This is a genomic window from Arthrobacter sp. Y3222053 (assembly GCF_059092805.1).
In genome coordinates, this window is record NZ_JBNHIA010000003.1 from 560,222 (window position 1) to 617,603 (window position 57,382).

The following is a 57,382-nucleotide window of genomic DNA, read 5'->3' on the forward strand; positions in this document are numbered from 1 at the left end:
CCGGTGGCTTCGACCATCCGCAGCATGGCTGCCGTTTCGTGGCGGGTGGACCCGGTGGAGCCCAGCACGCGCAGCTGCTGGTAGAAGATCCGGGCCAGGTCCGCATCCGGGTCCGTGCCGCTGGTGGCGCCGGCGATGACGATGGCTCCGCCCGGGCGCAGGCAGCGCAGCGAGTGGCCCCAGGTCGCCTTGCCCACGGTCTCGATGACCGCGTCCACGCGTTCGGGCAGCCGCTCCCCTGATGCGAAGGCGGCCCGTGCGCCGAGCTTCAGGGCCAGGTCCCGCTTCGCCGCGGTGCGCGCCGTCGCGTAGACGGTGGCGCCCGCGGCGGCCGCGAGGGCGATGGCTGCGGAGGCCACTCCCCCGGAGGCGCCCTGCACCAGCACCCGGTCCCCGGCGCGGACCCCGGCTTGGGTGAAAAGCATGCGGTAGGCGGTGGACCAGGCCACCGGCAGGCAGGCCGCCTCCTCGAAGCTCAGGTGCCGCGGCTTCTGCAGCACGCACCGCTCCGGCACCAGGATGTACTCAGCGAACCCGCCGTCGTGCCGTTCCGAGAGCAGCGCGCGGTTCGGATCAAGCGTCTCGTCGCCGTAGCCGGCATCGGCGTCGGCAATCACCGGGTGGACCACCACCTCCCGGCCGTCGTCCGTGACCCCGGCGACGTCGCAGCCCAGGATGATGGGGATGTTCTTCGGATCGTGCCCGACGCCGCGCAGCGTCCACAGGTCGTGCATGTTCAGCGAGGAGGCCCGCACCTTCACCCGGGTCCAGCCCGGGCGCGGCAGCGGCTCCGGCACCTGCCGCAGCTCGAGCCCGGCCAGCGGCTCCTCGGGGTTCTGGGACACGGCGACGGCGGCAAGCATGCGGAGGCACTCCTTCAGGACGGGCGCCGCGCCGGTCTGCGCGGCAGGATCTCAGCGATCAGCCTGACCGGGCCAAGCCGGCTTCTCCAGCCCGCGTTCCTCCTGACGGCACCGGCCCGCGGCCGCAGCTCGCCGCCCCACTCAACGAGTGTGCAGATAATGCCGCTTAGAAGCCGGAATAACCGCATTAACTGCACAACAGATTCAGTCGGCCCGCCCCAGGCGACATCTGCTGCACAACAGATTCAGTCGGCCCACCCCAGGCGACATCTGCTGCACAGATGCCTGGCACCCACCGGCCCGCGGCGGGCGGCAGGCGGGACTATGGACTCCAGGTGCCGGCGCCGCCCTGCATCGACGGCGAGAACTGCGGCAGCTGAGGTGCCGTGGTGGTCAGGTGCGCCACCGCCCTGGCGCCCAGGCTGCGGTAGGAATGGACGACGTCGGCCGGGAACCGCAGGAAGTCCCCCGGGCCGACCTCGACCTCCTCCTGTTCCGGGCCGACCGCCATCCGTCCCTCCAGCACATACACCTGGTTCAGGGTGCCGGCGGAGCGGGCCGGAATGGTGGTGGTGAGCTGGTGCTCGTCCACCATGACGACCCTGGTCTCCACGTAGCCGGAACCGTAGATCCGGTCCAGGCTGCGTTCCTCGCCGATGAAGGAGGCCTTCCAGGCCGCGTCTTCAGCCCGGGAGACGAAGCTGCGTGAGCCCCACTCGGTGACCAGCCGGCGGATGCTCACGCCCAGCGCGGCGCCGATCCGCTCCAGGGTTTCGACCGTGGGGTTGCCGGTGCCCTGCTCGATCTTGGACAGGGTCTGCTTGGACAGTCCGGCGCGGGCGGCGAGCTCCCCGAGGGAGAGTTCCCGCTCGGCGCGGAAGCGGCGGATGTTGCGGGACACGAGGTCGTTCAGGGGCATGTGAAGAGTGTCACTTACAAGTGACGAAAAGTCATCTTTGACATTCGTGATGCAGGCCACGGACGATAAGTACACGGCGTGTGCCGTAGGCCGGACCCCGGCCGCACCACAGTCTCAGCATTGCCACGAGCAACCTGCACCGTTGGAGGTTTACATGGGCCGCACCGTTTCCGCCGCACGCGATGACAGGGCCGCCGTGGACAAGGCGATGAGCCTGCTCAACGCCTTCGGCGCCGACGCGCTGACCGGCGTCGGGGTCAGCGAACTGGCCCGCCGCGCCGAGCTGTCCAAGTCCACCGCCTTCCGGCTGCTGGGCATGCTGCAGCGCAACGGCGCCGTGGAGCGGGCGGGCAACGCCTACCGGCTGGGCCGGATGATCCTCAGCCTGGGCGATAACCAGGAGACGGTCGCCCACGGGCGGATGCGGGACGTGCTCACCCCGTTCCTGGCCGACCTCTACGAACTGACCAAGCAGACCGTGCACCTGGCCGTGCTGCAGGGCAGCGACGTCGTCTACCTGAACAAGCTGTACGGGCACCTGCAGGTGCGCAGCCCCTCCCGCATCGGCGGCATCGCTCCGGCCTACTGCACCGCCGTCGGCAAGGTGCTGCTCGCCTTCGATCCGGACACGGCCGACGAAGTGCTCAAGGGCGAGCTGGCCACCTGGACGCCGCACACCATCACCGATCCCGCGCTGTTCCGCCGGGAGCTGCTGGAGGTCCGCCGCAGCGGCCTGGCCTTTGACCGGGAGGAGATCCTGCTCGGATTGAACTGCGTGGCCGCCCCGGTGATGGGCCCCAACGGCCGCCCGGTGGCGGCGCTGTCCATCTCCGGGCCGGTGGGCAAGTTCGTGCCGGATTCGCAGGCCAACGCGCTGCGCAAGGTCTGCTATGCGGCGGGCCGGGCGGTGGCCGCCGCCTCCCCGCGGTCCCAGCCGCGCCGGCTGGCGCCCACCGGCTGACACTACTTAAAGCACGACGCCGGGCAGCGCCGCCACCCCCGCGGCACTGCCCGGCCCCGGCTGCGTGCCGGATCCCCTACTGGGTGGGCACGTCGTCCAGGTTGCGGGATTCCTCCAGCACCCAGTCCGGTTCAGCCACCATCAGGGACAGGCTGCGACCGGGCACGTCCACATCCACCACGTAGCGGTAGCCGGCGACCTCGGCACGGGCAATGTCGGCGACGTCGCCCTCCCCCGCCGCCACGACCAGCCGGCGGCAGGCCGGGTCCTCGGCCATCACGATCTCGGAGACCAGCTGCAGGGCCTGCGGGCCGGCCTCGGCGTCCGGTTCCATCAGCCGGTCGCGCACGCCGGCGGGGTACGCCGCGGCCACCGGGGTGGCGGTCATGAACGCCACCCGGACCTCACCGGCGGGCCGGCCGTCCTCGGTGACCCGGTAGGAGCGGTGCCAGCCCGACGGCGCCGGCACCTCCTCGGCCTGCCAGGCGGCGGGCAGCGGCTCGGGCCATTTGAGCAGGTCGACTTCGTCGCTGGACATTATGCGGGTACTCCGTTCTGTGCCATCTGCCGGATGCTCGTCTTGTCGAGCTTGCCCGAGCCGTTGCGCGGCACGGTGCCGGTGACGATCAGTTTCTTGGGCAGTTTGTAGCGGGCCAGGTAGCCGGCGGCGAATTCGCGCACGTCCTCGATGGTGGGTTCGACGCCGTCGCGGCAGGCCATCACGGCCACCACGTTTTCACCCCACTTCGGGTCCTGGACGCCCACCACGGCGACGTCGAGCACCCCGGGGTACTCCATCAGAGCCCGCTCGACCTCGGCGGGGTACACGTTCTCCCCGCCGGTGACGATCATGTCCTTGAGCCGGTCCACGATGTAGAAGTAGCCGTCCGCGTCCTGGTAGCCGAGGTCGCCGGAGCGGAACCAGCCGTCCTGGAAGGCGGCGGCGGTGGCCTCCGGGTTGTTCCAGTAGCCGGGGGTGACGTTGGGCCCGCGCACCCACAGCTCGCCGGTGGCACCCGGCTCCGTGACGTCGGTTCCGGTGACCGGGTCCACCACCCGCACATCGGTGTAGGGCATGGGAATGCCGCAGGAGCCGGGCTTTTCGTAGGTGAGCTCGGTGGGCAGGTAGGTGGCGAACGGCGCGGTTTCGGTCAGGCCCCAGGCCTGCTGCACCGCGATGCCCTTCGTCTCGTACTGCTTGAGCAGCACCGGCGGCACCGGCGCGCCGGCGCAGATCAGCGCCCGCAGGCTGGTCAGGTCGTGCCGCTCGAACTCCTCGACCTGCCGCATGGCCGAGAGCATGGACGGCACCAGGAACGCCTGGTTGACCTGGTACTGCTCGATGTCGGCGAGCACCTGCCGGGGATCGAAGGTCCGCCGGATCAGGGTCACCCCGCCGCGCACCAGCACCCGCACGGTCAGGGCGTTGAGCCCGCCGATGTGGAACAGCGGCGCCACGGCCAGGTTCACGTCGCCGCGGCGGGTGTCCACCAGCGAGTCCACGTTGACCGAGTTCCACCACACGTTCCCGTGGGTCAGCTGCACGCCCTTGGGCTGGCCGGTGGTGCCGGAGGTGAACATCAGGATGGCCAGGTCGGTATCCCGGGCCGGCAGCGGCTCCGGCGTGGGCGCGGCGTCGGCGGCGGCCAGGAACCCGGTCAGCAGCTGCCAGTGCTCCCGCACCGCAGCCTTGACCGGGACGGCGGCGTCGTCGTCGACCAGCACCGGCAGCGGCGCCGCGCCGGTCGGCACCTCACCGGCGCCCTCCTCGGCGGTCAGGTCCACCACGTGGTCCACGACATCCTGGTGACAGGGCTCGGTGACCAGGACGCGGGGCGCGGCGCGCTCCAGCAGCGCCTTGATCTCCCGCGGCGCCAGCCGGAAGTTCAACGGCTGGAAGACCGCGCCGATCCACCAGGCGCCCAGCATGACGCGGAAGAACGTCAGGCTGTTCAGGCCCAGGTACGCCACCCGGTCCCCGGGGCGGACGCCGGCGGCCGCGAAGGCGCGCGCATACCGCGCCGCGTCGTCGGCCAGCTGCCCGTAGTCCAGGACCTGGTCTTCATAGATGACCGCCCGGCTGCGGGGCGAGAAGCGGGCCTGCCGCAGCAGCCCCGCCACCGGGTTGATGTTGGTCTCGCTCACAGTTCGTCTCCTCCTGCGGCGCGGTCGCCGAAGCCGCGCACGGCGATGCCGCCGTCAGCGGGAATGATGGCTCCGGTGATGTTGCCGGAGTTGCGCCGGGAGGCGAGCAGGACGTAGGAGCCGGTGAAGTCCCGCGGCTCCACCGACGCGTCGTGCAGCGGGATCAGCGGGTTGTTCCCGGTGATCTCCGAGCGGGCGAAGGAGGCGGAGATGGAGCGCTCCTTCAGTCCGATGGATTCGGGGCCGCGCAGGTCGGTGTTCATGCCGCCCACGGCGACGCCGTTGACCCGCACCTTGGGGGCGAGTTCGTAGGCGAGCTGGTTGACCAGCCCGCGGCAGGCGAACTTGGACGCGGTGTACACCGGGCCGCCGCCGGCCGTGTGGAACGAGGCGTTGGAGAGCGTCATGACGATGCTGCCGCGGGTCTTGACCAGTTCCCGCCACGCCGCCTCGACGGTGAGCAGGTAGCCCTTGACGTTGATCGCGAACAGTTCGTCGAACGCGGCGCCCAGCTCCTCGCCGTCGAGCCGGGTCACGGAGCGGTTGTAGTCCCAGATCCCGGCGTTGGGCACCAGGATGTCCAGTTTCCCGAACCGGTCCACGGTCTGCGCGACGGCGTCGTGCAGGGAGCGTGAGTCCCGGACGTCGCCGGCGACGGCGAGGATCCGGTCCCCGGCCCCGGTCTCGTCCGCCACGGCCTGCAGCTTGTCCTTGTCCCGGCCGAAAATGGCCACGGAGGCACCTTCGGCCAGGAACCGTTCGGCCACGGCCCGGCCGATGCCGGATCCGCCGCCGGTGATGAAGGCGACGTCTCCGTCCACCCAGCCTGCGGAAGCTGTGCTGCTCATTTCTACCTCTCTGTAGGAAGGGCGGCCCGGCCTGCGGGCGGCTAGAAGAAGGTGCTGAGGTTCTTGGCCTGGAGCACGTTCGCGTCGAACAGCAGCTCCCGGCTGGCGACCCGGAACCCGCCGTCGGGCTGGATGCGGATCAGGTCGGTCCGGCCGCCGGCGTAGATGTCGGTCTCGGTCTGCAGCCGGTTCCGGTAGACCAGGAACGCGGAGCGGACCTTCAGCTCGTTCCCGGCGTGGTGGCGGACGGTCACGTTGGACACCAGGTGGCGGGTGCGCGAGGGCGGGTCCTCCGCCCAGGCCATGCCGGAGTCGTAGCGGCGGATCCGCCAGGCCAGGGATTCCTTGGTCTCGTCGAAGTAGGCGGCCTCGCCGCGGGCGCCGATGGCCAGGGCGGCCTGGCGGCGCAGCCGGTTGGTGCGCAGCGGCGCCCAGTAGGTGAGGTCCTCGTCGAAGATCTCCAGCCAGTCGGCGAAGCGCCCGTCGTCGAGCAGCTCCGCCTCCAGGAAGTAGAACTGCTGGACCCGGTAGGCCAGCTCGGCGTCGGCCAGCCGGCCTTCGAGTTCATCCGCCGCGGTGGCGGCGGGCGTGGCAATAACGTGTTCGGTCATGGTGTGCGTCCTTACCTGGCGAGCTTCTTCAGGTCCGCGGCCGGGTCCGCGAGTTTCTCCGGATCCACCAGGATCCGGCGGTCGATGATGCGCCGGGCGGCGCGGACGGTGAGCCCGCCGTCGACGGCGGCGCAGCCGAGCAGGTAGCCCTCCGCGTCCAGCCGGAACACCACCGAGGGCACCCCGTCCTTTTCGCGGATGATGGTGGTGCCCTCGCCGACCATGCTGCCCACGCCTTCGAGGTGCACCCCGTGCCGGTCGGACCAGAACCAGGCCGCGCCGTGGCGGGGCGGTTCCTGGCCGAGCAGGGCCGCGGCCGCCGTCGCGCCGCTGTTCATGGCGTGCTCCCAGTGCTCGGCGCGGCGCAGCAGCGTGCCGTCCGGCAGCCGGGTGCGCGCGGCGTCGCCCACCGCGTAGACGTTGGGGTGGGTGGTGCGCTGGGATTCGTCCACGATGGTGCCGTTGTCGGTCTCCAGGCCGGCGGCGGCGGCGAGCCCGGTGTCCGGGACGATGCCGATGCCCACCAGCACGACGTCGGCGTCGATCACCTCGCCGCTGTTCATCTCCAGGTGGTGGCCGTCGGCGTCCACGGTGATCGCCGCGGGGATGCCGGTGACCACGCGGATGCCGCGCTCGGCGTGCATGTCATGCAGGCGGCGGGCCAGCTCCGGGCCCACGGCGGGCACCAGCGGCGGATCCACCGGGTCGATCAGCACGACGTCGGCGCCCAGCTCCTTGGCGGAGGAGGCCGTCTCGGCGCCGATCAGGCCGGCGCCGATGATGGCCAGCCGGGTGCCGGGGGCCAGCAGGGAACGCAGCTTGTCGGCGTCCTCGCGGGTGCGCAGGTAGAGCAGCGAGTCCAGGTCCCCGCCGGGGATGGACAGCCGGCGGGCGGTGCCGCCGGTGGCCAGGACCACGCGGTCCGCGGTAACGACGCTGCCGTCCTCCAGCTCCACGGTGCCGGAGTCGGCGTCCAGGGCCGCGGCGCGTCCGGGCACGATCCGGATGTCCTGGCCAGCGAACCAGTCCGCCGGGGAAAGCAGGATCTCGTCCGCGCTGCGCCGGCCGAGCAGGTAGTCCTTGCTCAGCGGCGGGCGGTCGTACGGCACGCCGGCGGGATCAATGATGGTCAGGGTGCCTTCGAAGCCGCGCGAGCGCAGCTCCTTGGCGGTGGTGAAGCCTGCCATCCCGCCGCCGACGATGGTCACGGAGTTCAAAGCCATGGGGGTTCTCTCTTGTTCCGGTCCGCGGCGGATCAGACGGCGGCGGGGGCGTTGGGGTACAGCAGGACGTTGCCGTCCTGGACCTCCACCTTGTGGGTGCGGGCCGCGATGGTGGCCGGCATGCACAGCGCCGCGCCGGTCTTGAGGCAGAACTTGGCGGAGTGGATCGGGCATTCGACCTCGGTGCCTTCGATCCAGCCGTCGGCCAGGGACGCGGTCTCGTGCGTGCAGTTGTCGTTCAGGGCGTAGAACTGCCCGTCCTCGGCGTGGAACACGGCGATGTCCTCGCTGGTGCCGTTCTCCGCCGCGGGAATGACCGCCGCTTCGCCTTCGGCGATGTCGTCGACGGTTCCGATGGTGATGGACTCGCTCACGGGGTCTCCTCCGGGATCTGCTGGGTCGTGGTTTCGTGCCAGGCGGGGGTGTTCATCAGCTTCGACCAGTGGCGGTAGAAGGAACGCCCGGCGGCGTCGGAGTACAGTTCGCTGGTCTGGCCCGGGTAGGTGCCGTCCTCGCGTTCGCTGCCGATGCCCATCTGGAAGTTCAGGGGCACCTTGTTGGTGACGAAGCCGCGGGAGATGGCCTGGATCTCGGACCAGTTCTCTCCGTCGTCGGCCTCGAAAATGCCCGACGGGCCGAAGGTGCGCAGGTTGTAGAGCCGCTGGGCGTCCTTGACGTCGTCCGGCATGGACTTGTCCACCAGGATCCAGGCCCAGACCTCGATCTTGTCCGGGCCCTTGGGGTGCCAGACGCGGATCGAGCCGTTGACCGGCAGGTAGGAGAAGGACGGGAAGACGGTGGCATGCCCGGTGGTCATGGGACCCTCGACGGCGGCGTCGCCGAGGCGTTCGCGCAGGGCCTCGTAGTCGTAGTACTCGTGCACGGGCCGGGCGTCGAAGCGGGACTTGGGGTGCGTGGGGAAGCCGGCGCCGTGGCCGTTGGGCGAGACGTACTGGCGTCCCGGGGTGGCGGCGATCTCCGGCTTGGGGCCGCGCCCGGTGGGCGAGAGGACCATCAGCGCCGAGGCGTGGGACATGTTCACGTGGTACCAGTCGGTGGCGAACTGCTCGGCGGCGAGCTTCCAGTTGCCTTCCAGCACCCACTTCATGACGCCGCCGATGACCTCGGTGCCTTCCGGATCGCGGTCCAGCATGGCGTCCATGTAGTAGCGCATGTCGCCCAGGGTGTCCTCCAGCGGCTCCGCGCCGGAGTCCCAGTTGCCGAAGATCAGGCCCTTGTAGACGGCCACGTTCGGAACCTCGATGAGCCCCCACTGCTTCTTGTCGAAGTCCGCCGGGTAGGCGCCCTCGTTGGGCACCGACTGCAGGGCTCCGGCCAGGTCGAAGGACCAGCCGTGGTAGGTGCAGGTGAACATCTTGGTGGCCCCGGCGTCGGCCCGGCAGAGGCGGACGCCGCGGTGCCGGCAGGAGTTCAGGTAGGCGCGGATGTTCTTCTGCTTGTCCATGGTGACGATGACCGGGTCTTCGCCCATGAAAGTGGTGAAGAAGTCGCCGGGCTTCTTGAACTGGCTGGTGTGCGCAAGGAAAAGCCAGCTGCGGGCGAAGATGCGCCGCATCTCCTGCTGGTAGATGCCCGGGTCCGTGTAGATCGACCGGTCGATCAGGCCGCCGTCGGCGTCCACCAGGGTGGAGACGTCGATGTTCGCTGCCATCTGCGCCGGCCGTGGCATCCGGCCGATGGCGGCGTTGGCCTGCGACGGGCAGGAATCCGTGGTGGTCATCTGGATCAATTCCTTCAAAAGACGAAAGGGGCTGTCTTCGCGGGGCAGGCGGGGCCGGCCCGGTCTCCCATCAGACCGTGCCGTGCACCACATCTGCCAGCTCGCGTTCCGAACCCTAAGACACCCCTGATTGTCAAACCGGAGGCGGTTCCGGGCGGGCGGCCGACGGCGGGCGGCTGCGTCCCGCAGCGGCGCGGTTCCGGGCCGCTGTGAGAGTTGACGCCGGCCCCGGCGCCCGACGTCGAACGTTCCGACAGGCGGCACGGGCCGTTGGGTGACGCGCATCACACGGGCGACGCTTCGGGGGACGCAGCTGTCCGCTGCCCCGCTTTTTCACCTTATGGAGGACCGATGGAACAGACCGTTCCCACCCTGGCAACGGCGCCCGGGCACACCCCCTCGAAGAAGGACTCCCGGCGCGCCCTGGTCTCCAGCTTCCTGGGCTCGACCGTGGAGTACTACGACTTCCTGCTCTACGGAGCCGCCGCCGGCCTGGTCTTCCCGGTCCTGTTCTTCCCCTCGGACATGGACCGGGTGCTGGGCACCGTCCTGTCGTTCGTCATCCTGCTGGCCGGTTACATCTCACGGCCCATCGGCGGCATCCTCTTCGGCCACTTCGGTGACCGGATCGGCCGCAAGAATATGCTCTTCGTGACCCTGATGATGATGGGCCTGGTCTCGGTGGCCATCGGCCTGATGCCCACCTACCAGACCATCGGCGTCGCCGCGCCCCTGGTGCTGGTCTTCCTGCGCGTGGTGCAGGGCCTGGCCGTGGGCGGTGAATGGGCCGGCGCCACGCTGATGGCCGCCGAGCACGTGCAGCAGAAGAACCGCGGCTTCGCCGCCTCCATCGCCGTCACCGGCGGGCCCACCGGCTCGGTCCTGGCGACCCTGGTGCTGGGCCTGTTCGCCGGGCTGCCCGAAGAGGCGTTCCTGAGCTGGGGCTGGCGGATTCCGTTCCTGCTCTCCGCCGCCCTGGTGATCATCGGCCTGTACATGCGCTACCGGGTGACCGAGTCCCCGGACTTCGTCAAGGCGCAGGCCGAGGGCCGCGTGGAGACCGGCGTGCCGATCGTCCGCGTGCTCAAGCGGTACCCGCTGGAGTCGGTGCTCGGCACCCTGGCCGTGGCCGGGCCGCTGTTCATGCAGGCGCTGCTGGCCGTGTTCATGGTGCCCTACGTGGTCGGCACCGGCGCCGTCACCCGGCAGGAGGCGCTGATGATGCTGACCTTCTCCTCCTTCCTGCACATCTTCTCCATCCCGTTCTTCGCCTGGCTGTCGGACCGTTTCGGCCGCCGCCCGGTGATGCTGGCCGGCGCCGGCATCTCGGTGGCCCTGGTCTTCCCCATGTTCGCGCTGTTCAACTCCGGCAGCTTCTGGCTGATCGCCGTGGCCTTCGTGGTCGGCAACCCGATCATCCAGGCCTCCATGTACGGGCCCATCGGGGCGTTCCTGGCCGAGAAGTTCGACACCCAGTCCCGCTACACCGGCGTCTCGCTGACCTTCCAGCTGGGCTCGGTGCTCGGCGCCGGCACCGCTCCGCTGATGTCGCAGTGGCTGGTGGGCCTGGGCGACGGCGGCACCAGCAACATCGCCTGGTACTTCATCCTGCTGATCGCGATCGCCGCGGTGTGCGTGTACTTCTCCAAGGAGACGCGCGGCGGCGCCGAGCGCACGCTGCCGTAACCGGCGTCCCGTCAGGCGGCACCCGTCCTCCCGGACGGGTGCCGCCCCTCGTTAGGGTGGCAGAAACCCCACTATGCAACACCTATCGAGGAGTACCCGTGGCCCTTCCCACCTCCCTGGACGAATTCACCGCCGCCTGGCGCAAGTTCGAGGAGCGGCGCGGCTTTGACGACATCGCCGCCACCCTGGGCCTGACGCCGCACGCGGTCACCGAAGACACGCTGAGCATGTCCCTGAAGCTGACCGACCCGCTGGCCCAGGCCAACGGCATGTTTGCCGCGGCCACCCTGTTCGGCGCCGCCGACATCACCGGCACGTTCATGGCCATGCTCGCCTTCGCGGACCGCGGCCAGTTCCCGCTGGCGGTGCAGTCCAACCTGAACTTCATGTCCAACTCCAAGGCCCCCGAGGCCGTGGCCACCGCCCGGATCCTGCGCGGCGGCGGCTCGGTGGCCGTGATGGAGGTGTCCGTCGCCGACAGCGAGGGCAAGGCCCTGGTGCACTCCACGTTCACCTACGTGCTCAAGGACCGCGGCCTGGGCCGCTGACCCGACGCCCCGGCTCCGCACCGTCCCGCAGAGCGGAACGGGCAGACCCTTCAACGCACCCCTCTGGCGTGCAATAGGTACGAGGAACCAGACTTCTAAGGAGTAGGCCGTGAACCACGCCCTCATCTGTATGTCCCACAGCCCGCTGCTGGAACACACCAACCCGCCCGCCGACGTCAAGGCCGCCGTCGAGGCAGCGTTTGACCAGGCCCGCCAGTTCGCCAAGGACTTCAACCCGGACCTGGTGGTCAACTTCGGGCCGGACCACTACAACGGCTTCTTCTACGACCTGATGCCGCCGTTCTGCATCGGCTACGAGGCGCTGGGCACCGGCGACTACAACTCCTGGGACGGGCCGATCAACGTGCCCACCGGCGAGGCCGAGCAGCTGGCCCAGTACGTCATCGACCAGGACATCGACACCGCGATCTCCCGCAAGATGGAGGTCGACCACGGCGCGGTGCAGCCGATGGAGATCATCTTCGGCGGCCTGGACCGCACCCCCGTGATTCCGATCTTCGTGAACTCCGTGGCCCGTCCGTTCACCAAGGTCTCCCGGGTCCGGAAATTCGGGCAGGCCGTGGGCGAGTACTTTGCCAAGTCGGACAAGAAGGTGCTGTTCATCGGCTCGGGCGGGCTCTCCCACGATCCGCCCGTGCCGCAGATCGCCACCGCCACGGAGGAGCAGCGCGCCTTCCTGACCAACGGCCGCCACCCCACCCCGGAGGCCCGCGCCGCCCGCGAGCAGCGCACCATCAACACCGCGATCGCCTTCGCCGCCGGCGAGGCGGACATCATGGAGCTGAACCCGGAATGGGACCGCGGCTTCCTGGACGTGTGCCGCTCCGGCAACGTCGAGGGCTTCGACGCCTACAGCGCCGATGAGATGGACGCCGTCGCCGGGCACTCCTCCCACGAGGTGCGCACCTGGGTGGCCGCCTACTCGGCGCTGCGCGCCTGCGGCGAGTACGAGGTCAGCTACGAGTTCTACAAGCCGATCAAGGAATACATCGCCGGCTTCGGCGTGACGACGGCGGTGCTGAAGTAATGACTGTTTCCTCCGACATCACCACCTCCGCCGCGTCCTCCGACGCAGGGGCCCGCCGGGAGCGCATCGCCGCGTTCGCCGCGGAGCTGCTGACTGCCACGAAGACCCTGGAGCCGGTGCCGCCGCTGCGGACCCGGCTGGAGGGCATGGACCTGGACGACGCCTACGCGGTGCAGTCCCTGCAGCTGGAAGAGCATCTGGCTGCGGGCCGGGTGCTGGCCGGGCGCAAGGTGGGCCTGACCTCCCCAGCCATGCAGGCCCAGCTGGGCGTGGACTCCCCCGACTTCGGGTTCTTCTTCGAGGACATGGTCCATACCGACGGGGCGCAGGTTCCGGCCGGCGGGTTCGTCTCGCCCAAGGTGGAGCCGGAGTTCGGCTTCCGGCTCAAGCACACCCTGCAGGGCCCGGGCGTGACCCTGGAACAGGCGGCGGCGGCCATCGGCGAGGTGTACGCCGCCATCGAGATCATCGACTCCCGCATCGCGGACTGGGACATCAAGCTGGTGGACACGGTGGCGGACAACGCCTCCTGCGGCGCGATCGCCGTCGGCACCAGCCCGCTGCCGGTCGCCGTCGAGGACCTCGCCGGGGTGCGGTGCACCCTGCGGATCGACGGCGAGGCCCGGGAAACCGGCACCGGTGACGCCGTGATGGGCAACCCGGTGGAACCGCTGGCCTGGCTGGCGAACGTGCTCGGCGAGCAGGGCGTGGCCCTGGAGGCCGGCCAGCTGGTGCTGCCCGGGTCCTTCACCAAGGCCCTGCCGGTGCGCGCCGGGGAATCCGCCACCGCCGACTTCGGGGACCTGGGCTCCCTCACCATCCACTTCAGCTGACCCGCCCGCGGCTCTCCGCCGCCGGGCATCGGCACCATCGACACAGCTGGCCCCTGCCAGCGAACCAGACTAAGGATCCACCAGTGACAGCCAAGAAAACGGCCGCGATAGTCGGCTCCGGGAACATCGGCACCGATCTGATGTTCAAGCTGATGCGCCGCAGCGAGCACATCGAACCCAAGTACATGATCGGCGTAGATCCCGCCTCCGACGGCCTGGCCCGCGCCTCCCGGCTCGGCCTGGCCTCCTCCGCCGGCGGCGTGGACTGGCTGCTGGCCCAGGACGAGCTGCCGGACTTCGTGTTCGAGGCGACCTCCGCGAAGGCGCACGCCGCCAACGCGCCCCGCTACGCCGAGGCCGGGATCACCGCGATCGACCTGACCCCGGCCGCCGTCGGCCCCTACGTCTGCCCGGTGGTGAACCTGGATTCGGTGCCGCAGGCGCAGAACGTCAACATGATCACCTGCGGCGGGCAGGCCACCACGCCCATCGTCGCGGCGATCTCCTCGGTGGTGCCGGTGGAGTACGCCGAGATCGTCGCCTCCATCGCCTCCAAGTCCGCCGGCCCGGGCACCCGCGCCAACGTGGACGAGTTCACCGAAACCACGGCCAAGGCCCTGGAGGTGGTCGGCGGCGCCAAGCGCGGCAAGGCGATCATCATCATCAACCCGGTCGAACCGCCGATGATCATGCGCAACACCGTCTACGCCGCGGTACCCGCCGAGGCCGCCGAACCCGGTGCCCTGCAGGACGCGGTCCGCGAATCCATCGCCCGCACCGTCGAAAAGGTGCAGAGCTACGTGCCCGGCTACTCGCTGCGCGTGGAGCCGCAGTTCGACGCCGCGCGCCCGGAGTGGAACGGCGCCGGCCGGGTCGGCGTGTGGATCCAGGTCCGCGGCGCCGCCGACTACCTGCCGGAGTACGCCGGCAACCTGGACATCATCACCGCGGCCGCGACGCGCACGGCAGACCTGCTGGCCGAACGCATGGGCACCGCCGCCACCGCCACCGCAGGAGCATCCGCATGAGCAACTACAGCATCCGCCTGACCGACACCACGCTGCGCGACGGCTCCCACGCCATGAGCCACCGGTTCACCGAGGAACACGTGCGCTCCACCGTCCGCGCCCTGGACGACGCCGGCGTGAAGGTCATCGAGGTCACCCACGGCGACGGCCTGGGCGGCTCCTCCTTCAACTACGGCTTCTCCCTGACCCCCGAGCTGGACCTGGTCCGCGCCGCGGTGGACGAAGCGAAGCAGGCCAAAATCGCCGTGCTCATGCTCCCGGGCCTGGGCACCATCCACGACCTGAACCAGGCGCACGACGCCGGTGCGTCGGTGGCCCGCATCGCCACCCACTGCACCGAGGCGGATGTGTCCATCCAGCACTTCCAGCACGCCCGCGAACTCGGCATGGAAACCGTCGGGTTCCTGATGCTCTCGCACCGCGCCATCCCGGAGGAGCTCGCCCGGCAGGGCCGGATCATGGCCGACGCCGGCTGCCAGTGCGTCTACGTCGTGGACTCCGCCGGCGCCCTGATCCTCGAGGACGTCTCCGAACGGGTGGCCGCCCTGGTCGCCGAGCTGGGCGAGGACGCGCAGGTGGGCTTCCACGGGCACCAGAACATGAGCTTCGGCGTCGCGAACTCGGTGTTCGCCGTCCGCGCCGGCGCCAAGCAGATCGACGGCACCCTGGTGGCCCTGGGCGCCGGTGCCGGCAACTCCCCCACCGAAGTCCTCGCCGCCGCGTTCGAGCGCCTGGACATCGAGACCGGCGTCGACGTGCAGGGCCTCATGGCCGCCGCCGAAGACGTGGTCAAGCCCTACATCACCCGCATGCCGGTGATGGACCGGGCCTCCATCATGCAGGGCTACGCCGGGGTCTACTCCTCGTTCCTGATCCACGCCGAACGCGCCGCCGAACGCTACGGCGTCCCCGCCTGGCAGATCCTCGAAGAGGTCGGCAAGGCCGGCTACGTGGGCGGCCAGGAAGACATGATCGTCGACGTCGCAGTGCAGCTGGCCGGCGCCAAATAGGACAGCGGGGCGGGCACCGTTCCGGTTCTGCTGCCGGTTTGGGCTCGTGCTGCCGCTGCGCACCGGCAGCGGGAACCCAAACCGGCAGCGGAACGCGGGCTGGAAGGGCGGAACCTTTGTGGGGGTTCCGCCCTTCGTCATTCCCGGGGAATGTGCCGGGGCCACGGCAGCAGCAGGGCGGCGGCGCGCGGCTGACTGCAGCAGCAGGTCGTCGGCGCGCGACCGACCTGTTGGACTAGCGCGGCCGTCGTCGCAGCAGCACGTAAGCCACCACCCCGGCCACGGTGCCCCACACCGGTGCCACGATCCCGAACGGCGCGATGCCCGAGGCCGTGACGGCCAGCGTGATCAGGCCCGCCTCCGGAGCCGCCGGGCTGCCGCTCCCGCCGCTCCCGCCGCCGACGCCACCCCTACCGGCGTCTCCCGCCCCTGCGTCGCCCGGTGCCACGGCCTCGGTGACGGCCCCCTGCAGGGCCCCAAGCAGCGCCACGCCGGCGGCAGCGGTGATCAGCTCCCCGGGAACGGCGCCCAGCAAAGCTACGATCGGTCCGCCCATGGCGCCGAACAGCAGGAAGAACACCCCGCAGGACACCCCCGCGACGTAGCGCCGTCCCGGGTCCTCATGCGCTTCCCTGCCGGAGCAGATGCCGGCGGTGATGGCGGCGAGGTTGATGGCGTGCGAACCGAACGGCGCGAACAGCACCGACGCCGCGGACGAGGCGCCCAGCAGCAGCCGGTCGTTCGGGGCGTACCCGCTGGACTGCATCATCGCCAGCCCGGGACCGTTTTGCCCGGCCATGGTCACCACCAGCAGCGGCACCGCGATCCCGACAAAGGCCTGAAGGCTGAACTCCGGCGTGGTCCAGAGCATGGGCGACTGGTCCAGGACCAGCCTCGGCGCGGCGACCTGGCCTGACAGGGCTGCGAGCGCGACGGCGACGCCGAGGGCCAGCAGCACCGCATACTTCGGCGCCGCGCGCCTCGCCGCCAGATACGTTGCCACCAGGCCCCCGGCCACCAGCGGCGCCGCGACGACGGCGCCGGCCGCCTGCAGCACAAACGGCAGCAGCACCCCGGCCAGCACGGCGGAGACGATGGGCCGGGGAATGAGCTCCAGCAGCTTCCCGAACCAACCGGTGACGCCCAGGACCATCCCGAGCAGACCGGCCGCAATGTAGGCGCCGACCGCCTCCGCGTAGGAATAGTCGCCCAGCGCGGTGATCAGCAGCGCAGCGCCGGGCACGGACCAGGCCACCACCACCGGCATGCGGGTGAGCAGGCTCAGCACCAGGCACACCGCGCCGCTGCCCACGGAGATCGCCCAGACCCAGGAGGCGGTCTGCTCCGGGCTGAGCCCCGCGGCGCCGGCCGCCCCCAGGACCACCAGCAGCGGACCCGCGTAGGAGACCGCCACCGCAACCAGGCCGGCGGTTACGGCGGAGAGCGAGAAATCGCCAAGCCGGATCCGGTGCGGCGTCGCCGGGGATTCGGCGAGGTTCTGCGGAGGCTGCAACGAGGCCGTCCTTCTGGTTGGGGCCGGGAACCTGCTCACCGTAGGCAGCAGGGATTGATGTGAACAAATACCGATTTCCCGCAGATTGAGACGCTTCGCCTCTCACCGGGGGCCTAGGTGGAGCCTAGGCATTTGGCTGGTGTGACCGCAGACACACCCGGGCAGAGTGAAAGGAACGTTCTCTGCCGGGCACACCCCGGCCGGGGCACCGCCGCCCCCACCCGCCCCACAGCACCACGAGGAGCACAGCATGACCGAGACCCTGGAACAGATCGAACACCAGCTGCGGGATGCCGTGGTTGAGGATCCGGACAACGGCATCCACCGCACCAAGCGGGAGATCTTCACCGACGAGGAGATCTTCGAGCTGGAAATGAAGCACATCTTCGAGGGCAACTGGGTCTACCTCGCCCACGAGTCGCAGATCCCGAACGTGGGCGATTACTTCACCACGTACATCGGACGCACCCCGGTGGTCATCTCCCGGTCCAAGGACGGGGAGCTGAACTGCCTGGTCAACGCCTGCAGCCACCGCGGCGCCATGCTCTGCCGCCGCAAGACGGACAACCGCACCAACTTCACCTGCCCGTTCCACGGATGGACGTTCAACAACAAGGGCAAGCTGCTCAAGGTCAAGGACTCCCGCGACGCCGGCTACCCGGAGCAGTTCAACAAGGACGGCTCGCATGACCTGACCAAGGTGGCCCGCTTCGAGAGCTACCGCGGCTTCCTCTTCGGCTCGCTGAAGGCCGACGTCAAGCCGCTCGAGGAGCATCTGGGGGAATCAGCCAAGGTCATCGACATGATCGTGGACCAGTCCCCCGAGGGCCTGGAGGTGCTGCGCGGCTCCTCGACGTACCACTATGACGGCAACTGGAAGGTTCAGGCCGAGAACGGCGCCGACGGCTACCACGTCTCCGCCACCCACTGGAACTACGCCGCGACCACGGCCCGCCGCACGGTCGGCGAATCCGCCAACGAAACCAAGGCCATGGACGCCGGCAGCTGGGGCAAGCAGGGCGGCGGCTACTACTCCTTCGAGCACGGGCACCTGCTGCTGTGGATGTGGTGGGGCAACCCCCAGGACCGGCCCAACTACGACAAGCTCGAGGAATGGTCCGCGCAGTTCGGCCAGGAGCGGGCCCGGTTCATGGTCGGTGCTTCGCGCAATCTGTGCGTCTATCCCAATGTCTACCTGATGGACCAGTTCTCCTCGCAGATCCGGCACTTCCGGCCCATCTCCGTGGACAAGACCGAGGTGACCATCTACTGCATCGCCCCCAAGGGCGAGTCGGCCGAAGCACGCGCCAACCGGATCCGCCAGTACGAGGACTTCTTCAACGCCACGGGCATGGCCACCCCGGATGACCTGGAGGAGTTCCGCTCCTGCCAGAAGACCTATCTGGCCAAAACCGCCCCCTGGAACGACATGTCCCGGGGCGCCACCCACCAGATCAAGGGACCGGATGAGACGGCCCTGAAGATCGGGCTCAACCCGATCTCCAGCGGCGCCAAGACCGAGGACGAAGGCCTGTACCCGGTGCAGCACTCCTACTGGGCCGAAACCATGCGCGCCGCCGTTGCCGCCGAGGAACGCGAGGCCGCCGAACGCGCCGCCGGCGGAACCGCAGCAGCTGCCGCCTCCGGCGCCGGCTCCCCCTGCGGCCACTGACCGCCTGATTTACGGAAGGACCATCCCCCAATGACCACCACCGCAGTGCAGCGCTCGCCGCTGACCGACGCCGAGCTCGCCGTCGAGCTCGAGAAGATCCGCCAGTTCCTCTACCGTGAGGCGGCGTTCCTCGATGACCGCGAATTCGAGCGCTGGGTGGACTGCTACCACCCGGATGCCGAGTTCTGGATGCCCGCCTGGGACGACAACGGCGAGCTGACCGAGGACCCGCAGCGCGAAATCTCGCTCATCTACTACTCCAACCGCGGCGGCATCGAGGACCGGGTGTTCCGGATCCGCACCGACCGTTCCAGCGCCACGAGCCTGCCCGAGCCCCGCACCGGGCACAACATCACCAACGTCGAAATCGTCGAACACCGCGGGGACCAGGTGGACGTGCGGTTCAACTGGTTCACCCTCTACTACCGGTACGAGTCCACCGACACCTACTTCGGCACCTCCTTCTACACGATCGATCTCTCCGGCACGCAGCCGGTGATCCTCAAGAAGAAGGTCGTGCTGAAGAACGACTACATCCACCACGTCGTGGACGTCTACCACATCTAGGAAGGGCCCTCCCATGACGCACAAAGTTGCACTCAGCTTCGAAGACGGGCTCACCCGGTTCATCGACGTCCTGCCCCACGAGACGGTGGCCGACGCCGCGTACAAGGCCCGCATCAACATTCCGCTGGACTGCCGCGACGGCGCCTGCGGCACCTGCAAGGCGTTCTGCGAATCCGGCACCTACGACGGCGGCGACTACATCGACGAGGCGCTGACCGACGACGAGGCCGACGCCGGGTACTGCCTGCCCTGCCAGATGTCCCCCGAGTCGGACCTGGTGCTGCGCATCTCCGGCACCGCGGAGATGGCCAAGACCGGCATCCAGAAATTCACCGCCCGGATCGAGCGGCTGCACTGGTACGCCGACAACACCGCCGGGATCACGCTGTCGGTCGAGAACCGGGACAAGCTGAACTTCCTGCCCGGCCAGTACATGAACGTGCTGGTGCCCGGCACCGGGATCGAGCGCAGCTACTCGTTCAGCTCCGGGCCCGAGGAGCGCGAACTGCGGTTCCTGATCCGCACCGCCCCCGACGGGGTGATGACCACCTACCTCAAGGAGCGGGCCGCCGTCGGTGACCAGCTGATCCTGGAAGGACCGGTGGGCAGCTTCTTCCTGCGCGAGGTCCGCCGCCCGGTGCTGATGCTCGCCGGCGGCACCGGCGTCGCCCCGCAGCTGGCCATGCTGGAGAAGATCGCCTCCTCCGGGGTGCAGCCGGCGTTCCCCATCCACATGGCCTACGGCGTCACCTTCGACACCGACCTGGTGGAGGTGCAGGCCCTTGAACGGTACGCCGGGCTCATCGAGGGGTTCACCTTCGACACCATCGTGGCTGATCCGCAGTCGGCCGCGCCGAAGAAGGGCTACGTCACCCAGCACCTGCTGCCCGAACACCTCAACGACGGCGATGTGGACGTCTACCTGTGCGGGCCGCCGCCCATGGTGGACGCCGTCCGCCGCTACTGGGCCGACGCCGGCATCACCCCGGCGAACTTCTACTACGAACGCTTCGCCGTCGGCGAGGTCCAGGAGCACAACGTGCACGCCGGAGCAGCCGCATGAACACACCCGTTCCTGCTGAGGGTGCGACGTCGGCGGCCGCCGTGCCCGGCGCCACCCCGACGGACCGGCCCGCCTTCTTTGCGGGCCGGTTCGCCGGCCGGGTGGTGGTGGTCACCGGCTCGGCTCAGGGCATCGGCGAGGCGGTGGCCCGCCGGGTGGCCGCCGAGTCCGGCCAGGTGGTGCTGGTGGACCGGGCGGACCTGGTGCACGAGACCGCCGCGTCCATCCGGGACGCCGGAGGCGAGGCCCTGGCCGTCACTGCCGACCTCGAGACCTACGCCGGAGCGGAGGCCTTCGTGGCGGCCGCCCTGGCCGGCTTCGGCCGGGTGGACGTGCTGATCAACAACGTGGGCGGCACCATCTGGGCCAAGCCGTATGAGCACTACACTCCGGAGGAAGTCACCCGGGAAATCAACCGGTCGCTGTTCCCCACCCTGTGGTCCTGCCGGGCCGCGCTGCCCGTGATGATCGGGCAGGGCGGCGGAACCATCGTGAACGTCGCCTCGGTCGCCACCCGCGGGGTGAACCGGGTGCCCTACGCCGCGGCCAAGGGCGGGGTCAAGGCCATCACCAGCGCCCTGGCGCTGGAGGCCGCCCCGCACGGAATCCGGGTGGTGGCCACGGCTCCCGGCGGCACCGAAGCCCCGGAACGGAAGGTCCGGCGCGGGCCCGCCCCGCAGGATGAACGCGAGCGCGCCTGGTACCGGCAGATCGTGGACCAGACCGTGGAATCCTCCCTGCTCAAGCGCTACGGCACCCTGGCCGAGCAGGCCGCGGCGATCACCTTCCTGGCCTCCGACGAGGCCTCCTACATCACCGGCAGCGTGCTGCCGGTGGCCGGCGGCGACCTCGGCTGACGCTCCGCACTCCGACGCCGCCGACGCCGCCGGCCGGTGTCGGCGGCACCATCCGGGCGCCTGCCCGGCTGATCCATCTGCTCCACCGCTCCACCCGCTCTGTTGCTCCGCTGTCCCACCCGCGGCCAACCCCCGCGGTCTTCGCTGATCATGGAGTCCCTTATGTCCTCATCCACGTCTGCTGCAACGGTGCAGCAGCGTTCCACCGTCCGCTGGGTGGTCACCATCGCCGCCCTCGCCCTGCTCTTCGACGGCTATGACCTGGTGGTCTACGGCACCGTCGTCTCCACTCTGCTGGCCGACCCGTCACACATCGGCGCCCTGGATCCTGCCCAGGCCGGAGCCCTGGGCAGCTACGCGCTGGTCGGCGTCCTCGTCGGCGCCCTGACCACCGGCGCCGTCGGCGACTACCTGGGCCGGCGGCGGGTGATGATCACCGGCATCGTCTGGTTCTCCATCGGCATGGCCCTGACCGCGCTGGCCTCCTCCACCGTGGTCTTCGGCCTGTTCAGGTTCCTAACCGGCATCGGCGTGGGTGCGCTGGTGGCTACCGCGGGCGCCGTGGTGGCCGAGTTCGCCCCCGCCGGCAAGCGCAACTTCTACAACGCGATCGTCTACTCCGGCATCCCGGCCGGCGGCGTGCTGGCTTCTCTGCTGGCGATTGTGCTGCTGGAGCCGATCGGCTGGCGCGGCCTGTTCCTCATCGGTGCCCTGCCGCTGCTGATCCTGCTGCCAATGGCTTTGCTCCGGCTGCCTGAATCCCCGCAATGGCTGGCCGCCCGCGGCCGGCTCGCCGAGGCGCAGGCCCTGGCCGCGCGCACCGGCGTCGAACTGGTGCTGCCCTCCGCCGCACCTGCAGCCCCCGCCGGCGGCGGGACCGTCCCGGCGGAATCGGCCGAGGACGCCGCGGCCCGCCGGGTCGGGTTTGCCGCCCTGGCCACCCGGCGGTATGCACTGCCGACCCTGCTGCTCGGGCTGATGAGCTTCTCGGGGCTGCTGCTCACCTACGGGCTGAACACCTGGCTGCCGGTGATCATGGGCCAGTTCGGCTACGGGCCGGAGTTCTCGCTGACGTTCCTGCTGGTGCTCAACGCCGGGGCGATCGCCGGCGGGTTGATCGCCTCCGTCTCCGCGGACCGGCTGGGCCCGGGCCGGGTGGTGTCCTCCACGTTCTTCCTGGCCGCGGTGGCGATGGTCGCGCTGACCCTGCAGCTGCCGTTCGCGGTGCTGCTGGTGCTGGTGGCCGTGGCCGGCGTCGGCACCATCGGCACGCAGGTGCTGATCTACGGGCTGGTGTCCAACTACTACAGTGCCAACGCCCGCGGCGCCGGTGTCGCCTGGTGCGCCGGGTTCGGCCGGCTGGGCGGGATCTTCGGCCCGCTGATCGGCGGGTTCCTGATCGCCGCCGGGGTGGAGAACGAGACGGCGTTCTACGTCTTCGCCGGCGTGGCCGTGCTCGGCGCGCTGGTGACCATGTTCGTTCCCCGCCGTGGCGAGGCCGACGCCGGCCCGGGCACCGGCGCCAGGACCGCGCCGGCTCAGGAGACGGGCAGCCCGGCGCCGGTCTGAGCGCCGGGGTCCGCCTCCGCCTCCATCCCGGTCTCTGAACTGGCCGCCCGGAAACGGGCGGCCAGTTCAGTGCGGGAGCTGAGGCCGAGCTTCGCGTAGATCCGGGTCAGGTGGTACTGGACGGTCTTCACGCTCACGAACAGCTCCTGCGCGGCCTGCTTGTTGCTCGCGCCGCTCGCTACCAGACGGACCACGGCCTCCTCCTGGGCGGTGAGTGAGTGCCAGTCCATGGCCTCGCGCCGGGACACCCCGACGCCGGCCGCCTGCAGCTCGCGGTCGCACCTTTCGAGGAGCAGCCCCGCCCCGAGGACACCGAACACTTCCCGGGCCCGGCGGAGCGGAGCCACCGATTCCCGGCGCTTGCCCGCCCGACGCAGCGTCTGTCCGTAGGCGAAGTCCACCCGGGCGCGCTCGTACGGCAGGTTGACCCCGTGCAGGGCGGCGAGCGCGGCGTCGAACGCAGCCTTCGCCTCCTCCAGTTGCCCCCGGCTGCCCAGCAGCCGCCCGCGTACGGAAGCCAGCCTCGCGGAGGCGGACCGATGCCCGCGGGCTGCGGTGAGGCGGGCCGGGCCGGCAAGGAATGTTTCGGCTTCGGACAGCTGGTCGGTCATGATCAAGGCCTTGGCATAGATGTCGTGCCAGGGCCAGAAGCCCGGCTCGTCCAGCCCGGCGCAGCGGTCCGAGGCTGCCACCGGCTGCAGGGCGCGCAGCACCCCGTCATGGTCCGCCCGGGCCTCCGCTGCCTGCGCCTGGGCGATTCGATACGGCAGCAGCATGATCGGATAGTGGCCGGCCCCCGCACGGCCGGCGTCCAGGTGCCGGGCCGCGCCTTCGTCGTCTCCGCGCAGCGCGTGGATCTGCACGGCCGTCCAGTGCAGCAGCGGGCGCACCAGCTCCATCCCCGTCCGCCGCTGCAGTACGGCGGCGCGGTCCACGGTGCGCAGGGCCTGGTCCCACTCCCCCAGCGCGAACTGTGCCCGCGCCAGCCAGGCGCTGGCCCAGAGCGAGATGCGGAAGGACCCGGCACTGAAGTCGGTGGACACCGCGGAGGCCAGCTCCTCCCGGGCGGCCTCGGGCCGGTCCAGGGCCAGCAGCAGCCAGCCGCGGCCCATCCGCACCCGCTGGGCCTGGGCGCCGCTGCCCGGACCGGCCGCCAACGTCGCATAGGAGGCCTCCGCTTCCGGTATCCGGCCCGCCGCAGCCAGGCCCAGTCCGCGGATGGCCGCCGATTCCACGGCCGCGGGGCTGCCCGGCTCGGCCAGCGCCCCGGCCCGCTCCGCCCAGCGCACCAGCGCCGGCCCGTCCCAGCGGGCGAGCGAGTCCAGGACCCTCCGCTGGGCGATCAGGGCCGCCGTCCCGGCGTCGGCCGCCCCGTCAACGAGCTGCCAGGCCTGGCCCAGCTGCTGGTCCGCCTCGGCCTCCCGGCCCTGCAGGATCGCCTGGTAACCGGCGACGGCGTTACGCAGCGGGCTGGGCGGGAACTGGGCGATTTCGTCGGCGTAGGCCAGGGCGTGCGGCAGCTCTCCGGCGCCTACGATGGCGTCGACCGCGTGCAGCAGCAGGGTTTCGCGCTGCCCGCCGGGCAGCAGCCTGCTGGCCGTGACCAGGGCGTCCGCAGCGGAGGACCAGGCGCCGGCCCGGGCGCGGTCCGCTGCGTAGTCCTGCAGGTCCGCCGCCAATCCGGGGTCCGGCAGCAGGGCAGCTGCGGCGCGGTGCCGCAGCGCTGCCCCGCGGTCCGCCAGCAGCCCGGCGGCGGCCAGGTGCAGGCTGCTGCGGCGCGCCAGGCACAGGGCGTGATAGGCGGCGTTGCGGTGCACCTCATCCGGAAACGCCAGCAGCATCCGGCCGCTGTCCCCCGCTGCCGTCAGCAGCCCCTGCCGGGTGATCTCCGTGAGCGCGGGCAGCGGATCGCTGCTGCCGGCCAGCGCGGCGGCGTCCGCCAGGGCCGATGTCGTGCCCAGGACGGCGGCGGCCTCCCCGAGTTCCCGGGCCGGTGCGCTGAGACGGCGAAGCCGGATCCCGGCGTCGTGCACCAGCTCGCGCGGGGCGGGCAGTTCACGCTGCCACTGCCTCCAGATTTGCGGAGGGTTTTCCCGCAGCAGGTGCAGCACGTGCCGGGGGTTGCCGCCGCAGTACTCCGCGATGCGGTGGGCTGCGGCGTCGGGCAGCGCCGGCCGGGCCGGCCCCGGCACTCCCGCCCCGGGACCCGGGTACCCCAGGATGTCCTGCTCGGCAGGTCCCTGCCCCCGGCCGGGGAGCTCCGCCGCGGCCGCGAGCTCCAGGACCTCCACCGCCGTCAGCGGGCCCAGCGGCAGCACTGTGACCGCCGGGTCCTCGAGCAGCACCCGAAACGGGCCCGGCAGCCGGTGGGCGTCTTCGTCGCGCAGCAGCAGCACGGCCAGCAGCCGCTGGCGGGTCAGCCGACGCTGCGCGAACAGCACGGCGCGCAGCGTGGCCTCATCCACCCACTGCAGGTTGTCCAGCAGCAGCAGCGCCGGGCGGTCCGGCGTTTCCAGGGCCGAAAGCAGCCGCGCGCCGTCCGCCGGGCCCGCCGAGCCCCCGTCCGGACCCGCCGGGGCGGCTGCGGGACCCGCGGCGTGGGCGTCCGGCGCGGTGTGGGCTGCGGCGGCGGCCTCCGACACCTGCTGGGCGGGGCCCGGAATCAGCTGCTGCAGCACGGCACCGGGCAGGTCCTGTTCCCATGCGGATCCCGCTGCCCGCAGGATCCGGGGGCCGCCGTCGCCGACGTCGGGCAGGGATTTCAGCAGCTGTACCGCCAGGCGGGTCTTGCCTGAGCCGGCGGGGCCTCGCAGCAGCACGGTCCGGGGCTGTCCGGCTGCGGCGGAGGCGTAATGGTTTCGCAGGGCGGCAAGTTCGCAGCTGCGTCCGACGAAAAGGTCCTGCCCGGAAGCCTCTTCCGCGGGACGTGGCGGCATCCTGCTGTGATCCAATCCTGCCCTCTTCCGCTGTGCCGTGTCCTGCTCCTGCGGGCAGCCTCCGGCCTTTCAGCCAAGCACATCCGCGGCCGCGGCCGGCTTTTTCGGACCGTTCCGCGGAACGGTTCGGGGCCCGGTCCGGGGCCGGTGTGTGGCCCGGTGTGAACGACGGCAGGGGGCGCCGGCCCTTGCCGCCCGCGCCCCCTGCTGATGGTCCTCGGGCCGCCGTCCGCCGTGCGGCGCCGGGCGGCCCTGCCCTGCCCGCCTAGCGGACGGGATCCAGGACGAAGTCGTAGGTGGTCTGCACCCCATCGCCTGCCGCGGCCGGCTGGATGTCCAGCATCAGCTCCGGCTTGGTGGCGGTGGCGATGTCGTCCTCGTTGTGCGGATCGCCGGGGAAGTACAGCTGGGCGGTGAGCAGCTCGTGCCCGGGGGCGGAGACCTTCAGGTGCAGGTGCGCCGGACGCCAGGCGTGCCAGCCGGCGGCGGCGATGAGCTGGCCGCAGGCCCCGTCGGTGGGGATCTGGTAGGGCGCCGGCTGGATGGTGTGGATTTCGAACCTGCCCTGCTCATCGGCGATGAAGCTGCCGCGCAGGTTCCACTCCGGGATACCGGGGGCGAACTGGGAGTAGAAGCCTTCCTCGTCCGCGTGCCACAGTTCGATCTTCGCGCCGCCCAGCGCCGCACCGTCGGTGTCCCGGACCTGCCCCTTGAACAGCAGCGGGGTGCCGGCCTCGTCGGGGCGCATTTCGATGGTCGCCGGGCACTTCTGCTCCGGGGCGTCCGGGACGTAGTACGGGCCCTCGATGGAGCCCTTGTTGCCCTTGCGGTGGCTGGTGGCGACGTCTTCGACGGAGTGCTCAAGCCAGACGTCGAGGAACAGCGGCCATTCGCCGTCCTCGCCCACCTTGATCAGCCACGCCTTCAGCGCGTTGTACTCGTCGTAGCTGACCTTCTCCTCGAGCACGATGTCGTTGGCGGCCTTGATCAGCCGGCCGGCAAGCATGCTCACCCGCTCCTGCGCGGCTTCGACATGGGCGAGCTTGCCGGACTGCCGGAACCGGTCGGTGGCGGCGTTGCCGGACGCCGCGGCGGAGGCGGCTTCGGTCTCGGTGATGGGTTCGGGGGTCATGTCAGCTCCTGTCGTGATGGCCCTCGGACGCCGGAACGGTCCGCGGGTGCGGCGCCGGGCGGCCGTGCCGGGCGTCACATGTTCTGTTCTGGTGGCAAATCTATGCGGCTGATTCAGTGGGGAGAAATACATGTTTACCGCTCATTGAGAGCCGCAGCGTTCCAATGCTTTCCCCCCGTGGGTGGGGCGGCGGCCCTCCGGGAGAAGGCCCGGGGTCGGCTGTGGAGAACCGGCGCGACGGCCGCCGGCTCAGCGGATGGCGTTGGGGTGCCGGGCCAGCGGGGTGACCCGGATCCGCATGTACGGGTACATGGGGAAGCCGCTGAGCAGTCCGTGCAGTTCGTCGTTGGAGGCGACGTCGAATACCGAGTAGTTGGCGTATTCGCCGACCACCCGCCAGATGGAGGTGAGGCGGCCGTCCTCCTGGAGGCTGCGGGAGTACTTCTGCTCCTGCTCCTGCAGGCTGCGCACCTCCTCCGGGGACAGATGCGGCGGGAACGTGACGTCCATGCGGGTCAGGAACAGCATGGTCTTCTCCTTTGAAGGGTCAGCTGGAGGGCAGGTCGGGGCCGGCCGGTACGGGCAGGCTGCGGTCAGTTCAGGCGGTAGGCGGCGAGCTTGTCCTCGTCCACGGCGGCACCCACGCCGGGGACATCGCGGACGGCGATGGTGCCGTCCGCGATGGTGAGGGGGTCGGCGAGCAGGTCGTCGGCCATGTCGAGGAAGTTGGACAGTTCTCCCGCGCGCCGGCTGGTGGCCTCGTGGGCGGCGCCGAAGGTGACGGTGGCGAGGGAGCCGATCTGGGTGTCGATCTGGTTGCCCATGGTCACATCGACGCCGAGGCCGGTGCAGAGTCCGAGGATTTCCGTGGCCTCGGTGAAGCCGGAGCGGGCGGTCTTGATGCAGATGGCGTTGCAGCCGCCGGTGAGCAGCTCCCGCGACACATCACCGGCCGTAGGGACGGACTCGTCGCCGACCACCGGGATCGGCGACTTCTCCACCAGGCGGCGCCGGCTGAGCACTTCCTTGGCGTCGCAGGGTTCTTCGAGCAGGGTCAGGCCCAGGCCCTCGGTGCGGCGCAGCACCTCGAGCGCCTCGTTGGCGGTCCAGCCCCGGTTGGCGTCCAGATAGATTTCGACGTCGTCGCCGAGCCCTTCGCGCAGCACCCGGCAGGCCTCTACATCCAGGGCCAGCGGGCGGCGGCCGACCTTGAGCTTGAAGGTGGTGATTCCGTACAGCTCGCCGAAGCGCTGGGCCTCCTCCAGCAGTTCCGCTGCGGGCCGGAAGCCGAGCATGTGGCTGACCCGCATCCGGTCCGTCCAGCCGCCGAGCAGCCGGTGCACCGGCTCGCCGACGGCCTGGCCGATGGCATCCCAGACGGCGATGTCCAGCGCGCCTTTGGCCACCTGATTGTTGATGGTCCGCCGCAGCACAGCGTGGATCCGCTCCCGGTCCATAATGTCCAGGCCGAGCAGCTGCGGGGCGAAGACCTGGTCGACGACGGCGGTGATGGACGTCTGCGTCTCGCCGTAGGTGTACGGGCGGGGCGGGGCGTCGGCGATGCCGACCACGCCGTCGTCGGTGTACACGCGGATCAGAACGTGGTCCGCGGTGGCTACCTCGCCGCTGGCGAACTTCAACGGGTGGGTGTACGGGATGGCGTAGGGGATCGCTTCGATCCGCTCGATTCTCACGGGGTGGTTCCTTCTGACGGGGTCAGGGTCTGGGCGTCGAAGAGCGAGAGGAAGTTCGCGATCAGCGGACGGGCATCCCCTTTCCGGGAGGCTAGGGCGAGCTCGACTTCGGGGGCGTCCGTCAGGGCGCGGAAGACGATGCCCTGCAGCCCGAAGGTGCTGCGCGGGGTGGGTACCAGTGCGATGCCCATGCCGGCTGCCACGAAGGAGAGCAGCGTGGAGGTTTCGCGGGCCTCCTGGACGATGTCCGGGCGGAAACCCGCGGTTCTGGCGGCGTCGAGGAAGATGCCGCTGACCGCGGATTCGGCGGGGTAGGAGATGAAGGGCTGGCCGGCGAGATCGGCCAGCCGCAGGTCATCGCGGCCCGCGAGCCTGTGCCGCTCGGGCAGGGCAAGGACCAGCTCGTCCCGGCCAAGGCGCAGCAGGTCCAGTGCCTCCGAGCGCACCGGGGGACGCAGCAGGGCCACGTCGATGCGGTTCTCCTCCAGCGCCCGCTCCATCTGCGGGGTCAGCATTTCGCCGTGGACGTTCAGCCGCAGCCCCGGCATCCGGGTCCGCGCGGCTTCGACGATCCGGGGCATCAACCGGTACATGGTGGATCCGGCCACGCCGATGCGGACCACGCCGCTGGCGCCCTGCCCGACCAGCTGCACGTCCTGGGCCACCTGGTCGAGGTCGGCCAGGATGCCCCGGGCACGGTCCAGGAGCAGCTCGCCGGCGGGCGTGAGTTCCACCTTGCGGGTGGTGCGGACCAGCAGCTGGGTCTTCAGCTGTTCCTCGAGCTGCTTGATCTGCTGGGAGAGCGGAGGCTGGGCCATGTGCAGGCGCTGGGCCGCGCGGCCGAAGTGCTTTTCCTCCGCCACGGCCACGAAATACCGCAGGTGCCGTGTTTCCATCTCCGCCTTTCGTCATTCCGGCGGGAAGGTGCCGTGAATCTCACCCTAGGCGGAGGAACTATGTTGCGGAAATACTTAGATTTGCTGCATTTAGACTTTGGAGATCTTAGTGGTGCAGGAGGGGCGGCGAGGGTCCGGGTGGATCTCCATCAGCCCACCCGGCCCTCCCTGCCTGCCATGGGCGCGGCGCCGCCCCGCGCGGTGGGACGTCAGCCGGCGGTGCTACGGCGGGCCAGCGCGGCGTCGACTGCCGGATCCCCGAGTCCGCGCAGCCAGGTGAGCAGGTCGGCGCTGGCGGCCGGGTTCGCGGCGATCGCCGGGCGGGCGTGCGGATGCTCCATGGCCAGTTCGCGCAGCCGGCGGGAGGAGACACCGGGGTCCTCGGCCTGAGCGAGGATCGCGACCTCGCCCGGGTCGACCTTGGCGGCCGGGGCGGCGGAGGCGCCGGCATCGACCACGTCGGCGGCGGGAATGTTCATCAGCGGGCCGTCCTGGCTGCTGCGGATGCTCTCCGGCCGGGCGGCCGGAGCAGCCTGTGCAGCGGCGTCCTCGGGGGTGTGGTCTGCAGGGGTTTCGGCCGGGTGCTCCTGGATTTCGTTCTGCATGGCATCCTCCAATTCATCAGTAGCCTTGCCTTTATCCTTGCAGACCCAGCTCCGCGCGCCGAATCCGGCCCTACGCAGCGGCGGCCCACGGTTTGTGGTTCGTCACCGGTTTTCCAAGTAGTTGCGCTGGCGCCGACGGCCCGGGACTCGTAGTGTGCCGCCCGTCCGGCGCCGGCGCGCCGGCCGGTTGCCTCCATGCTCCGGGCGCCGGCGCCGGCCCCTGAGTCCGACAGTGCGTGCTGGGAAGGGTGCTGGGATGAATTTGGACTGGTTGGAATGGATTCTGCCCGCTCTGCTGGCGGTGACCCTGGCCGTCGGCGGCATCGCCGCGGGCTGGGCCGGCTGCCTGCTGTGGCAGCGGCGACGGGAGCTCAGTGCCCTGCGCGAGCTGGTCACCCAGCTGCACCTGAAACGGGCTCTGGCGGCCGACGGGCCCGGCACCGTGGACCCGGTGCACGATCCGGTGCGCTGCCGCTCCGCGGTCGCCGACGTCCGCGGGCAGGTGCGCGAGGCGCTGGCCGAGCTGCGGCCGGGATCGGTGAAGGTCGCGGCGGTGCTGGTGGAGATGGAGGCCGCCTGCGCCCGGTACCTGCAGGAGGTGTCCGCCGCTCCAGAAAGCTACGCGGCGCGACTGCCGGGGCTGCGCCTGGAGCTGCATGCCGGCCTGCGCCGGCTGTGCAGCCTGCGCGAGGACCTGGAGTACCTGGCGCCGGGCCAGCGCGGCGACGCCCGCGCCGCTGAACGCGAGGCTGCCGCGGCCCGGGTGGCGGAACGCCTCGCCCGACGGCGTGCGGCGGCCGACGCCGGAACCGGCCGCAACAGCCGGGCTGACAGTGCGGCGGACCCCAGGAACACGGGAAACCTACCGGTTGCGGCATCGGCCGGAACCGGCGAGGCCGTCCGGGTGGGCGGGACGAACAGCTATGTCCGCGCCGGGCAGGAGGCGGTTCCGGGACAGCCGCGGCACCGCGCGCCGGTCGCCCCCGGTCCCGCCCGCCGGGGCCTGATCGGGCGGCGGCGCCGGGAGGACCGCGCCGCAGCCGACGAGGCCGCTCGCTGGCTGCCGCAGACTCCGGTGTCCGCGGTGACGGCCGCCCAACCCGGTGCCAGGGACGAGGCGAAGCAGCCGGCGGCGGCCCCCGCCGTCGTCGTGCCCGCCGCTCCGGTGACCGCTGCTGCTCCTGCCGTCACGGAAACGGCGCTGATGCCGCCGCCCGTGCCGGCAGCGGCCGTACCGGCGCCGTCCCCGCCGGCCGTGCGCGGCGGCAAGAGCAGCATCAACAAGGCAGCGCGGAACCGGCGCCGGCAGAAGGTCTAGGAGACCGGCACCGTGCTGCCCCGCTCCCCCGAATGCGGGGCAGCACGGCAGCCGGCGGCTACCGGGTCCAGCCGATGATGAACGCGACCGTGAAAAAGATCAGCAGCGACAGCAGCGGGGCGACGATGGCGCCCACGATCGCAGTGAGGCCGTGCCGGCGGCCGGCCGGGCGCTGCACTGCGACGATGCCCAGGACGAACGCCGTGATCCCCAGGACGCCCCAGAGCAGCTGGGTACCCAGCAGCCCGTAGGCGAGGCCGGTGAGCGGGTTGGGATTCGCCGGGTTGCTGGACAGGTCCCACGTGCTGACGATCGTGCCTGCGACGGCGGAGGCCAGCAGGGATCCGGCGGCGGCGGTGATCATCAGGCGCAGGCCCGTCCGTGCGGCCCGGCCCGGCTCCGTCGGGGACGCCGGTGCGGGCGGCTGTGCAGGCTGGCCGCCGGCGTGCCGGGCGGGCTGGTGGGGCGACGGCGGATACGCGGACGGCGGCATGCTCATCGGATCAGCGTAGGAAAAGGCCTTCGCTGTTCCGAGTTATGACGTGCTTGCTCGGCCGTTCAGCCCGCCCGGCGGAAGATCACACCCCGCTGCGCCGGCAGCACCACCGACGACGGCGCCGGCCGGCCCGCGCCGTCGACCATGCCAGCCGGGACACGCACCTTCCGCCGGCGCCGGCCGTCCCGGTTGAAGTTCACGGCCGCGAAACCGGCGTCGAACTCCCGCCACCAGGCGTGGCCGCGGCCCTGCGGCGCGGTGCGCGGGCCGCCCAGCTGCCAGTCCAGTTCGGGGGCGTGCTGGAGGCGGCTGTAGTCGTCGTGCGCGGTCGCGGAGTAGGCTCCCCGGCCGGCGCCGAAGATCCAGAACGCGGACAGCCCGTAGGTGACGTTCGGGTGCCGGTCGTCGCCGTCGGTCGGCACCCGCAGGATGGACAGCCCCGGCCCGGCGGCCTGCGGCAGCTGCGCCTCCGCGGTGACGGGGTCGAACAGGTGCACCGGGCTGTAGCCGAGCCAGACCTCCTCGAACCCGCCGCCGTACGCGGCGTGCGCGTTCCACCGGCCGGGTTCGCGGCGGGACTCGGCGATGTTCGGCACCAGGAGCTTCCCGACGGCGTTCAGCGCGGCCCCGGCGGCGTGCACCAGCTCGCCCACGGCGCTGCGGAGGCCTGCCATGTCGGTGGCCCCGGTGATGGGCAGGCGCAGGCCGTAGTAGTCGTCGAACACGTCGTTGTCCGCCATCACCCCGTCGAAGGGCGAGCCGCGCAGCTCGGCGGTCACGTTCTCCACCCAGCGGCGCCGGTATTCCGGATCCCAGACCCGCATCTGCCAGTGCCCCGGATACCGTTCCCACTCGATCCGGGTGCCGTCCAGGCGGGTGGCGAACCACCCGCCGTCGTCCCCCTCCGCCTCCGCAAACGAGACCCCGGAACTGTAGACCGGACCCGGCTCGTAGCTGCGGGTGGAGGACAGGCACTTGTAGCAGAGGACCGTCATGTCCGGGCGCAGCCGCTTCAGCTCGCGGGCGGCGTCGGTCTCCCAGGGCTGCAGGATCGCCGCCCGGTAGTGCGCGGCCGCGAAGTCGAGCTCGCCCGGCTGCAGCGGCCCGCCGTAGCGGATCCAGGCGCCGACGCCGGTCACTGCACCTCCGGCAGCAGGTAGTCCAGTTCGGTGGTGGAGAGGTTGCGCAGCTCGGAGATGTCGCCCACGGTGCGGTAGATCTCGTTGTAGGAGGACATGATCTCGTGCATCTGGAAGAACTCCTCCACCCGGGTGCGCGCGTTGTCGGCGTACTCGGCGTAGCGGTCCAGGTCGCCGATGACGGCGCGGATCCGCTCGGCCATCTGCTGCACGTCGCCGGCGGCCACCAGCTCGCCGCAGGGGCCCACGGTCCGCCCGTCCGCCGTCGGCAGCGGATCGCCGACCAGCTGGCGCATGCCGCCGACGTCGGTGCCCACGGTCGGGATGCCGGCGGCCATCGCCTCGAGCACCACGATCGGCTGGCCCTCGTTGTAGCTGGGCAGCACCAGCAGGTCGAACTCGTCCAGCCGCTCCCGGACGTGGACGGTGCCGTGCACGGTCACGTGGTCCTGCAGGCCCAGGCTCTCGATCTTCGCCAGGCACGCCTCGTAGTAGTCCGGCACGTGCTCGGTGGGGCCGAGCACGTCCAGGTGCACGTTGGGGAAGCCGTGCCGGCGCAGCAGGTCGAGGCTGGAAAGCAGGTCCAGCAGGCCCTTGATCGGCACCACCCGGGCGATGTAGGCGAGGTGCCAGGTGTGGTTGTCGCCCTGCTCAGCCAGCCGGGTCCGGGCGGCGAGCCGGGCCCGGTACTTCTCCTCGAACTCGGCGATGACCATGCCGTTGGGCACCACCACGGACTTGTCGATGTCGGTGCCCAGCCGGGCGGCCTCGGTGATCGCCGACGGGTAGAGGTAGGTGATCAGCGCCGCGCTCGGATAGCAGAAGTGGCCCATTTCGATCCACCAGGCCATCCAGGCCCGCTGCTCGGCGGTGACGTCGTCGAAGGTGCGGTAGTCCTCGGAGGTGATGGACAGCGCCATGTTGCGCTCCAGCAGGGTGTTCACCGTGTCGCGGACGTACAGGTTGTGTTCGGTGAGCAGGAACGAGGTGCCGTGGTCGCGGGCGGCGGCGGCGCCGAGCAGCGAGGCGTAGCCGGTGGTGTGCGCGTGGTAGACCCGGGCCCGGGGCATGGTTTCGCCCAGCACGGCGTAGGCGAGGGAGAAGAAGTTGCGCAGTGTCCAGAACGAGTCGGCCAGGGACAGGTCCAGCTGCGGCATCCGCTCCCCCAGCGTCTGCATGAACTCGCGGGTGCCCAGCAGCGCCCAGAGCGGGTAGCGGCGGGTGCGGGCGTTGAAGCCCTCGTCGATCAGCTGCCAGAGCGGGTCCACGTCGCGGTGTTCGGACAGGGCGTAGAGCGCATCGAACAGCCGGTGTGCCAGGGCGGTGCGTTCGGCCGGGCCCAGCCCCAGGTCCTTGGCGGTGGCGGCCATGAAGTCGTGCCGGTGTTCCTGTAGGGACAGGTAGACGGTGCGCACCCACAGCACATTCTCCGGCATCCCGTACAGGTCCTGGCTGGGCGCATCGGAGTCCCAGGCGATGTGGATGATGCCGTAGCTCAGGTCCGGGTTGTGGGTGACGATGTCGTGCACCACGGCCGACACGCCACCCTTGAGGTAGGGGTAGGTGGACTCCATGACAATGGCGACGTCCACGTCGGGGTAGTCGGCCTGCGCTGCCTGCACGGCGGCGGGCACGACGGCGGGGTCCTGACTGAGGGCGGCCCGGCGGGCCTTGGTCTTTTTGGTTCCGTACATGGCGGTGTCCTTCTGCGGAGGAGGTCAGCGGGATGGCGGGGGGCCGACGGCGCCGGTGTGGCCGACGTCGGCGGGTTCCGGGAAGCGGGCTACCAGGACGTGGCGTGGCGCCAGAACAGGGTGTATTCCGGCTGGGTCCAGTGCCGCTTGTAGAGCACCCAGGCGGCGGCGACCAGGGCCAGGTCCGCGGCGGCGAGCGCCGCGTAGGCCAGCGCCGCTGCGGCGGTGCCGTCGGTGGCGCCGATGAGCAGGAACGCCGCCGCGCAGAGCACCAGGTGGACCCCGCCGAGGATCTGCGGCAGGAGCTTCTCGCCGATGTAGTCCAGTTCGTAGCTGAGCAGGGTCAGGACCATGAAGGCCCAGGAGGCCACGCCCACGGCGGCGGCCAGCAGCACCTGCGCCGGCTGCAGGCCTTCCATCAGCAGGCAGACGGCGAGGGTGAGCAGCATGCCGGCCGCTCCGGTGGTGAGGATCGCGCGGTCCGCGGTGCGGCTGAGCGTCCTGGAGCGTTGGGCCAGCAGGGTCAGCGGCTCCTGGGCGATGGCCTGGTGCAGGGAGGCGACGGCGCGGTCCACCTGCGGGGCCAGGTTCACAAAGTAGTAGTTGTAGGCCAGGACGGCCGGCAGCATGGCGAGGAAGACCACCACCACCTGGAAGTTGCCGTCGGTGACCAGGAAGAGGACGAACTTGTCGGCCCAGAGCACGGCGCCCAGCAGCAGGCCGCGCAGCAGGTCCGCGCTGAAGTGGCGCGGGTCCAGTCCGCGGAGCCGGACGGCGGCCAGGCCGCGGCCCATGGCGGCGATCTGGGTGAGCGCGCCGAGCAGCGGCGGCAGCCACCAGAGGGTGGGGGCCAGGAACAGGGCGGCGGCGTAGGCGGCCCAGGCGGCGGCCCAGAGGCCGCGCCGGTTGGCGACGTTCGCCATGATGAGGGCCTGGACGAACAGCAGGTGCAGGGCGACCAGCGCGGCGTAGGTGCCCAGGGCGGTCAGGGACCAGCCGGTGGCCAGCCACAGCGGGACCGCGAAGACCACAACCAGCGGCAGGGCGAAGACGAACATCGCCGGCCAGGTGCTGCAGAACCGGCGGACAATGGCAGCCATGTCCCGCTCGGCCATCAGGTCGCCGATGGCGCGGTAGGCCGGCAGGCAGGCCGCCTGCGCCAGCCACGGCACGGTGATGGAGGAGGCGAGCACCACGTGGGTCAGCTGCACTCCCCCGACCTGCACGGCGGCCATCGCGGGGCTGACCAGCGGATAGACCAGGTTCAGCAGGATCACGGGCGAGAGGTAGAGCAGCAGCCCGGCGCCGGGCCGGGAGGCGTCTTCGGCCCGCGTGCCCAGGCTGCCGGCGCCCGGGCGGACGTTCCGGAGCAGGGCGATCATGGCCAGCAGCGCGCCGGCGGCGAGCAGGGCCAGAGACCATCCGGCGGGCAGCAGGGCAGTGGCGCCTGCCAGCGGCACCAGGGCCGTGAGGACGAGTGCGGCGAGGATCAGCAGGGTCCGCCGCCGGGTGAAGGAGTCGTGGAAAAGAGACCGGATCGATGTCATGGTTCCCCCCGGGGGCTCCGCCGCGCATGCATGTGGCTGGCGGCCGGAGCCCTAGATGTGAGACGTAAAGATGGCTGGGAGTGCCCATGGCTGGGGGTGGCAGCTTGTCTTTGCCCGGGAGGCAGGCCCTACGGGAAAGTGCGTCGCCGCTACTCAGCAACGAGCACCGGCATCACCATAGGGCGGGTGTGGAGGCCGGCGCCCAAGTAGTTCCTACGCATTTTTCGCGGGCAGCTACTGGTCCTATGCCTGCTAGCTGTTGCCAGCTTCGGAGGGGTATGGAACGCTCCGCTGCCGCCTCCACCGGCTGGAGGCAGTACGGGAGCTGGCGGGGTGCGGGGGGGGTGCCTCTATGGTTTTCGTCAAGCGGCTGAGGGCAGGTTTTTGGGTGCGGGGTCTTCGTAAAGGGTTCCGTCGCGGAGCATGGCGAAGAGGACGTCGGAACGCCGCCGGGCCAGGGCGATGAGTGCTTGGTTATGCCCTTTGCCCTCGGCACGCTTGCGGTCGTAGTACGCCCTGGACGGTGGATGATGCAGGGCGGCGAAGGCCGAGAGGAACAGGGCTCGTTTGAGTTTCTTGTTGCCCCGCCGGCTCGAATGCTCACCGCGGATGGAGGTTCCGGAACGGCGGGTCACCGGCGCGATCCCGGCGTATGAAGCCAGATGGGCGGCGGAAGCGAAGTGTTTGCCAGTGACTTCGGTGAGGATACGTGCGCAGGTCCTGACGCCGATGCCGGGCATCGAGGTCAGGACCGAGTGAAGAGGGTGGGCCTCCACGAGGGCTTCGACCTGGGTGGCAATCTCCTCGCGTTGCCGGCGCAGGGCCAGGAGCTGCTCGGCCAGTTTCGGCAGCACGATCCCGGCAGCACCGGTGCCCACGACCACGACGGTCTGCTGTTCGAGGGCAGCAAATATCGCGTCGGTGAGCCGTTCAGCAGCCCGGGGTGCATGTTTCTTCAACCGTGCTTTGACGTGCCCGCGCCCTGCGATCTTCAAGGCCTGCGGGGTCGAATACCGGGTGAGCAGGTCCGCGACGGCCGGATGGTCCAGGTGTGGGCCCAGTGCCCGCTCCAGGGCGGGATGGATCTGGGTGAGCAGTCCGCGGATCCGGTTGGACGTTGCGGTGATCTGGCCGGCGAGGTCGTCGTCGAAACCGCAGAGCACCCCGAGCTCGGCCAGGGTCTTATCGTCCAGTTCCACCGATCGCAGCGTATGCGGCATGGATCGGGCGGCTTCGGCGATGATCGCTGCGTCCCGGGCATCCGTTTTTGCCTGGCCGGGGTGCAGGTCCGCGATCCGGCGCATCGCCAGTCCCGGCAGATACCCGACGGCAGCACCGGCGACCTGAGCGACCGCGACGGGCAGCGCACCAATGGTGGCGGGCTGATCCACGACAACCAGGACCTTCCCATGGGAAGCGAGCCCGGTGATGATCTCCCGGATCTTAGCTTCGTCTTGCGGCAGGCCCTTGTCGTACAGCTTCTTCCCGACCCGGTTCAACGCCACTGCGTGGTGGCCGGTCTTGCCGACGTCCAGGCCAAGGAAAACGGCGATACTCTCGTGCTCCAGAATCATGATTACCCCCGGTAGCGTGTGCTGAGACTGACGCGTTGGCTGGTCCGGGCGGCAGGAAGTCGCATCCACGTTACGAAGAACCGTTGGGTCGTGCCTCTATTAGCGATCCACCGGCCGCCAAGCCGGTTCCGGTGGCAACACCCCCCGGATCATGGATGACTGGGGGCAAAAACCATGCCGGAACCGACCGGCCAACACACCCACATCCTGCAACAGGAAACGGGCTACGAAAAAGGTAACGGGGGTGGAACGTGCTCTAGGGAAGCAGCAGGGCCGTGGCAAAGGCCAGGCATCCGGCGATGTGGCCGGCCAGGACCTGGGTGGGTGTGTGGTCGCCGATCTTGACCCGCGACCAGCCCGTGGCGCTGGCCAGCAGCAGGGCGAGTCCTGCACCGACCGCCGGGATCGGGGCCAGCAGGGCCAAACCGACGTAGGCGGCGACGGCGGAATGAACCGACAGCTTCCAGACCAGGTTCGCGGCCAGGCACAGCATCATGCCGATGAAGACGCCGCCGATCTCGCCGAACATGGCGGCCGGGGCGTCCAGCAGGATGAGGACCAGCGCGCCGATGCCCATCGACACTGCGGATGCGGCCAAGATGGGAGCCCGCTGGGTCCGCACACCCACGTGGTGGTCCGTCACCGAACCGCGCCGCTTCAGCCAGAGAATTCCGGCAAAGGGCAGCCCCACCGTGAAGACCGCCGCCATCACACCCTGCAGCCACGTCACCCCTGGGGTGAGCAGGGGCTGCAGCAGCAGCAGGATCCCTACGAGCACGGTCGGTGCGGAGATTTCGGTGACGACGCGTGCCAGGCGGAGGGACACGGCGGAAGGGCGGGATGCGGCGAGCTGCAGGGGTTGAGGCATCAGATGATTTTACGGGGACCGCGGCGTGGGCTTGGCCCTCGGCGCATCCGCTTCGGGCAGCTCCCGTCGTCACGGTAGAAGGCCTGGGTGCGGTTCGCAGGTCCCTTGTCTGCCAGCGGCCGCCTAGAACTCGCCCCTAATGGATTCGTCCTCCGGCCAAGGGAAGCACTCCGAACCAGAAGCGATCCGCATCGTATTCGGATCAAACCCGGCACCGATGATGTAATTTTCGGCAGCGTCCGGCGAGCGCAACTGGACTTCGAAGTGTCCGGCCGGGGCGGGGTCACGCACCTTGAGATCGAACCGGCTGTCCCGGTACTTCTCCTCGAGGGCCCGGACCACCGGGCCGGGCTCCGCTCCCGCTGTCAAAGTGACAGTGGTGACCCCGTTCCAATTAACCGTGGACCCGCCGCAGTCGATCAGCATGCCGGTCGGCATCTGGGCAACGTCGGCCACTTCGTCTCGGGGAATCGAATCAGCGATTTCCAGTTCCATGGCCTGTGTTCGGGCCTTTGCTTCCTGCCAGGTCAGCTCGTCCGCTGCGGACGCTTCAGACGAGTTGTCAGCGCAACCCACAAGGCTGAGCCACAGACTCACGCCAGCGACAGCTGCTCGCCACCGAATCACCCCGCCGCCTCTCGATGGCACAGGATTCTAGAACTTTCCGCCCATGTATTCGCCCTCAGGCCAGGGGAAGCACTCAGAACCGGATGCTATACGAACCGTGTAGGGATCAAACCCTTCGCCGATGATGTAGATTTCGGCGGTCTCAGGAGAGCGCAGCTGGACTTCGTAGTGTCCCGCCGGCGCGGGATCCCGTACCTTAATCTCGAATCGGCTGTCCTGATACTTCTCCTCCAGCTCGCGGACAAGACGCTCCGGATCAGTCCCCTCAATTAAGGTAACGGTGGTCGCGCCATGCCAGTTAACAGAAGAGTCACTGCACCTGATCAGCAGACCCGTCAATTCCTGATCGACATTGGCCAGCTTATCCTGCGGTAGCGATTCGGCGATTTCCAGTTCCATGGCCTGCGTACGGGCCTTCGCTTCCTGCCAGGTCAGCCCGTCGACTGCGGCTGCCTCGGACGGATCCTCGGCGCAGCCGGTAAGGCCCAGCAGCAGCACCAGGAGCACTGCAGCGGATCGGCCTCGCGCCATTTCGTTGCCTCTCAACGTACGCCGGACTAGAACTCGCCGCCGATATACTCACCCTCAGGCCAGGGGAAGCACTCAGAACCAGAGGCGATCCGGATCGTATTCGGATCGAACCCCTCACCGATGAGATAGCTTTCACCGCCGTCCGGCGAGCGCAGCTGTATATCGTAGTGTCCCACCGGCGCGGGATCACGCACCTCGATATCGAACCGGCTGTCCCGGTATTTCTCCTCGAGCGCACGCACCAGCGGATCGGGCTCGGTTCCAGCAGGCAACGTGACAGTGGTTGCCCCGTTCCAATTGACCCTGGAATCATCGCACCTGATCAGCATGCCGGTCGGCATCTGGGCAACCTCGACCACTCGGTCCGGTGGTAGCGATTCGGCGATTTCCAGCTCCATGGCCTGTGTGCGGGCTTTTGCTTCCTGCCACGTCAGTTCTTCGGCTCCGGCTGCCTCGGACGGGTCTTTTGCGCAGCCCGCAAGACTCGCGAGGGAGAGCAGCAAAACCGCCGACGCTGCACCCCATCGGAGCCACATCATCCTGCCACCTCTCTAAGCCGGACCTTTCCTAGAACTTTCCACCCATGTATTCGCCCTCAGGCCAGGGGAAGCAATCAGAACCAGAAGCTATGCGAATCGTCCCAGGTTCCAGCCCTCTTTTGATGATGTACATCTCTGCCGTATCGGGGGAACGCAACTGGACTTCGTAGTGTCCGGCTGGGGCGGGGTCCCGTACCTTGATCTCGAATCGGCTGTCCCGGTACTTCGCTTCCAGCTCCCGAACGAGAGGCTCCGGCTCTGACCCGTCACTCAAAGCAATGGTGGTCGCGCCGTGCCAGTTGACCGACGAGTCACCGCACTCAATCAGAACGCCCTCCGGCATCTGCTCGACCGCAGCCACCTTGTCCTGAGGAAGCGAATCGGCGATCTCCAGTTCCATGGCCTGAGTCCGGGCCTTCGCTTCCTGCCAGGTCAACTCTGATGCCATTGATGTGTTCCCTTCCGTTGGGCTTGCGGTCGTCGGTGCCTCCGCGGCACCGTTTGCACAGCCGGCGAGGCTTAGAAGCAGCACCATCGCTACCGCGGTGCAGCGTACTCGGGTCATCGCGCTAACTCCTCCAAGGCGTCTTCAAGCAATTCCATATTGTCTTTGCTGTCTGTCGTCGGAAGGGAATGGGCGTCAATCGACCCGATATCCACCTCTTCCGGCACTGTGTACTCGTGATTCGTGAAGGCATCATGTTCGCTGGGCACTTTGCCGTCCCAGACAAACCCGAATCCTTGCGCTCGGAGGAGGATGTCGTTGTCATAGACAAAGTTCGAGTAGCGCGTGTCCTTATCCGGCTCCCATTCTTCGTGCATCCCCGCCCCGGACAGGGAGATGGACTTGTCATAGTCCGCGCCGTGAATCTCCGAACTGGTGAGGTTGGCGTATCCCCAGCTGTGTCCGATGCCGACCTGCTCGGTGCCCTGCAGGGTCGGGTCCGTGAGCATTCCGTGCTGGAACCCGGCCAGCTGCCTGCCGGCGTCGTACCCCGTCTGCGGGTCATTGGCTTCCGTGAGGCGCAGGTAGTCATCCCTGCCTCCCTCCTGGTTCTCCCCGGGGAAGGGCCCGTCCTTGTACACAAAAGCCACCGTATTCGGGGCCATGCCCACCATGTAATTGGCGAAGGTCTGGGCGCCGCCGTCGTAGAAACTCTTCATGCTCGCGAAGGTCCCGGGCACGTACGTGAGTGTGCGCTGCGTGTCAGGGCCCGGAGTTCCGAGCATTTCGATGATCCGCGACCCTTCGCGGTTGTACAGATACAGCTGCACCTGCCCGGCTTCGACCTTCTTCAAGTAGCCAATTTCTTTCTCCAGCAGTTTCTGGCGGTCCTCGGAATCGCCGCCGATCTCCCGCAGCCTGGCGAGCAGCGCCTCGGCTGCCGCGATGTCCTCCACCGCACCGATGCTGTTGGCGTGCACGCGGGCCAGCGCGGGCACCCCGTCAAGGGACCCGAAGACCTTCGGCGCCGATTCCAGCAGGACCAGCTGCTGGGCCGTGAAGCCATTCGCCGCGTTCCCCGAGGCCTGCAGCTCTGCCCACCACTCGGCGATGCGTTCCGCAGACACCGACGGCAGGTGGGTGAGCCAGTCGGGGTTCTTCGACGCCACTTCGAGGTCCACGGGTGAGGCCGTTGCGAAGAACTCCAGCAGAGCCTCCCCGCGCACGGCGGCGGGAGAAATTGCCAGGGCCAGCGCCGTGGATGACAACTCCACCGATCCGGTCATGTCCCCGCCCTGCCCGGCGGTGCTGAAGGCCTGCCCGATCTGCCACAGTTTGTCGGCGTCGTTGCGGTCATCCTGGTTGTACTGGCTTACCGCCGGTGCGAAGGTACCGACGTCAATTGAGGCCCAGGAGCATGAGCTCTGGAAGCTGCTCAGGGCCTGGACCACGTCCTGGCAGACCAGCTCGGCAACGTCTTCCTGGTCGTAGATCTGGGATGCGGCGGCCTTCACGGCCTCGGGTACCGCGGAACTGGTGCCGGGCGCCGCGCCGGCAGCCCAGTCGTGGGGCTGCAGGACCAGCGGCGGAAACGAGACCTGAGGGCGGCGAACCTCGGCCCCGGACAGATCGTCGGGAAGGGAAAACCCGGGCAGCAGGTCTCGCAGGTAGTCCGCGGCGGCGGACACGAAGCCCTCCTCCAGCAGCTTCTGTAGGGACCGGGCCCGCTGCTCCTTCAGGTCCTGGCGGGCCTGCTCGGCCTGGCTCTTGGCAAACTGGACCTGCTCGGCCACATCCTCCAGTGCATTCACCAAAGTATTGCGGGCTGCCGCCTGTGCGGCCGAGTTCGCCCGATATCGGTCGGCGAACGGGCCGCGGAACTCCGCGAGCGCCTCCCCGGTTGTCGAGGCCCGTGGCCCCCGCTGCTCGCTCAAGGCTGCCGAGGCTTTCTTGCAGGCAGCAAGCAGCTGATCGGCGTCGTCGTCACTAAAGCGCACTCAGGATCCCCCATCCCCCAACGCGCCCATTTCTGGGTCGCAGGTAAGAGGTTACACCTGTCACACGTGGGCGGCGGGCGCGCCGGGAACGCACCGGGAACACGGTTGCCTGCGCTGGCGGTCCCTCCCCGCCGTCGTTCCCCGGTCTTCCCCCCCGTTACCTTTTTCGTAGCCCGTTTCCTGTTGCAGGATGTGGGCGTGTTGGCCGGTCGGTTCCGGCATGGTTTTTGCCCCCAGTCATCCATGATCCGGGGGGTGTTGCCACCGGAACCGGCTTGGCGGCCGGTGGATCGCTAATAGAGGCACGACCCAACGGTTCTTCGTAACGTGGATGCGACTTCCTGCCGCCCGGACCAGCCAACGCGTCAGTCTCAGCACACGCTACCGGGGGTAATCATGATCTTGGAGCACGAGAGTATCGCCGTTTTCCTTGGCCTGGACGTCGGCAAGACCGGCCACCACGCAGTGGCGTTGAACCGGGTCGGGAAGAAGCTGTACGACAAGGGCCTGCCGCAAGACGAAGCTAAGATCCGGGAGATCATCACCGGGCTCGCTTCCCATGGGAAGGTCCTGGTTGTCGTGGATCAGCCCGCCACCATTGGTGCGCTGCCCGTCGCGGTCGCTCAGGTCGCCGGCGCTGCCGTCGGGTATCTGCCGGGACTGGCGATGCGCCGGATCGCGGACCTGCACCCCGGCCAGGCAAAAACGGATGCCCGGGACGCGGCCATCATCGCCGAAGCCGCCCGGTGCATGCCGCATACGCTGCGGTCGGTGGAACTGGACGATGAAACTCTGGCCGAGCTCGGGGTGCTCTGCGGTTTCGATGATGACCTCGCCGCTCAGATCACCGCAACGTCCAACCGGATCCGCGGACTGCTCACCCAGATCCATCCCGCCCTGGAGCGGGCACTGGGCCCGCACTTGGACCACCCGGCTGTCGCGGACCTGCTCACCCGGTATTCGACCCCGCAGGCCTTGAAGGCCGCAGGGCGCGGGCACGTCAAAGCACGGTTGAAGAAACATGCACCCCGGGCTGCTGAACGGCTCACCGACGCGATATTTGCTGCCCTCGAACAGCAGACGGTCGTGGTCGTGGGCACCGGTGCTGCCGGGATCGTGCTGCCGAAACTGGCCGAGCAGCTCCTGGCGCTGCGCCGGCAACGCGAGGAGATTGCCACCCAGGTCGAAGCTCTCGTGGAGGCCCACCCTCTTCACTCGGTCCTGACCTCGATGCCCGGCATCGGCGTCAGGACCTGCGCACGTATCCTCACCGAAGTCACTGGCAAACACTTCGCTTCCGCCGCCCATTTGGCTTCCTACGCCGGGATCGCGCCGGTGACCCGCCGTTCCGGAACCTCCATCCGCGGTGAGCATTCGAGCCGGCGGGGCAACAAGAAACTCAAACGAGCCCTGTTCCTCTCGGCCTTCGCCGCCCTGCATCATCCACCGTCCAGGGCGTACTACGACCGCAAGCGTGCCGAGGGCAAACGCCACAACCAAGCCATTATTGCCCTGGCCCGGCGGCGTTCCGACGTCCTCTTCGCCATGCTCCGCGATGGCACCCTTTATGAAGATCCGGCACCTAAGAATCTGCCCTCAGCCGCTTGACGAAAACCATAGAGGCACCCCCCATCCCGCCTGCAGGCGCGGTCAGCTGGCCTCGAAGGACCGACGGGTGAGCTCCTCGACGGCTGCCCAGGGCGACTCGGCGGTGACCCTCAGCTCCAGGTCGCCGGTGCCGAAGTGGCCGATAGCACGCACGTCGCGGGTGAAGCCGTCCTGCAGCGTGACGGTGTCCGGATTGACCCGCAGATAGACCAGCAGGTTCCGGCTCACCGGATGGACCTCCACACAGGCAAAGTTCTTCAGCCGGCGGTAGGCGAAGTACAGGGCCCGCTCGTTTTTCACGACGTCGTCCCCCCAGGGACTGGGCGAACGCGTCGAACCGGTCGAAGAGTGCCGTCAGTTCCGGGTCCGCCTGCTCCAGCAGGTCGGCTGCGCTCTTTCCAGTCCGCTTGCGGGTCTTGTCCGCGGTGTCGGCCGGGGCTGCCGGCGGCTGCGGCGCGGCTTTACGGGCCGACGACGGCGACGGCTGGGTGGTCACCGTGGTGACCAGCTCGATGGCCAACAGGGAGCCACCGAAGTCGAGGTAGCGGACCAGCTCGATGTTGCGGTTGATCTGCCGGACCGCGTGCTCGTCGTAGCGGGTGAAGTCGTGCGCCACGCAGATCAGTCGCGGTCCGGACCAGTCGATGCTTCTCGCTGCGTCCGGACCGAAGCGGTCCGAGACCAGGTTCTTGAATTCGGCTTTGTGGTCGAGCAGCCAGTCCAGGTAGTAGAGCCCCTGGTTGATGACGTTCTCGTTGGTCGAGCGCTTGTACTCGAAGATGACCGGGAAGCCGTTTTCGTCCAGCCCGAGCGAATCAATCCGCCCCCGTTGCACGTGGCCGGTGGAGTATTCTCTCGCGCCTTCCAAGGCGAGGTGCACGTCGGGCCGCCCGCCAGCGGCGGACGGCCCGAAGCATGTAATTGCGCGGCAGCTAAACCGCCGTCGTCACCTTCCACGAGGAGTGAATGGCGCCGTGGATGTAGTTCACCGCGCCGGCGTCGCCGACGACGTCGCAGCTGATGCCCGCCTCCCGCAGCTCGTCCGCGAGCGGGGCGGCCGACGTCGTGCCGTCCGCGTAGACCACCATCGCGGCCGGGGCGGTGAAGGTCTGCTCCCCCACCGTCCATTCCACGGACTTCTCGGTGATGCGGGTGATCGTGGCGTTGCGGTGGATGTCCACGCCGTGGCTGGTGGCGTCCTTGACCGCGGTCCAGCGCCGCGGCATGGCCAGCGGCAGGCCCAGCTGCTGCTTTTCGTGCAGCAGGGTGACGCGGCGGCCGCGTTCGGCGAGGAACTCGGCCAGCTCCAGGCCGACCAGGGAGCCGCCGATCACCACCACGTCCTTGCCCATGGGCAGCCAGAACTTGGTGAACTGGCGGACGAACTCCGGGCTCTTGGTGACCCCGGAGAGCCGGCCGAGCCTGCCCAGGGTGCTGAGCACGGCGCCGGCCTCCTCGGCGGTGGCGGTGCCGAGCATCATGGCGCGCAGCGTGTCGCCGGTCTGCACGATGGGCAGGTCCCCGCCGGGGAAGTCCGGCTTGGGCCGCACGGCGCCGGTGGCCACGATGACGTGGTCCGGGTTCAGCGCACGGATGGTCTCGACGGTGGCGGGGGTGTTCAGCTTCACCGCGATTCGCAGCCGCTTGATTTCGGCCTTGAACCAGCGCAGCAGCCGCTCGTTGTCGGGGGTGGTCATGGTGGAGAACCACATGGTGCCGCCGAGCCGGTCGGACTTGTCCAGCACGGTGACCCGGTGCCCGCGTTCGGTGAGCACCCGCGCTGATTCCAGCCCGGCCGGGCCGGCGCCGACGACGACCACGTGCTTGGCGGCCGACGCCGGTTTCAGCGGCAGCAGCGCCTCGTTGCCGAGTGCCGGGTTCACGGCGCAGAACGGGGTGTCGTCGAAGAAGTTCTCCGCCACGCACAGGTAGCAGTTGATGCAGGGCCGCACCTCGGCGAACCGGCCTTCGCGCAGCTTGTTCGGCAGCTCCGGGTCGGCCAGCAGCTGCCGGCCCATGGCGGCGAAGTCGATCTGCCCGGCGGCGAGCGCCTTCTCGGAGATTTCCGGGAGCATGCGCCCGACGGCGATCACCGGGACATTCACGGCCTTTTTGATCGCGGCGGCGTTGTCCAGGTAGGCGCCGACCTTGTTCGGCAGCGGCCCGTCGGTGAAGTTGTCGAACGGGTTCCGGCCCCAGCCGGTGACGTGGATGGCATCTGCGCCGGCCTGCTCGAACAGCTTGGAGGCTTCGATGGCCTCCTCGAGGATGAGTCCGCCGTCCTGCCCGTATTCCTGTCCGGCGACGCGGACCAGGATCGCCAACCGGTCCCCGACCCGGTCCTTGACGGCGCGGATGACCTCGCAGGCCAGCCGGGCCCGATTGGCCAGGGAGCCGCCGTATTCGTCGGTGCGCTGGTTGTCCCGCTGGTTCAGGAACACGCCGAGGATGTAGCCGTGCGCGGCGTGGATCTCGATGGCGTCGGCGCCGGCCTTGGCGATCCGTTCGGCGGCGTCGGCCCAGGTGTTCACCAGCCAGGCGATGTCCTCGGCCGTCATGTCCTTGTAGGTGGTCTGCTTGCCGGCGGTGGCGGCGCCCATCTTGCCCAGTTCCTCGCGGGTGCTGTCGGCCAGGGCGGACATGTCGTAGCTGTAGTCCGGCTGGTTCGGGGCGAGCACGGGGCGGTCGTTGGCGACGTCGACGCGGGCCACCTTGCCGTGGTGGGTGGACTGGATGCAGAGCCTGCTGCCGGCGGCGTGCACGGCGTCGGCGAGGGCCTTCAGGCCGGGGATGTACTTGTCATCGGACAGGCCCGGCTCCTTCATGGACGCGGCGCCGTAGGGGAAGGCGATGGCGCAGGCGCCGGTGATGATCAGGCCGGCGCCACCCTTGGCGCGGGCGACGTAGTGGTCGATCTCGGTCTGTTCGATCTCTCCGTGCTCGGAGACGTTCATGTCCATGGCCGGCAGGACGATGCGGTTGGGGGTTTCCATCGGGCCGATGCGGCCGGCGGCCATCAGCCGGGGAAAGGTCTTGGTGTTCACATTTCGTAATTTACTCCTCGGTTTCGCCGCAAGCTAAACCGGAAGTGGTTGCTTAAATCACGCGGACTGGCTACCCGAGGGCACGAAACCGAGCCGCTTGTCCACCACGTTGACCAGCGGCTGCCCGGCGAGGTAGCGGCGCAGGTTGTCCTCGAACTGGGCGGCCATCGCCGGCAGGTGGGTCTGCGAGTCGCCGGACAGGTGCGGGGTGATCAGCACGTTCTCCAGGGTCCAGAGCGGGTCCGACGCCGGCAGCGGCTCCGGGTGCGTGACGTCCAGGACGGCGCCGGCGATGGCCCGGTTCTGCAGGGCCTCGGTGAGGGCGGCCTGGTCCGCGAGCTGGCCGCGGCCCATGTTCATTAGCACCGCCGTCGGGCGCATCGCGGCGAGGACCCCGGCGCTGAGCATGCCGCGGGTGGCCTCGGTGAGCGGGGCGGCGAGGACGATGTAGTCGTAGTTCCCGGCGACGGCGGCGAAGTCGGTGCTGGCGTGGACGGTGTCGAAGTCGGCGTCGCCGGGACGGGCGGTGCGGCCGAGCCCGTCGGCGGTGATGCCGACGGCGCGCAGCAGCCGGGCGGTGGTGCGGCCGATGCTGCCGGTGCCGGCGATCAGGGCGCGGGTGCCGGCGAGGTTGCCGGTGCGGAAGTACTCCCAGCGGCGGTCCTGCTGGTTGCGCCGGGCCTGCGGGATGTTCTTGGTGAAGTGCAGGATGCCGGTGAGGGCGTATTCGGCCATGGCCTGATCGAAGATGCCGCGGGCGTTGGTGACGGTGACGTCGGAGGCGACCAGTTCCGGAAAGAGCAGCTTATCGACGCCGGCGGCCGGGACGTGGATCCAGCGCAGTGAGTCGGCGGCGGGCCAGGCCTGGCGGAGTCCGTCGGCGAAGTAGTCCCAGAGGTAGAGGATCTCGGCGCCGTGCAGGGCTGCGGGGAGCTCGGCGGGGTCGGTGATGACGCGGACGTCGGCAAGGTCCTGGAGAGTATCGAGTCCGACGACGGGGCGGGAGGCAGCAAGAACAGCGAGGGAGGCGCGGGTCATGTGTTCAGCCTAGACAGCGGCTTCACTTCAATGGACAGGAACCCCGGTGGAGGCTCCAACTGTTGCCGGAGCCCTCCCAGGAAACCGCAGGGATCTGCCAGCCGCAGGCACGATACCGAGGCATTCGTCGCAACTCGGCTGGCGCCACGCCGCTGGTCCAAAGGCGGGGCCAAATGTAAAGTGGACATCAACTCGCTATAACGCTGTGTCGCACTTCCAACGTGAGACGAGAGGATCAAATGGCGTCGTGTAGACACGTCATCGTCATGTTTGACGGATCAGTGCGAGATTCCGCATCTCCGCCCCTTCGGCGCAGCCTACTTCGGTCCTTCGTGAAGGCCTGTAGTCTAGATCCGGCCTAAGACGCCTCGACACAGGAGAGCACCTCAATGGCAACGCCCGCTAGACAAAGGCAGCACACCCCCCGTCCCAGTGGGCGTTGTGCGATCGGTGTCGTCCCGGGAAAGAATCAAAATGCGGCTGTCTGACTTGCTTTCAAAGGTTCCTGACTCCAATTCTGCTGAGGTGGAGGGGTTCCTCGATGGCCGCCCCTTGCCATGGGGAAAGCATAAAAAAATTAGGGTTGGCAAGATCTACCACAACTTCCACTGTAAGGCCTGTGACGCCCAGCGAACATTCGAGTCAGGTGAAGAACTGTATTGCCTCGGGCTAGGAGACCAGCAAGTCAGCATTGATGTCACACTGAAGTGCGCTGCGTGCAAGTCGGCAGTCGAAGTGTGGTACCTCGCTAGGGGCGAAGGCGACATATATGGACGATCGCCGATAGTCCGAATCGACCGCTACACAGAGAATCTGAGGAACGCAGCCGATCGAGTTGGCGATGCAGGCGGACCTTTTTCGGAATTGGTAAAGCGGGCAAAACTCGCCTATGAGGCAGGGCTGGGAGCCGGCTCTATGATTTATCTCCGGAAAATCTTCGAGATGATAACGTCTGAAGTGGCGGAGATCGCAGACATCCCCACCAGGGGACCAAAGGGCCGGCCCCGACCTTTCAAGCAGATACTTCAGGAGGTTAACGAAGACAGAAATATTATTCCTCAGCGCTTTTCCAGCGACGGATACAAACTGTTCGGAGAGCTCAGCGAGGTCATCCATGGTCATTCTAATGAAGATGAAGCACTCAAGAAATTCGAGCCTTGTCTTCAGCTTGTTCTAGGCGTAGTGGATGAAGTATACCGCGATAACATCTTCGCCAGGGCGATAGACGAACTTGGGTGGAACAAGGATGACATCAACAGAGTGGCAAAGGAAGCCACGAGCTAACCGTCCGTGCCAGTCGTTTCGCTAGTCTCACTGCTCGACTGCAGGAGAGAACCAGTCCAAACACTAGATGATGCTCACATCCCGGTGTGACGATTGACCCACAGGATTCATTAAGAACCCAAAGCAGCTCGAGGGTTCAACGCCACAAGCACGTCTCCCAGGCTTCCGGCAGCGCGTCGCTGTGTCTCTATGACGGACGCTCGCCGATATCATAGACGGGGTGGCTCTTTGGCCGCCTCACCGATTCGCTACACAGGAGCCACCAGGTCATGAGTCCCACCAAAGAAGTGCAGCGCGCGGAGCTTCACAAGACAATCTGGCGTGTCGCCAATGATCTTCGCGGTTCGGTGGATGGATGGGACTTCAAGAGCTACGTCCTTGGCATGCTGTTCTACCGATTTATTTCTGAGAACCTCACGGCCTACATCAATGAAGGTGAAAAAGCAGCAGGAGACCCAGATTTCGACTATGCTTCTTTGCCCGATGATCAGGCTGAAGTTGGCCGACGGGTCACCGTTCAGGACAAGGGCTTCTTCATCTTGCCTTCGGAGCTTTTCCAGAATGTGCGCAAGCGCGCTGCGCGCGACGAGCACCTGAACGAAACTCTGGCGAGCATATTCAAGAATATCGAAGGTTCCGCCATCGGATTTGACAGCGAGTACGACCTGAAAGGTCTCTTTGACGACCTGGACGTGAACAGCTCCAAGTTGGGTAGCACCGTCGCCAAACGTAATGAGAAGCTGGTCGGACTCATCAATGCTATCGGAGACTTAGGGCTTGGAGCCTTCGAGGATCACTCAATTGATCTCTTCGGAGACGCCTACGAGTACCTCATGCAAATGTACGCCTCTAGTGCTGGCAAGTCAGGCGGCGAGTACTACACTCCGCAGGAAGTCTCCGAGCTCCTGGCCCGAATCACTGTCGTCGGCAAGACCCAGGTCAATAAGGTCTACGACCCCGCCGTCGGGTCGGGGTCACTACTCCTGAAGTTCGATAAAGTTCTGGGCAGAGGCAACGTTCGCCAAGGGTTCTACGGCCAAGAAATCAATTTGACCACCTATAACCTGGCCCGGATTAACATGTTCCTGCATGACATTAACTACGACAAGTTCAACCTCGCCCATGGAGATACGCTTCTGGATCCCGCACATTGGGACGATGAACCATTTGAGGCTATAGTCTCAAACCCTCCCTATTCGATTCGTTGGGAGGGGGACGCGAACCCGTTGCTGATTAACGACCCTCGCTTCGCACCAGCGGGAGTACTCGCCCCGAAGTCAAAAGCCGATCTGGCGTTCACTATGCACATCTTGTCGTGGCTCGCCGTTAACGGCACGGCTGCGATTGTAGAGTTTCCGGGTGTTCTTTACCGTGGCGGTGCGGAAGCGAAGATTCGCAAATATCTTGTTGATAATAATTATGTTGACGCCGTGATACAGTTACCGCCGGACTTGTTTTTCGGTACCAGTATAGCGACGTGCATCATCGTACTGAAGAAGTCCAAAACAGATAACTCCGTTTTGTTCATTAACGCGTCTGAGGAATGTGTCCGAGCGGGCAGCAAGAATAAGCTGTCTGACCTCAACAGTCAGAAAATCCTAAACTGTTTTGTCGCCCGTGAAGTCGTCCAGAACTTCAGCAACCTTGTCCCTAACGAGGCAATCGCAGACAATTCCTATAACATGGGAGTGACCTCCTACGTCGACTCACAACAGGATCAAGACTCCATCAACATAGCCGAGCTGAACACAGAGATCGATGAAATCGTAACGCGCCAACAGGCACTGCGAACCCAAGTCGACGAGATCGTTCGATCGCTCGGAAGCTTGGAACGATGAACCCGGCGATTGAAATGCCCGCGATGGCGCGGGAGGAGGCACGAGAAGTATACCTCGCTGAGCTAACGCATGAGTCCACGGTTCGGAATATCCGGAATGAGATATCCGAAGTCAGAAGCGTCACCAATAGCCGGGGTCTCATTCGGACATCGGATTTCTTCGGCAACACACGAACAAGCGCCGACACCAGGAATTATAAGGTAGTCCGGCCTGGAATGTTCGCCTATAATCCTTCTCGCGTAAATGTTGGATCCATCGGATGGCTGGACGAAGCGGAACCGGTCATAGTTAGTCCGATGTACGTCGTCTTTGGAATAGATACCACAAGAATAATCCCTGAGTTCCTAAGCCTGTTCCTTGCTTCGAGATCTGGACGGAACGAAATCGAAGGAAGAACAGAGGTGGGGGCGCGCTTTCGGCTCACCTATGAGTCTATCTCTCAAATCCGCATCCCTCTGCCCACTATAGACACCCAGCGCAGAATCGTATACCTTCTGTCTAAATTTACTGATCTGAAAGTAGAGCTGAAAGCTGAGCTGGAAGCGAGGCGTCGCCAGCTTGCATATTACCGCGAGCTACTTATTACGAAGCTTGATCCTGCTGAAACTCGATGGGCACCAATGTCGGAGGTAGGTGACTTTGTCCGCGGTCGGCGTTTTATAAAAACGGATTACGCACCTACAGGAATTCCCTCTATACACTACGGCGAAATATACACTTCTTATGGCACAACTGCTGCATCCACCATCAGTTATCTACGCGATGACATGGCCTCACAGCTTCGTTTTGCGCAACCCTCGGACGTCATAATTGCTGCCGTTGGCGAGACGGCAGAGGATGTAGGGAAAGGCCTGGCTTGGTTAGGCAGTCATGCTGTGGCAATTCACGATGATTGCTTTCTATACCGCCATACCATGGACGCAAAGTTCGTTTCTTATTTTTTGCAAACGACGGCCTATCATACGCAAAAAATCAAGCACGTGACCCAGGCTAAGGTGAAACGCCTCTCGAAGGACGGTCTGGGTAAGGTGCTTATTCCTGTTCCATCTGTGGGGGAGCAAAAGCGTATCACCAGCCTTCTTGATAGGTTCGATGCCCTGGTTTTCGATGTGAACTCCGGTATCCCCGCGGAGCTTTCTGCTCGCCGGAGGCAATACGAGTACTACCGCGATAGGCTGCTGTCATTCGAGAAGGAATCCGCATGAGGGGCGAAATTTGTCGGCAGTATGACCCGGTAGCAGTTTCGAATGAGAGCACGGTAGTCGCCGAGCACGTTCCGGATACGAATCTCAATCGAGGGCATCAGTCTGAAGCAGAGCTTGAAAGTGAGCTGATTCGGGCCTTGACGTCCCAGTCCTACGAATATCTGGCCATCACGTCGGAGGAACAACTCATTGCCAATCTCCGCAAGCAGCTGGAAGCGCTAAACCACTTCAAGTTCTCGGACAGCGAATGGAAGCGGTTCTTCATTGAGCGTCTCGCAGGTGCAAACGAGAGTATGGAGGAGAAGGCTGTACGGGTCCATGAGGATCACATCCAGCTACTGACGCGGGACGACGGCTCAATGAAAAACGTCGTCCTAATTGATAAAAAGAGTATTCATAACAATCTGTTGCAGGTTATTAACCAGTACGAGGCAACCCCGGGTGGCTCTGGCGGAAACTACTCCAATCGATATGACGTGACGGTTCTCGTAAACGGGCTTCCAATGATCCACGTCGAGCTCAAGCGCAGGGGGGTGGACATCCGCGAGGCCTTTAACCAGATTGACCGTTATCAACGCGATAGTTTCTGGGCGGGCTCCGGCCTTTTCGAGTATGTACAGCTTTTTGTCATATCCAACGGCACGTTGACGAAGTACTACTCCAACACCACACGCCGTCAGCACGTCAGCGAGGCGGCGACTGCTAAGCGTGTCCGTAAGACCTCGAACTCCTTCGAGTTCACCTCCTGGTGGGCGGACGCGCAGAACAACCCCATCAAAGACCTGACGGCCTTCGCCAAGACCTTCTTCGCAAAGCATACGATTCTGAATGTGTTGACGAAATACTGTGTGCTGACTGCAGACCGTATGCTTCTGGTGATGCGCCCTTACCAGATCGTTGCGGCTGAACGGATCCTCCGTAAAATCGAGATTTCCACGAACTACAAACAGCTTGGGTCAAGGAAGGCCGGCGGGTACGTCTGGCACACTACCGGTTCAGGAAAGACGCTCACCTCTTTCAAAGCCGCACAACTGGCATCCGGACTGCTCGGAGTTAGCAAGGTACTGTTTGTCGTCGACCGCAAAGATCTCGACTATCAGACGATGCGTGAGTACGACCGATTCGAGAAGGGCGCGGCGAACTCCAACACGTCGACGGCCATACTTAGGAAGCAGCTCGAGGACCCCGGCGCCCGAATCATCATCACGACTATCCAGAAGCTCTCCACTTTCATCAACGCCAACAAGGGCCATGCCATCTACGGCGGCCACGTGGTTATCATCTTCGATGAGTGCCACCGATCCCAGTTTGGTGACATGCACACCGCCATCACGAAGGCCTTCAAGCGGTACAACCTCTTCGGCTTCACGGGGACACCGATCTTTGCGGAAAATGCCGGCAGCGGTGGAAATCCGAAGTTACGGACAACTGAGCAGGCGTTCGGTGAAAAGCTGCACACCTACACCATCGTGGATGCCATCACGGACAAGAACGTGCTGCCGTTCCGTATCGACTACGTGAACACCGTCAGGGTCGGATTTGTGGCTGACAAGCAGGTCTCAGCCATCGACACCGAAGCCGCACTGCTTGCCCCGGAACGCGTCCGGAAAATCGTCGAATACACGCTCGAACGTTTTGACCAAAAAACTAAGCGCGCCGAGGCCTATACCTTGGGCGAAAAGCGGGTTCGAGGCTTCAACGCGCTCTTCGCGACGGCGTCGATTCCTGCGGCGCAGCGCTACTATCAGGAGTTCCGGACCCAGCAAGAGGATCTTCCGTCGGACCGGAAGCTGAAGGTCGGCCTGATCTACTCGTATGGTGTGAACGATGCCGTTGAAGAAGGGGCGCTCGACGAAGAGGAATTCGATACCGGTGCGTTGAGCAGTGATGCCCGTTCGTTCCTGGAAGACGCCATTGCGGACTACAACGCCATGTTCGGCACCTCGTTCGACACCAGTGCCGACCGCTTCCAGAACTACTACAAGGACCTGTCCCTGCGCCTGAAGCAACGGGAGATCGACCTCGTCATCGTCGTCAACATGTTCCTCACGGGCTTCGATGCGACCACGCTGAACACGCTCTTCGCGGACAAGAACCTTCGCGCGCACGGACTCATCCAAGCCTTTTCACGGACCAACCGCATCCTCAACTCGGTAAAAACGTACGGCAACATCGTCTCCTTCCGGGATCTGGAAGAGCAGACGAACGACGCCATCGCCCTCTTCGGCAACAAGGACGCCCGCGGCGTCGTCCTGCTGAAGCCGTACGCCGAGTACTACTCCGAGTACCAGGGAAAGGTGGACGAGCTCCTCACCGCTTATCCACTCGGTACGCCGATCGTTGGTGAGGCCGCCCAGAAGGAGTTCATCGCCCTGTTCGGCGCCGTCCTCCGCCTGCAGAACATCCTGACCTCGTTCGACGACTTCATTGGCAACGAGATCCTGACCGACCGGCAGGGCCAGGATTATCGCAGCGTGTACCTGGACCTGTACGCGGAGTTCCGCAAGGAAAAGACTGCTGACAAGGAGCAGATCAACGACGACGTTGTCTTCGAAATCGAACTGATCAAACAGGTCGAAATCAATGTCGACTACATCCTGATGCTTGTCCAGAAGTACCGCGAGCAGCGCGGAGACGGTGAGGACAAGGAGATCCGGGCCGAGATCACCCGGGCCGTCGATGCCAGCCCGACCCTCCGTAACAAGAAGGACCTGGTGGAAGCCTTTATCGACCGCGTCTCCGTCACTGGGGAAGTCGACGAAGAGTGGCGGGCTTTTATCGGAGAGCGCCGCGAAAGTGAGCTGGAGAAGATCATCGAGGCGGAGAACCTGCGTCCCGCGGCCACTCGTGCGTTCGTCGACATGGCCTTCACCGATGGGAGCATTCAGGTGGCCGGCCCGGCGCTCACCCGCGTGCTCCCGCCGGTCTCTCGCTTCTCCGCTGCCGGCGGGTTGGGTGAGAAGAAGCAGCGAGTGGTTGTAAAGCTCGGCGAGTACTTCGAGCGGTTCTTTGGGCTTAGCCCTTCTCATGTCGCTCGCCGGTGATACACAACTGTGCTGTCCCGCCCGGACTATCTCTCGCCCGGAAAATCACGAGTACCGGTGGACCCCCTCAGAGATTAGAAGGGGCTTGCCCGCAATGCCCGAGCCGCCCTAGATGTTTGTTAGAACGGCTGCGACCTAATCGACTCACGGCTAACCGAGCTCGATTGAGGCCACATACATCCTAAGCAGGGCCATAACTACTAACGCAAGCTGGTAACTCAGCAGGGCAGCGCAGACCGCAGTGGCCCAAGGAGCGAGATGATCTCCAGACACTAACGCAGCAAAGGCGCTCCACGCTGTAGAGCAGACGCCGATGATGACCGTCCATATCAAATGCGTCCCATTTTCGATGATTAGATCCTTCCTCTCCACGAATCCGGCAGTTTGGGGAGCTGAAGTGATCTCTATCCTTTTTTCCCAAAAACGCATTGCCATCGTGAATGTGAGACCAGTAATTATTGACGTTGCGGTCAATACAGGCCCCACGGCAACTGTGCTCACTGAAATAGAAAGAAACGCAATGACAACACAGGCGGGGACGAGTAATAGTAGGAACTGCGACCATTTGGCACGGCGATACCATCGCGCATATGTGCGATGCACAAATTGGTCACGGACGACCTCCCAATAACTATGGGCCGTCATAGTAGGTAACATCCCACGGCGTGGTGTTTAGGCCGGCCCACGGCTTAAGATCGGAAGCCTTAGGCAGTTTGGTTCGAGAAGTCAAGCTGTATTGCCCCGCAACATCATCAACGATGCGCTGACACACGCTCAAGAAATCGTCGTCTCCAGGATAACTCGTCAAGGGAATTTGGCGCCCATTGACTGTAGCGCCGTTGATCGGGTAAACGAGCGCGGGTCCATCACCATCGATTTTGAACGTTTTTGGCAGTCCGTCATCCATCTCGACAGTCAGAGATGCTTCCCACCCCTGAGTATCTTTCGGACCTGACACCCCTGCGCCCGGCCCTTCCGTACGCAATACGCCAAACACTTTTCCTGCGTCCAACCGGTCATTACCATTACCATCAACCGTCGTCAGGTCCTTCACGCGCCTTCGAGCTTTAAAGGATAGGTCAATCACTACACGAGGCGCGTTGGCCAAAAATCGACCTGACGCATCCCTTTTTCTCGGAGCTTTGAATATCAGATTCTTGTACGTAGCTGCCCCCAGTGCTTCTAACGTTGTCAAGGGGTCGATGTGGAAGGTCAGCGCGTCGAACTTTTCCCGCAGCACCTGAACTAGTGCATTGCGAACAAACGTCATCACCCCGTAGCGACCGAAGCGTTCGGCAAAAACAATGGCTGAATGCCCGTTTGTAGGAAAATAAATAAGATGCCTAAGTGGTGTGTACTCAGTGTCCCCGACCTGGCGGCTGTATTGAACCCCAGTTCGTTTTCTGACTGTGCTTTGCATCCCCCGCCTCCCGGGCTCGATAGTGACAAGATACGCTTTTCCTGAAACCGCCCTAACGTCGGTCACCAGGAAGTCCTTATTGACGTCCCCCTTTTCTTGGTATGGCTTGGAGCGATTGAGCATGCTGCTCAAGATGTTCCCGATAGCACCTTCAAGGG

At 67.2% G+C, this 57,382-nt stretch carries 49 protein-coding genes (1 of these 49 only partly in view); 18 read left to right on the plus strand and 31 right to left on the minus strand.

Annotated features, from left to right (window positions below; genetic code table 11):
* A protein-coding gene (locus tag AC5RUW_RS10660) for a zinc-binding dehydrogenase (protein ID WP_494160671.1) crosses the window boundary here: on the minus strand, nt 1-863 show its 5' portion. The gene continues 109 nt to the left of window position 1, outside the view; 863 of the gene's 972 nt are visible here — the first part of the coding sequence; the start codon lies at nt 861-863; the stop codon falls past the left edge of the window.
* A 322-nt stretch (nt 864-1,185) separates the two neighbouring features.
* Complete coding sequence (locus tag AC5RUW_RS10665; RefSeq protein WP_494160672.1) at nt 1,186-1,782, minus strand: helix-turn-helix domain-containing protein; 597 nt, start codon at nt 1,780-1,782, stop codon at nt 1,186-1,188.
* 154 nt (nt 1,783-1,936) lie between these two features.
* Between AC5RUW_RS10665 and AC5RUW_RS10670 the strand changes: the two genes are divergently transcribed.
* Complete coding sequence (locus AC5RUW_RS10670; RefSeq protein WP_494160673.1) at nt 1,937-2,743, plus strand: IclR family transcriptional regulator; 807 nt, start codon at nt 1,937-1,939, stop codon at nt 2,741-2,743.
* Nucleotides 2,744-2,819: 76 nt separating this feature from the next.
* Here AC5RUW_RS10670 and AC5RUW_RS10675 read toward each other — a convergent pair whose 3' ends face one another.
* Genes AC5RUW_RS10675 through AC5RUW_RS10705 form a run of 7 tightly spaced genes read right to left on the minus strand, consistent with a single transcriptional unit; the run spans nt 2,820 to nt 9,311 of the window.
* The gene (locus tag AC5RUW_RS10675) at nt 2,820-3,281 is read right to left on the minus strand and encodes a hypothetical protein (protein WP_494160674.1); all 462 of its coding nucleotides are present in this window, start codon (nt 3,279-3,281) and stop codon (nt 2,820-2,822) included.
* Entirely contained in the window at nt 3,281-4,888 is a 1,608-nt protein-coding gene (locus AC5RUW_RS10680; protein WP_494160675.1) for an acyl-CoA synthetase, read from the minus strand. Before AC5RUW_RS10680 ends, AC5RUW_RS10675 begins: the two co-directional genes overlap by 1 nt.
* Entirely contained in the window at nt 4,885-5,736 is an 852-nt protein-coding gene (gene hcaB, locus AC5RUW_RS10685; RefSeq protein WP_494007931.1) for a 3-(cis-5,6-dihydroxycyclohexa-1,3-dien-1-yl)propanoate dehydrogenase, read from the minus strand. The genes AC5RUW_RS10680 and hcaB overlap by 4 nt, the downstream gene beginning before the upstream one ends.
* Before the next feature lie 41 nt (nt 5,737-5,777).
* Nucleotides 5,778-6,347 carry an aromatic-ring-hydroxylating dioxygenase subunit beta gene (locus AC5RUW_RS10690; RefSeq protein WP_494160676.1) on the minus strand — a complete coding sequence of 190 codons (570 nt, stop codon included), beginning with the start codon at nt 6,345-6,347 and terminating at the stop codon, nt 5,778-5,780.
* Between the two features lie 11 nt (nt 6,348-6,358).
* A complete protein-coding gene (locus AC5RUW_RS10695) occupies nt 6,359-7,570 on the minus strand; it encodes an NAD(P)/FAD-dependent oxidoreductase (protein ID WP_494160677.1) in 1,212 nt (403 codons plus the stop codon).
* A 32-nt stretch (nt 7,571-7,602) separates the two neighbouring features.
* Nucleotides 7,603-7,944, minus strand: a complete 342-nt coding sequence (locus tag AC5RUW_RS10700) for a bifunctional 3-phenylpropionate/cinnamic acid dioxygenase ferredoxin subunit (RefSeq protein WP_494160678.1) — start codon at nt 7,942-7,944, stop codon at nt 7,603-7,605.
* Nucleotides 7,941-9,311 (minus strand): aromatic ring-hydroxylating oxygenase subunit alpha, encoded by a 1,371-nt coding sequence (locus tag AC5RUW_RS10705; protein ID WP_494160679.1) that lies wholly within the window; start codon nt 9,309-9,311, stop codon nt 7,941-7,943. Before AC5RUW_RS10705 ends, AC5RUW_RS10700 begins: the two co-directional genes overlap by 4 nt.
* 351 nt (nt 9,312-9,662) lie before the next feature.
* Here AC5RUW_RS10705 and AC5RUW_RS10710 point away from each other — a divergent pair, with 351 nt between their 5' ends.
* The 6 genes from AC5RUW_RS10710 (at nt 9,663) to dmpG (ending at nt 15,464) form a co-directional block, all read left to right on the plus strand.
* Complete coding sequence (locus AC5RUW_RS10710; RefSeq protein WP_494160680.1) at nt 9,663-10,997, plus strand: MFS transporter; 1,335 nt, start codon at nt 9,663-9,665, stop codon at nt 10,995-10,997.
* 98 nt (nt 10,998-11,095) lie between these two features.
* Complete coding sequence (locus AC5RUW_RS10715; protein ID WP_494160681.1) at nt 11,096-11,545, plus strand: PaaI family thioesterase; 450 nt, start codon at nt 11,096-11,098, stop codon at nt 11,543-11,545.
* Nucleotides 11,546-11,654: 109 nt separating this feature from the next.
* The gene (locus AC5RUW_RS10720) at nt 11,655-12,593 is read left to right on the plus strand and encodes a 3-carboxyethylcatechol 2,3-dioxygenase (RefSeq protein WP_494160682.1); all 939 of its coding nucleotides are present in this window, start codon (nt 11,655-11,657) and stop codon (nt 12,591-12,593) included.
* Nucleotides 12,593-13,426 carry a 2-keto-4-pentenoate hydratase gene (locus tag AC5RUW_RS10725; protein WP_494160683.1) on the plus strand — a complete coding sequence of 278 codons (834 nt, stop codon included), beginning with the start codon at nt 12,593-12,595 and terminating at the stop codon, nt 13,424-13,426. Before AC5RUW_RS10720 ends, AC5RUW_RS10725 begins: the two co-directional genes overlap by 1 nt.
* Before the next feature lie 83 nt (nt 13,427-13,509).
* A complete protein-coding gene (locus AC5RUW_RS10730; protein ID WP_494160684.1) occupies nt 13,510-14,454 on the plus strand; it encodes an acetaldehyde dehydrogenase (acetylating) in 945 nt (314 codons plus the stop codon).
* Nucleotides 14,451-15,464 (plus strand): 4-hydroxy-2-oxovalerate aldolase, encoded by a 1,014-nt coding sequence (gene dmpG / locus AC5RUW_RS10735; protein WP_494160685.1) that lies wholly within the window; start codon nt 14,451-14,453, stop codon nt 15,462-15,464. The genes AC5RUW_RS10730 and dmpG overlap by 4 nt, the downstream gene beginning before the upstream one ends.
* 235 nt (nt 15,465-15,699) lie before the next feature.
* On the opposite strand, the gene AC5RUW_RS10740 is transcribed toward dmpG, so the two are convergent.
* Nucleotides 15,700-16,977, minus strand: a complete 1,278-nt coding sequence (locus AC5RUW_RS10740) for a benzoate/H(+) symporter BenE family transporter (RefSeq protein WP_494160686.1) — start codon at nt 16,975-16,977, stop codon at nt 15,700-15,702.
* A gap of 250 nt (nt 16,978-17,227) precedes the next feature.
* Here AC5RUW_RS10740 and benA point away from each other — a divergent pair, with 250 nt between their 5' ends.
* The 5 genes from benA (at nt 17,228) to AC5RUW_RS10765 (ending at nt 22,705) form a co-directional block, all read left to right on the plus strand.
* Nucleotides 17,228-18,649: a benzoate 1,2-dioxygenase large subunit gene (benA, locus tag AC5RUW_RS10745; protein ID WP_494160687.1), complete on the plus strand. Its 1,422-nt coding sequence runs from the start codon at nt 17,228-17,230 to the stop codon at nt 18,647-18,649.
* A gap of 30 nt (nt 18,650-18,679) precedes the next feature.
* Nucleotides 18,680-19,216 carry a benzoate 1,2-dioxygenase small subunit gene (benB, locus tag AC5RUW_RS10750; RefSeq protein WP_494160688.1) on the plus strand — a complete coding sequence of 179 codons (537 nt, stop codon included), beginning with the start codon at nt 18,680-18,682 and terminating at the stop codon, nt 19,214-19,216.
* 13 nt (nt 19,217-19,229) lie between these two features.
* Nucleotides 19,230-20,279 carry a benzoate 1,2-dioxygenase electron transfer component BenC gene (benC, locus tag AC5RUW_RS10755; protein WP_494160689.1) on the plus strand — a complete coding sequence of 350 codons (1,050 nt, stop codon included), beginning with the start codon at nt 19,230-19,232 and terminating at the stop codon, nt 20,277-20,279.
* On the plus strand, nt 20,276-21,136 hold the full coding sequence (locus AC5RUW_RS10760) for a 1,6-dihydroxycyclohexa-2,4-diene-1-carboxylate dehydrogenase (protein ID WP_494160690.1): 861 nt from the start codon (nt 20,276-20,278) through the stop codon (nt 21,134-21,136). The genes benC and AC5RUW_RS10760 overlap by 4 nt, the downstream gene beginning before the upstream one ends.
* A 162-nt stretch (nt 21,137-21,298) precedes the next feature.
* Nucleotides 21,299-22,705: an MFS transporter gene (locus AC5RUW_RS10765; protein WP_494160691.1), complete on the plus strand. Its 1,407-nt coding sequence runs from the start codon at nt 21,299-21,301 to the stop codon at nt 22,703-22,705.
* Here AC5RUW_RS10765 and AC5RUW_RS10770 read toward each other — a convergent pair.
* The 6 genes from AC5RUW_RS10770 to AC5RUW_RS10795 all read right to left on the minus strand — a co-directional run bounded on the left by AC5RUW_RS10770 (nt 22,675) and on the right by AC5RUW_RS10795 (nt 29,968).
* Nucleotides 22,675-25,641 (minus strand): AAA family ATPase, encoded by a 2,967-nt coding sequence (locus AC5RUW_RS10770; protein WP_494160692.1) that lies wholly within the window; start codon nt 25,639-25,641, stop codon nt 22,675-22,677. The two genes, AC5RUW_RS10765 and AC5RUW_RS10770, sit on opposite strands and share 31 nt — an antisense overlap.
* Nucleotides 25,642-25,906: 265 nt before the next feature.
* The gene (gene catA / locus AC5RUW_RS10775; protein ID WP_494160693.1) at nt 25,907-26,773 is read right to left on the minus strand and encodes a catechol 1,2-dioxygenase; all 867 of its coding nucleotides are present in this window, start codon (nt 26,771-26,773) and stop codon (nt 25,907-25,909) included.
* A gap of 249 nt (nt 26,774-27,022) precedes the next feature.
* Nucleotides 27,023-27,301, minus strand: a complete 279-nt coding sequence (locus AC5RUW_RS10780; protein ID WP_494160694.1) for a muconolactone Delta-isomerase family protein — start codon at nt 27,299-27,301, stop codon at nt 27,023-27,025.
* Nucleotides 27,302-27,366: 65 nt separating this feature from the next.
* Complete coding sequence (locus AC5RUW_RS10785; protein ID WP_494160695.1) at nt 27,367-28,467, minus strand: mandelate racemase/muconate lactonizing enzyme family protein; 1,101 nt, start codon at nt 28,465-28,467, stop codon at nt 27,367-27,369.
* The gene (locus AC5RUW_RS10790) at nt 28,464-29,363 is read right to left on the minus strand and encodes a LysR substrate-binding domain-containing protein (protein WP_494160696.1); all 900 of its coding nucleotides are present in this window, start codon (nt 29,361-29,363) and stop codon (nt 28,464-28,466) included. The genes AC5RUW_RS10785 and AC5RUW_RS10790 overlap by 4 nt, the downstream gene beginning before the upstream one ends.
* 209 nt (nt 29,364-29,572) lie before the next feature.
* Nucleotides 29,573-29,968 (minus strand): variant leucine-rich repeat-containing protein, encoded by a 396-nt coding sequence (locus AC5RUW_RS10795; RefSeq protein ID WP_494160697.1) that lies wholly within the window; start codon nt 29,966-29,968, stop codon nt 29,573-29,575.
* A 256-nt stretch (nt 29,969-30,224) separates the two neighbouring features.
* Here AC5RUW_RS10795 and AC5RUW_RS10800 point away from each other — a divergent pair, with 256 nt between their 5' ends.
* Entirely contained in the window at nt 30,225-31,286 is a 1,062-nt protein-coding gene (locus tag AC5RUW_RS10800) for a hypothetical protein (protein ID WP_494160698.1), read from the plus strand.
* A gap of 58 nt (nt 31,287-31,344) precedes the next feature.
* Here the strand turns inward: AC5RUW_RS10800 and AC5RUW_RS10805 are convergent, their stop codons facing one another.
* The 11 genes from AC5RUW_RS10805 to AC5RUW_RS10855 all read right to left on the minus strand — a co-directional run bounded on the left by AC5RUW_RS10805 (nt 31,345) and on the right by AC5RUW_RS10855 (nt 42,680).
* Nucleotides 31,345-31,785, minus strand: a complete 441-nt coding sequence (locus AC5RUW_RS10805) for a hypothetical protein (RefSeq protein ID WP_494160699.1) — start codon at nt 31,783-31,785, stop codon at nt 31,345-31,347.
* Between the two features lie 59 nt (nt 31,786-31,844).
* Nucleotides 31,845-32,921: a putative glycoside hydrolase gene (locus AC5RUW_RS10810; RefSeq protein WP_494160700.1), complete on the minus strand. Its 1,077-nt coding sequence runs from the start codon at nt 32,919-32,921 to the stop codon at nt 31,845-31,847.
* Nucleotides 32,918-34,615: a GT4 family glycosyltransferase PelF gene (gene pelF / locus AC5RUW_RS10815; RefSeq protein ID WP_494160701.1), complete on the minus strand. Its 1,698-nt coding sequence runs from the start codon at nt 34,613-34,615 to the stop codon at nt 32,918-32,920. Before pelF ends, AC5RUW_RS10810 begins: the two co-directional genes overlap by 4 nt.
* A gap of 89 nt (nt 34,616-34,704) precedes the next feature.
* The gene (locus AC5RUW_RS10820; RefSeq protein ID WP_494160702.1) at nt 34,705-36,162 is read right to left on the minus strand and encodes a hypothetical protein; all 1,458 of its coding nucleotides are present in this window, start codon (nt 36,160-36,162) and stop codon (nt 34,705-34,707) included.
* A gap of 362 nt (nt 36,163-36,524) precedes the next feature.
* On the minus strand, nt 36,525-37,736 hold the full coding sequence (locus AC5RUW_RS10825) for an IS110 family RNA-guided transposase (RefSeq protein WP_494160703.1): 1,212 nt from the start codon (nt 37,734-37,736) through the stop codon (nt 36,525-36,527).
* A 256-nt stretch (nt 37,737-37,992) separates the two neighbouring features.
* A complete protein-coding gene (locus tag AC5RUW_RS10830; RefSeq protein WP_494160704.1) occupies nt 37,993-38,604 on the minus strand; it encodes a hypothetical protein in 612 nt (203 codons plus the stop codon).
* Nucleotides 38,605-38,727: 123 nt separating this feature from the next.
* On the minus strand, nt 38,728-39,099 hold the full coding sequence (locus AC5RUW_RS10835) for a hypothetical protein (RefSeq protein WP_494160705.1): 372 nt from the start codon (nt 39,097-39,099) through the stop codon (nt 38,728-38,730).
* Nucleotides 39,100-39,258: 159 nt separating this feature from the next.
* Nucleotides 39,259-39,729, minus strand: coding sequence for a hypothetical protein (locus AC5RUW_RS10840; RefSeq protein ID WP_494160706.1), 471 nt, complete (start codon nt 39,727-39,729; stop codon nt 39,259-39,261).
* A 59-nt stretch (nt 39,730-39,788) separates the two neighbouring features.
* A complete protein-coding gene (locus AC5RUW_RS10845) occupies nt 39,789-40,301 on the minus strand; it encodes a hypothetical protein (protein WP_494160707.1) in 513 nt (170 codons plus the stop codon).
* A 28-nt stretch (nt 40,302-40,329) separates the two neighbouring features.
* The gene (locus AC5RUW_RS10850; protein WP_494160708.1) at nt 40,330-40,749 is read right to left on the minus strand and encodes a hypothetical protein; all 420 of its coding nucleotides are present in this window, start codon (nt 40,747-40,749) and stop codon (nt 40,330-40,332) included.
* A 113-nt stretch (nt 40,750-40,862) separates the two neighbouring features.
* Nucleotides 40,863-42,680 (minus strand): hypothetical protein, encoded by a 1,818-nt coding sequence (locus AC5RUW_RS10855; protein ID WP_494160709.1) that lies wholly within the window; start codon nt 42,678-42,680, stop codon nt 40,863-40,865.
* 459 nt (nt 42,681-43,139) lie between these two features.
* Between AC5RUW_RS10855 and AC5RUW_RS10860 the strand changes: the two genes are divergently transcribed.
* Nucleotides 43,140-44,351 (plus strand): IS110 family RNA-guided transposase, encoded by a 1,212-nt coding sequence (locus tag AC5RUW_RS10860; RefSeq protein ID WP_494160810.1) that lies wholly within the window; start codon nt 43,140-43,142, stop codon nt 44,349-44,351.
* Nucleotides 44,352-44,393: 42 nt separating this feature from the next.
* Here the strand turns inward: AC5RUW_RS10860 and AC5RUW_RS10865 are convergent, their stop codons facing one another.
* The 3 genes from AC5RUW_RS10865 to AC5RUW_RS10875 form a co-directional block, all read right to left on the minus strand.
* The gene (locus AC5RUW_RS10865) at nt 44,394-44,651 is read right to left on the minus strand and encodes a hypothetical protein (RefSeq protein WP_494160710.1); all 258 of its coding nucleotides are present in this window, start codon (nt 44,649-44,651) and stop codon (nt 44,394-44,396) included.
* A gap of 632 nt (nt 44,652-45,283) precedes the next feature.
* On the minus strand, nt 45,284-47,395 hold the full coding sequence (locus AC5RUW_RS10870) for an FAD-dependent oxidoreductase (RefSeq protein WP_494160711.1): 2,112 nt from the start codon (nt 47,393-47,395) through the stop codon (nt 45,284-45,286).
* Nucleotides 47,396-47,452: 57 nt separating this feature from the next.
* Entirely contained in the window at nt 47,453-48,433 is a 981-nt protein-coding gene (locus AC5RUW_RS10875) for a D-2-hydroxyacid dehydrogenase (protein ID WP_494160712.1), read from the minus strand.
* A gap of 474 nt (nt 48,434-48,907) precedes the next feature.
* On the opposite strand from AC5RUW_RS10875, the gene AC5RUW_RS10880 reads away from it, so the two are divergent.
* The 4 genes from AC5RUW_RS10880 to AC5RUW_RS10895 all read left to right on the plus strand — a co-directional run bounded on the left by AC5RUW_RS10880 (nt 48,908) and on the right by AC5RUW_RS10895 (nt 55,804).
* Nucleotides 48,908-49,717 carry a hypothetical protein gene (locus AC5RUW_RS10880; protein WP_494160713.1) on the plus strand — a complete coding sequence of 270 codons (810 nt, stop codon included), beginning with the start codon at nt 48,908-48,910 and terminating at the stop codon, nt 49,715-49,717.
* A gap of 269 nt (nt 49,718-49,986) precedes the next feature.
* Complete coding sequence (locus tag AC5RUW_RS10885) at nt 49,987-51,555, plus strand: type I restriction-modification system subunit M (RefSeq protein ID WP_494160714.1); 1,569 nt, start codon at nt 49,987-49,989, stop codon at nt 51,553-51,555.
* The gene (locus AC5RUW_RS10890) at nt 51,552-52,760 is read left to right on the plus strand and encodes a restriction endonuclease subunit S (protein ID WP_494160715.1); all 1,209 of its coding nucleotides are present in this window, start codon (nt 51,552-51,554) and stop codon (nt 52,758-52,760) included. The genes AC5RUW_RS10885 and AC5RUW_RS10890 overlap by 4 nt, the downstream gene beginning before the upstream one ends.
* Nucleotides 52,757-55,804, plus strand: coding sequence for a type I restriction endonuclease subunit R (locus tag AC5RUW_RS10895; protein WP_494160716.1), 3,048 nt, complete (start codon nt 52,757-52,759; stop codon nt 55,802-55,804). Before AC5RUW_RS10890 ends, AC5RUW_RS10895 begins: the two co-directional genes overlap by 4 nt.
* A gap of 631 nt (nt 55,805-56,435) precedes the next feature.
* Here the strand turns inward: AC5RUW_RS10895 and AC5RUW_RS10900 are convergent.
* Nucleotides 56,436-57,356, minus strand: a complete 921-nt coding sequence (locus AC5RUW_RS10900; RefSeq protein ID WP_494160717.1) for a hypothetical protein — start codon at nt 57,354-57,356, stop codon at nt 56,436-56,438.
* Nucleotides 57,357-57,382 lie beyond the last annotated feature (26 nt).

Coding starts and splice junctions, on each gene's coding strand:
- AC5RUW_RS10665 (WP_494160672.1), bottom strand. CDS start 1,782: ATGCCCCTGAACGACCTCGTGTCCCGCAACATCCGCCGCTTCCGCGCC.
- AC5RUW_RS10670 (WP_494160673.1), top strand. CDS start 1,937: ATGGGCCGCACCGTTTCCGCCGCACGCGATGACAGGGCCGCCGTGGAC.
- AC5RUW_RS10675 (WP_494160674.1), bottom strand. CDS start 3,281: ATGTCCAGCGACGAAGTCGACCTGCTCAAATGGCCCGAGCCGCTGCCC.
- hcaB (WP_494007931.1), bottom strand. CDS start 5,736: ATGAGCAGCACAGCTTCCGCAGGCTGGGTGGACGGAGACGTCGCCTTC.
- AC5RUW_RS10690 (WP_494160676.1), bottom strand. CDS start 6,347: ATGACCGAACACGTTATTGCCACGCCCGCCGCCACCGCGGCGGATGAA.
- AC5RUW_RS10695 (WP_494160677.1), bottom strand. CDS start 7,570: ATGGCTTTGAACTCCGTGACCATCGTCGGCGGCGGGATGGCAGGCTTC.
- AC5RUW_RS10705 (WP_494160679.1), bottom strand. CDS start 9,311: ATGACCACCACGGATTCCTGCCCGTCGCAGGCCAACGCCGCCATCGGC.
- AC5RUW_RS10710 (WP_494160680.1), top strand. CDS start 9,663: ATGGAACAGACCGTTCCCACCCTGGCAACGGCGCCCGGGCACACCCCC.
- AC5RUW_RS10725 (WP_494160683.1), top strand. CDS start 12,593: ATGACTGTTTCCTCCGACATCACCACCTCCGCCGCGTCCTCCGACGCA.
- dmpG (WP_494160685.1), top strand. CDS start 14,451: ATGAGCAACTACAGCATCCGCCTGACCGACACCACGCTGCGCGACGGC.
- benA (WP_494160687.1), top strand. CDS start 17,228: ATGACCGAGACCCTGGAACAGATCGAACACCAGCTGCGGGATGCCGTG.
- benB (WP_494160688.1), top strand. CDS start 18,680: ATGACCACCACCGCAGTGCAGCGCTCGCCGCTGACCGACGCCGAGCTC.
- benC (WP_494160689.1), top strand. CDS start 19,230: ATGACGCACAAAGTTGCACTCAGCTTCGAAGACGGGCTCACCCGGTTC.
- AC5RUW_RS10760 (WP_494160690.1), top strand. CDS start 20,276: ATGAACACACCCGTTCCTGCTGAGGGTGCGACGTCGGCGGCCGCCGTG.
- AC5RUW_RS10765 (WP_494160691.1), top strand. CDS start 21,299: ATGTCCTCATCCACGTCTGCTGCAACGGTGCAGCAGCGTTCCACCGTC.
- AC5RUW_RS10770 (WP_494160692.1), bottom strand. CDS start 25,641: ATGCCGCCACGTCCCGCGGAAGAGGCTTCCGGGCAGGACCTTTTCGTC.
- catA (WP_494160693.1), bottom strand. CDS start 26,773: ATGACCCCCGAACCCATCACCGAGACCGAAGCCGCCTCCGCCGCGGCG.
- AC5RUW_RS10780 (WP_494160694.1), bottom strand. CDS start 27,301: ATGCTGTTCCTGACCCGCATGGACGTCACGTTCCCGCCGCATCTGTCC.
- AC5RUW_RS10790 (WP_494160696.1), bottom strand. CDS start 29,363: ATGGAAACACGGCACCTGCGGTATTTCGTGGCCGTGGCGGAGGAAAAG.
- AC5RUW_RS10795 (WP_494160697.1), bottom strand. CDS start 29,968: ATGCAGAACGAAATCCAGGAGCACCCGGCCGAAACCCCTGCAGACCAC.
- AC5RUW_RS10800 (WP_494160698.1), top strand. CDS start 30,225: ATGAATTTGGACTGGTTGGAATGGATTCTGCCCGCTCTGCTGGCGGTG.
- AC5RUW_RS10805 (WP_494160699.1), bottom strand. CDS start 31,785: ATGAGCATGCCGCCGTCCGCGTATCCGCCGTCGCCCCACCAGCCCGCC.
- pelF (WP_494160701.1), bottom strand. CDS start 34,615: ATGTACGGAACCAAAAAGACCAAGGCCCGCCGGGCCGCCCTCAGTCAG.
- AC5RUW_RS10820 (WP_494160702.1), bottom strand. CDS start 36,162: ATGACATCGATCCGGTCTCTTTTCCACGACTCCTTCACCCGGCGGCGG.
- AC5RUW_RS10825 (WP_494160703.1), bottom strand. CDS start 37,736: ATGATTCTGGAGCACGAGAGTATCGCCGTTTTCCTTGGCCTGGACGTC.
- AC5RUW_RS10830 (WP_494160704.1), bottom strand. CDS start 38,604: ATGCCTCAACCCCTGCAGCTCGCCGCATCCCGCCCTTCCGCCGTGTCC.
- AC5RUW_RS10835 (WP_494160705.1), bottom strand. CDS start 39,099: ATGGAACTGGAAATCGCTGATTCGATTCCCCGAGACGAAGTGGCCGAC.
- AC5RUW_RS10845 (WP_494160707.1), bottom strand. CDS start 40,301: ATGATGTGGCTCCGATGGGGTGCAGCGTCGGCGGTTTTGCTGCTCTCC.
- AC5RUW_RS10850 (WP_494160708.1), bottom strand. CDS start 40,749: ATGGCATCAGAGTTGACCTGGCAGGAAGCGAAGGCCCGGACTCAGGCC.
- AC5RUW_RS10860 (WP_494160810.1), top strand. CDS start 43,140: ATGATCTTGGAGCACGAGAGTATCGCCGTTTTCCTTGGCCTGGACGTC.
- AC5RUW_RS10875 (WP_494160712.1), bottom strand. CDS start 48,433: ATGACCCGCGCCTCCCTCGCTGTTCTTGCTGCCTCCCGCCCCGTCGTC.
- AC5RUW_RS10880 (WP_494160713.1), top strand. CDS start 48,908: ATGCGGCTGTCTGACTTGCTTTCAAAGGTTCCTGACTCCAATTCTGCT.
- AC5RUW_RS10885 (WP_494160714.1), top strand. CDS start 49,987: ATGAGTCCCACCAAAGAAGTGCAGCGCGCGGAGCTTCACAAGACAATC.
- AC5RUW_RS10890 (WP_494160715.1), top strand. CDS start 51,552: ATGAACCCGGCGATTGAAATGCCCGCGATGGCGCGGGAGGAGGCACGA.
- AC5RUW_RS10895 (WP_494160716.1), top strand. CDS start 52,757: ATGAGGGGCGAAATTTGTCGGCAGTATGACCCGGTAGCAGTTTCGAAT.